Origin of the sequence: Micrococcus sp. Mcc28 (assembly GCF_024519775.1) — a bacterium.
In the GTDB taxonomy this organism is placed as follows: domain Bacteria; phylum Actinomycetota; class Actinomycetes; order Actinomycetales; family Micrococcaceae; genus Micrococcus; species Micrococcus luteus.
This window is the reverse complement of record NZ_JALJRH010000010.1, coordinates 1-57,671: the sequence shown is the minus strand read 5'-3', so window position 1 is coordinate 57,671 and position 57,671 is coordinate 1. Positions and strand designations below refer to the sequence as shown.

The 57,671-nt window shown below is 73.7% G+C and carries 49 protein-coding genes and 3 tRNA genes; 29 read left to right on the top strand and 23 right to left on the bottom strand.

Going from position 1 to position 57,671, the window contains the following annotated elements:
• The first annotated feature begins 605 nt into the window (after positions 1-605).
• From dnaN to NR073_RS06885, 11 genes are all read left to right on the top strand, one after another.
• Positions 606-1,721 (top strand): DNA polymerase III subunit beta, encoded by a 1,116-nt coding sequence (gene dnaN, locus NR073_RS06935; RefSeq protein WP_060973764.1) that lies wholly within the window; start codon positions 606-608, stop codon positions 1,719-1,721.
• Between the two features lie 21 nt (positions 1,722-1,742).
• Positions 1,743-2,957, top strand: a complete 1,215-nt coding sequence (gene recF / locus NR073_RS06930; RefSeq protein ID WP_144861794.1) for a DNA replication/repair protein RecF — start codon at positions 1,743-1,745, stop codon at positions 2,955-2,957.
• Positions 2,950-3,513: a DUF721 domain-containing protein gene (locus NR073_RS06925; RefSeq protein WP_101967586.1), complete on the top strand. Its 564-nt coding sequence runs from the start codon at positions 2,950-2,952 to the stop codon at positions 3,511-3,513. The genes recF and NR073_RS06925 overlap by 8 nt, the downstream gene beginning before the upstream one ends.
• 369 nt (positions 3,514-3,882) lie before the next feature.
• Complete coding sequence (gene gyrB / locus NR073_RS06920) at positions 3,883-6,033, top strand: DNA topoisomerase (ATP-hydrolyzing) subunit B (RefSeq protein ID WP_256748695.1); 2,151 nt, start codon at positions 3,883-3,885, stop codon at positions 6,031-6,033.
• Positions 6,034-6,101: 68 nt separating this feature from the next.
• Positions 6,102-8,789 carry a DNA gyrase subunit A gene (gene gyrA, locus NR073_RS06915; RefSeq protein ID WP_073117165.1) on the top strand — a complete coding sequence of 896 codons (2,688 nt, stop codon included), beginning with the start codon at positions 6,102-6,104 and terminating at the stop codon, positions 8,787-8,789.
• Positions 8,786-9,286, top strand: a complete 501-nt coding sequence (locus NR073_RS06910; RefSeq protein WP_010079768.1) for a DUF3566 domain-containing protein — start codon at positions 8,786-8,788, stop codon at positions 9,284-9,286. The genes gyrA and NR073_RS06910 overlap by 4 nt, the downstream gene beginning before the upstream one ends.
• Positions 9,287-9,386: 100 nt before the next feature.
• Positions 9,387-9,460: transfer RNA gene (locus NR073_RS06905), tRNA-Ile, on the top strand.
• A 58-nt stretch (positions 9,461-9,518) separates the two neighbouring features.
• Positions 9,519-9,680 carry a hypothetical protein gene (locus tag NR073_RS06900; RefSeq protein WP_010079767.1) on the top strand — a complete coding sequence of 54 codons (162 nt, stop codon included), beginning with the start codon at positions 9,519-9,521 and terminating at the stop codon, positions 9,678-9,680.
• Positions 9,681-9,691: 11 nt separating this feature from the next.
• Positions 9,692-9,764: transfer RNA gene (locus NR073_RS06895), tRNA-Ala, on the top strand.
• 252 nt (positions 9,765-10,016) lie between these two features.
• Positions 10,017-10,805, top strand: coding sequence for a queuosine precursor transporter (locus NR073_RS06890; protein ID WP_256748694.1), 789 nt, complete (start codon positions 10,017-10,019; stop codon positions 10,803-10,805).
• 77 nt (positions 10,806-10,882) lie between these two features.
• A complete protein-coding gene (locus NR073_RS06885) occupies positions 10,883-11,110 on the top strand; it encodes an amphi-Trp domain-containing protein (protein ID WP_010079728.1) in 228 nt (75 codons plus the stop codon).
• 40 nt (positions 11,111-11,150) lie between these two features.
• On the opposite strand, the gene NR073_RS06880 is transcribed toward NR073_RS06885, so the two are convergent.
• A complete protein-coding gene (locus tag NR073_RS06880; RefSeq protein ID WP_256748693.1) occupies positions 11,151-11,798 on the bottom strand; it encodes an MBL fold metallo-hydrolase in 648 nt (215 codons plus the stop codon).
• 216 nt (positions 11,799-12,014) lie between these two features.
• The gene (locus tag NR073_RS06875) at positions 12,015-13,250 is read right to left on the bottom strand and encodes a hypothetical protein (RefSeq protein ID WP_256748692.1); all 1,236 of its coding nucleotides are present in this window, start codon (positions 13,248-13,250) and stop codon (positions 12,015-12,017) included.
• A 186-nt stretch (positions 13,251-13,436) separates the two neighbouring features.
• On the opposite strand from NR073_RS06875, the gene NR073_RS06870 reads away from it, so the two are divergent.
• Both NR073_RS06870 and NR073_RS11350 read left to right on the top strand, forming a co-directional pair.
• On the top strand, positions 13,437-13,967 hold the full coding sequence (locus NR073_RS06870) for a peptidylprolyl isomerase (RefSeq protein ID WP_010079725.1): 531 nt from the start codon (positions 13,437-13,439) through the stop codon (positions 13,965-13,967).
• 11 nt (positions 13,968-13,978) lie between these two features.
• Entirely contained in the window at positions 13,979-14,920 is a 942-nt protein-coding gene (locus NR073_RS11350; RefSeq protein ID WP_256748691.1) for a rhomboid family intramembrane serine protease, read from the top strand.
• A 167-nt stretch (positions 14,921-15,087) separates the two neighbouring features.
• Here NR073_RS11350 and NR073_RS06860 read toward each other — a convergent pair whose 3' ends face one another.
• On the bottom strand, positions 15,088-15,393 hold the full coding sequence (locus tag NR073_RS06860) for a cell division protein CrgA (protein ID WP_060973757.1): 306 nt from the start codon (positions 15,391-15,393) through the stop codon (positions 15,088-15,090).
• 156 nt (positions 15,394-15,549) lie between these two features.
• Between NR073_RS06860 and NR073_RS06855 the strand changes: the two genes are divergently transcribed.
• Complete coding sequence (locus NR073_RS06855) at positions 15,550-16,203, top strand: aminodeoxychorismate/anthranilate synthase component II (RefSeq protein WP_036337278.1); 654 nt, start codon at positions 15,550-15,552, stop codon at positions 16,201-16,203.
• A gap of 45 nt (positions 16,204-16,248) precedes the next feature.
• On the opposite strand, the gene pknB is transcribed toward NR073_RS06855, so the two are convergent.
• From pknB to NR073_RS06820, 7 genes are read right to left on the bottom strand one after another with little or no spacing between them, the layout of a single operon-like run.
• The gene (gene pknB, locus NR073_RS06850; protein WP_069941251.1) at positions 16,249-18,525 is read right to left on the bottom strand and encodes a Stk1 family PASTA domain-containing Ser/Thr kinase; all 2,277 of its coding nucleotides are present in this window, start codon (positions 18,523-18,525) and stop codon (positions 16,249-16,251) included.
• Positions 18,526-18,557: 32 nt separating this feature from the next.
• Positions 18,558-20,612 (bottom strand): protein kinase, encoded by a 2,055-nt coding sequence (locus NR073_RS06845; RefSeq protein ID WP_256748690.1) that lies wholly within the window; start codon positions 20,610-20,612, stop codon positions 18,558-18,560.
• Positions 20,609-22,054, bottom strand: coding sequence for a penicillin-binding protein 2 (locus tag NR073_RS06840; protein WP_036384638.1), 1,446 nt, complete (start codon positions 22,052-22,054; stop codon positions 20,609-20,611). The genes NR073_RS06845 and NR073_RS06840 overlap by 4 nt, the downstream gene beginning before the upstream one ends.
• Positions 22,051-23,475: an FtsW/RodA/SpoVE family cell cycle protein gene (locus NR073_RS06835; protein ID WP_256748689.1), complete on the bottom strand. Its 1,425-nt coding sequence runs from the start codon at positions 23,473-23,475 to the stop codon at positions 22,051-22,053. Before NR073_RS06835 ends, NR073_RS06840 begins: the two co-directional genes overlap by 4 nt.
• Positions 23,472-25,187: a PP2C family serine/threonine-protein phosphatase gene (locus NR073_RS06830; protein WP_256748688.1), complete on the bottom strand. Its 1,716-nt coding sequence runs from the start codon at positions 25,185-25,187 to the stop codon at positions 23,472-23,474. The genes NR073_RS06835 and NR073_RS06830 overlap by 4 nt, the downstream gene beginning before the upstream one ends.
• A 3-nt stretch (positions 25,188-25,190) precedes the next feature.
• Positions 25,191-25,751 carry an FHA domain-containing protein gene (locus NR073_RS06825; RefSeq protein WP_044659734.1) on the bottom strand — a complete coding sequence of 187 codons (561 nt, stop codon included), beginning with the start codon at positions 25,749-25,751 and terminating at the stop codon, positions 25,191-25,193.
• The gene (locus NR073_RS06820; protein WP_061873127.1) at positions 25,748-26,665 is read right to left on the bottom strand and encodes a DUF3662 and FHA domain-containing protein; all 918 of its coding nucleotides are present in this window, start codon (positions 26,663-26,665) and stop codon (positions 25,748-25,750) included. The genes NR073_RS06825 and NR073_RS06820 overlap by 4 nt, the downstream gene beginning before the upstream one ends.
• Before the next feature lie 249 nt (positions 26,666-26,914).
• Between NR073_RS06820 and NR073_RS06815 the strand changes: the two genes are divergently transcribed.
• A tRNA-Leu gene (locus tag NR073_RS06815) sits at positions 26,915-26,998 on the top strand.
• A 174-nt stretch (positions 26,999-27,172) separates the two neighbouring features.
• Here NR073_RS06815 and NR073_RS06810 read toward each other — a convergent pair.
• Positions 27,173-27,523 (bottom strand): universal stress protein, encoded by a 351-nt coding sequence (locus tag NR073_RS06810; protein ID WP_043278910.1) that lies wholly within the window; start codon positions 27,521-27,523, stop codon positions 27,173-27,175.
• Positions 27,524-27,699: 176 nt separating this feature from the next.
• Between NR073_RS06810 and NR073_RS06805 the strand changes: the two genes are divergently transcribed.
• Genes NR073_RS06805 through tctA form a run of 3 tightly spaced genes read left to right on the top strand, consistent with a single transcriptional unit; the run spans position 27,700 to position 30,771 of the window.
• Complete coding sequence (locus NR073_RS06805; RefSeq protein ID WP_020624448.1) at positions 27,700-28,707, top strand: tripartite tricarboxylate transporter substrate binding protein; 1,008 nt, start codon at positions 27,700-27,702, stop codon at positions 28,705-28,707.
• Complete coding sequence (locus NR073_RS06800) at positions 28,704-29,264, top strand: tripartite tricarboxylate transporter TctB family protein (RefSeq protein WP_044659842.1); 561 nt, start codon at positions 28,704-28,706, stop codon at positions 29,262-29,264. The genes NR073_RS06805 and NR073_RS06800 overlap by 4 nt, the downstream gene beginning before the upstream one ends.
• A gap of 1 nt (position 29,265) precedes the next feature.
• Positions 29,266-30,771, top strand: coding sequence for a tripartite tricarboxylate transporter permease TctA (tctA, locus tag NR073_RS06795; protein WP_044659843.1), 1,506 nt, complete (start codon positions 29,266-29,268; stop codon positions 30,769-30,771).
• A gap of 110 nt (positions 30,772-30,881) precedes the next feature.
• Here tctA and NR073_RS06790 read toward each other — a convergent pair whose 3' ends face one another.
• The gene (locus tag NR073_RS06790) at positions 30,882-31,847 is read right to left on the bottom strand and encodes a CoA ester lyase (protein WP_044659844.1); all 966 of its coding nucleotides are present in this window, start codon (positions 31,845-31,847) and stop codon (positions 30,882-30,884) included.
• A gap of 344 nt (positions 31,848-32,191) precedes the next feature.
• On the opposite strand from NR073_RS06790, the gene NR073_RS06785 reads away from it, so the two are divergent.
• From NR073_RS06785 to NR073_RS06765, 5 genes are all read left to right on the top strand, one after another.
• Positions 32,192-33,472: a Glu/Leu/Phe/Val dehydrogenase gene (locus NR073_RS06785; RefSeq protein WP_256748687.1), complete on the top strand. Its 1,281-nt coding sequence runs from the start codon at positions 32,192-32,194 to the stop codon at positions 33,470-33,472.
• A gap of 263 nt (positions 33,473-33,735) precedes the next feature.
• Positions 33,736-34,287, top strand: a complete 552-nt coding sequence (locus NR073_RS06780) for a YceI family protein (RefSeq protein WP_060774527.1) — start codon at positions 33,736-33,738, stop codon at positions 34,285-34,287.
• A 72-nt stretch (positions 34,288-34,359) separates the two neighbouring features.
• Positions 34,360-35,085, top strand: coding sequence for a dienelactone hydrolase family protein (locus tag NR073_RS06775; RefSeq protein ID WP_002858216.1), 726 nt, complete (start codon positions 34,360-34,362; stop codon positions 35,083-35,085).
• 86 nt (positions 35,086-35,171) lie between these two features.
• Entirely contained in the window at positions 35,172-36,077 is a 906-nt protein-coding gene (locus NR073_RS06770; protein ID WP_002858217.1) for a hypothetical protein, read from the top strand.
• Between the two features lie 52 nt (positions 36,078-36,129).
• Complete coding sequence (locus NR073_RS06765) at positions 36,130-37,521, top strand: aspartate aminotransferase family protein (RefSeq protein WP_002858218.1); 1,392 nt, start codon at positions 36,130-36,132, stop codon at positions 37,519-37,521.
• 157 nt (positions 37,522-37,678) lie between these two features.
• Here the strand turns inward: NR073_RS06765 and NR073_RS06760 are convergent, their stop codons facing one another.
• Positions 37,679-39,016 carry a uracil-xanthine permease family protein gene (locus tag NR073_RS06760; RefSeq protein ID WP_002858219.1) on the bottom strand — a complete coding sequence of 446 codons (1,338 nt, stop codon included), beginning with the start codon at positions 39,014-39,016 and terminating at the stop codon, positions 37,679-37,681.
• A 126-nt stretch (positions 39,017-39,142) separates the two neighbouring features.
• On the opposite strand from NR073_RS06760, the gene NR073_RS06755 reads away from it, so the two are divergent.
• Positions 39,143-40,063 (top strand): carbohydrate kinase, encoded by a 921-nt coding sequence (locus NR073_RS06755; RefSeq protein ID WP_036335284.1) that lies wholly within the window; start codon positions 39,143-39,145, stop codon positions 40,061-40,063.
• Between the two features lie 103 nt (positions 40,064-40,166).
• Here NR073_RS06755 and NR073_RS06750 read toward each other — a convergent pair whose 3' ends face one another.
• Positions 40,167-41,243 carry a malate dehydrogenase gene (locus tag NR073_RS06750; protein ID WP_256748686.1) on the bottom strand — a complete coding sequence of 359 codons (1,077 nt, stop codon included), beginning with the start codon at positions 41,241-41,243 and terminating at the stop codon, positions 40,167-40,169.
• A 73-nt stretch (positions 41,244-41,316) separates the two neighbouring features.
• Between NR073_RS06750 and NR073_RS06745 the strand changes: the two genes are divergently transcribed.
• On the top strand, positions 41,317-42,165 hold the full coding sequence (locus NR073_RS06745) for an HAD family hydrolase (RefSeq protein ID WP_036316534.1): 849 nt from the start codon (positions 41,317-41,319) through the stop codon (positions 42,163-42,165).
• A 22-nt stretch (positions 42,166-42,187) separates the two neighbouring features.
• Here the strand turns inward: NR073_RS06745 and NR073_RS06740 are convergent, their stop codons facing one another.
• The 6 genes from NR073_RS06740 to NR073_RS06715 all read right to left on the bottom strand — a co-directional run bounded on the left by NR073_RS06740 (position 42,188) and on the right by NR073_RS06715 (position 48,673).
• Positions 42,188-42,736 carry an NYN domain-containing protein gene (locus NR073_RS06740; protein ID WP_002858225.1) on the bottom strand — a complete coding sequence of 183 codons (549 nt, stop codon included), beginning with the start codon at positions 42,734-42,736 and terminating at the stop codon, positions 42,188-42,190.
• A gap of 33 nt (positions 42,737-42,769) precedes the next feature.
• Positions 42,770-43,861, bottom strand: a complete 1,092-nt coding sequence (locus NR073_RS06735; protein WP_061867209.1) for a hypothetical protein — start codon at positions 43,859-43,861, stop codon at positions 42,770-42,772.
• 22 nt (positions 43,862-43,883) lie between these two features.
• Positions 43,884-45,386 carry an amino acid permease gene (locus NR073_RS06730; protein ID WP_061867210.1) on the bottom strand — a complete coding sequence of 501 codons (1,503 nt, stop codon included), beginning with the start codon at positions 45,384-45,386 and terminating at the stop codon, positions 43,884-43,886.
• 100 nt (positions 45,387-45,486) lie between these two features.
• A complete protein-coding gene (locus NR073_RS06725) occupies positions 45,487-46,560 on the bottom strand; it encodes a low specificity L-threonine aldolase (RefSeq protein ID WP_061873126.1) in 1,074 nt (357 codons plus the stop codon).
• A 1-nt stretch (position 46,561) separates the two neighbouring features.
• A complete protein-coding gene (locus NR073_RS06720; RefSeq protein ID WP_061867212.1) occupies positions 46,562-47,239 on the bottom strand; it encodes an SDR family oxidoreductase in 678 nt (225 codons plus the stop codon).
• A 3-nt stretch (positions 47,240-47,242) separates the two neighbouring features.
• Positions 47,243-48,673 (bottom strand): DUF6421 family protein, encoded by a 1,431-nt coding sequence (locus NR073_RS06715; RefSeq protein ID WP_061867213.1) that lies wholly within the window; start codon positions 48,671-48,673, stop codon positions 47,243-47,245.
• Between the two features lie 123 nt (positions 48,674-48,796).
• Here NR073_RS06715 and NR073_RS06710 point away from each other — a divergent pair, with 123 nt between their 5' ends.
• Complete coding sequence (locus NR073_RS06710; protein WP_061867214.1) at positions 48,797-49,255, top strand: Lrp/AsnC family transcriptional regulator; 459 nt, start codon at positions 48,797-48,799, stop codon at positions 49,253-49,255.
• A gap of 130 nt (positions 49,256-49,385) precedes the next feature.
• Positions 49,386-50,225 (top strand): glycerophosphodiester phosphodiesterase, encoded by an 840-nt coding sequence (locus NR073_RS06705; RefSeq protein ID WP_061867215.1) that lies wholly within the window; start codon positions 49,386-49,388, stop codon positions 50,223-50,225.
• 11 nt (positions 50,226-50,236) lie between these two features.
• Here the strand turns inward: NR073_RS06705 and NR073_RS06700 are convergent, their stop codons facing one another.
• From NR073_RS06700 to NR073_RS06690, 3 genes are all read right to left on the bottom strand, one after another.
• Entirely contained in the window at positions 50,237-51,742 is a 1,506-nt protein-coding gene (locus NR073_RS06700; protein ID WP_061867219.1) for an aldehyde dehydrogenase family protein, read from the bottom strand.
• Between the two features lie 207 nt (positions 51,743-51,949).
• On the bottom strand, positions 51,950-53,668 hold the full coding sequence (gene pgm, locus NR073_RS06695; RefSeq protein ID WP_044659857.1) for a phosphoglucomutase (alpha-D-glucose-1,6-bisphosphate-dependent): 1,719 nt from the start codon (positions 53,666-53,668) through the stop codon (positions 51,950-51,952).
• Positions 53,669-53,735: 67 nt separating this feature from the next.
• Positions 53,736-54,164: a Fur family transcriptional regulator gene (locus NR073_RS06690; RefSeq protein WP_041103504.1), complete on the bottom strand. Its 429-nt coding sequence runs from the start codon at positions 54,162-54,164 to the stop codon at positions 53,736-53,738.
• A 161-nt stretch (positions 54,165-54,325) separates the two neighbouring features.
• Here NR073_RS06690 and NR073_RS06685 point away from each other — a divergent pair, with 161 nt between their 5' ends.
• Both NR073_RS06685 and NR073_RS06680 read left to right on the top strand, forming a co-directional pair.
• On the top strand, positions 54,326-55,444 hold the full coding sequence (locus tag NR073_RS06685) for an acyl-CoA hydrolase (RefSeq protein WP_044659858.1): 1,119 nt from the start codon (positions 54,326-54,328) through the stop codon (positions 55,442-55,444).
• Positions 55,441-57,564: a bifunctional PIG-L family deacetylase/class I SAM-dependent methyltransferase gene (locus NR073_RS06680; RefSeq protein ID WP_044659861.1), complete on the top strand. Its 2,124-nt coding sequence runs from the start codon at positions 55,441-55,443 to the stop codon at positions 57,562-57,564. Before NR073_RS06685 ends, NR073_RS06680 begins: the two co-directional genes overlap by 4 nt.
• Positions 57,565-57,671: the final 107 nt, after the last annotated feature.

Sequence of the window (57,671 nt, the reverse complement as noted above, 5' to 3'; positions counted from 1 at the left end):
GCCGCTCACGCCGCGTCCACACCCCTGGGGACGACGACGATGCCCAGGCTGGTGAATCACACGGGTGTCATTCGATGGTTCACACGTATCCACAGATCTCCACAGCCGAAAACCGCATGATGTCGCGGGTTTCGACGGGTGTGGACGCACCCTGTGGACAGGAATGTGGACAACTGGGGGGTGGATCCGGGGACGAGTCTGGACAACCCCGGTCGGGCCTGTGCAGAGCGGGGGGAGGGCCTCCGAGGCCCGTCCACATCGGATGCACACCCCGAACGAGCGGGCGTCCACACGGTTCCCCCAACCGGATCCGCATGGTGCCGCGGCAGAACGGCGTTCTCCACAGGATCCACACCCGCTACCACTCCTTCTGATCCCTCTGGAGAGATCCCGCCAAGCAACATCAACTCCGCCGTCCCGCACCGAGCTGAGCGCCTCGAGGGCCCGGGCTGCGCCCGGGCGCCCGAGATCCGTGGAATCACACCGCTGTCATTCGTCTGCGACCTGACACCCGCCGCGCGGACCGCCTATGCTGAGGCCCGCGTGTCGCCGTTCCCCCCGGGCCCGCAACCCCCGTCATCACCCCCAGAGAGGCAGTGCAGCTCGTGAAGTTCACCGTCGAACGCGACATCCTCACCGACGCCGTCTCCTGGGCCGCCCGCTCCCTGTCCCCGCGCCCGCCGGTGCCGGTGCTCTCGGGCCTGCTGATCACGGCCGAGGCCGGCGTCGTGTCCATCGCGAGCTTCGACTACGAGACCTCCGCGCGCCTGGAGATCGAGGCCGACGTCGAGACCGCGGGCCAGGTGCTCGTCTCCGGCCGCCTGCTGAACGACATCGTCCGCTCCCTGCCGCAGGCCCAGGTCACGGTGGAGCTCGACGGCGGCAAGGTGCTCGTCACCTGCCGCTCCTCCCGCTTCGCCCTGGCCACGATGCCCGTGGGCGACTACCCGGCCCTGCCCGAGCTGCCGGCCCCCGCGGGCACCGTGGACGGGGCCGCGTTCGCCCACGCCGTCGCCCAGGTCACCGTCGCCGCCTCCAAGGACGACACCCTGCCGATCCTCACCGCCGTGAAGGTGGAGATCGAGGGCGACACCATGACCTTCCTGGCCACGGACCGCTACCGGCTGGCCATGAAGGAGATTCGCTGGACCCCGGCGGACCCGTCCCTCTCGACGTCGCTGCTCATCAAGGCGCGCACGCTCACCGAGGTCGCCAAGTCCCTCGGCTCCGGCGGCGACCTGGAGATCCTGCTCGGTCAGACCGCCGACCTCGTGGGCTTCGCCTCCGGCGGCCGCCGCACCACCTCCGTACTCGTGGACGGCGAGTACCCCAAGATCCGCTCGCTCTTCCCCGAGTCCAGCCCCATCCAGGCCGTGGTGGACACCGCCGCCCTGGTCGAGGCGTCCCGCCGCGTGGCCCTCGTGGCCGAGCGCAACACCGCCCTGCGCATGGTGTTCACGGATGGCCAGGTCACCCTGGACGCCGGCACCGGCGACGACGCGAGCGCCAACGAGTCCGTGCCGTGCACGCTCGACGGCGAGGACATCACCGTGGCGTTCAACCCGTCCTACCTCTCCGAGGGCCTGGCCGTGGTGGACCAGCCGCAGGTGCGCTTCGCCTTCACGTCCGCGCCCAAGCCCGCCCTGCTCACCGGCGTGAACCAGGAGGACGGCGTCGTCTCCGACTACCGCTACCTCGTGATGCCGGTGCGCATCGCCTGACGCAGGGGGCCGGACGCTCCCGTGTACCTGTCCCACCTCACCGTCGCGGACTTCCGGTCCTACCGCTGGGCCGACCTGGAGCTGACGCCGGGATCCACGGTGCTGCTCGGGGCCAACGGGGTGGGCAAGACCAACCTCGTGGAGGCGATCGGCTACCTCGGCGCCCAGCAGTCCCACCGGGTCAGCTCGGACGCGCAGCTCGTGCGCTTCGGCCGGGACCGGGCCCGGATCGCCGGACGCGTGCACCGCGGATCGCGCGCCGTCGCCCTCGAGCTGGAGATCCTGCCGGGCCGGTCCAACCGGGTGGCCATCAACCGCGGCGCCCCCGTGCGGGCGAAGGAGGGCCTCGGGATCCTGCGCACCGTGGTCTTCGCCCCGGAGGACCTGAGCCTCGTGACGGGGGAGCCCGGTGGCCGCCGTCGTCTCCTCGACCAGCTCATGGTGCAGCTGCGTCCGGCCCTCGGCGAGGCCGCCGCCGACTACGAACGCGTGCTGCGCCAGCGCAACGCCCTGCTCAAGTCGAGCCGCGGCTCTCGCCGCTGGGGCCCCGAGGAGGACGCGACCCTCGCCGTCTGGGACGAGCACCTCTGCGCCGCCGGCGCCCGCCTGCTCCACGGCCGCCTGCACGTGCTGCGCCTCCTGGCCCGCCCCCTCCAGGAGATGTACGCCGCGCTGACCAACGGCTCCAAGGCCGCGGCCTACGCCTACGAGTCCACCGTCCCGCTGGCCCGCGGCACCCACGCGGAGGTCCCGGCCGTGGCGGACCTGGCCGCGGACATGCGCCGGACGCTCGAGTCCCAGCGGGAGGAGGAGCGGGCACGGTCGCTCACCCTGGTGGGCCCGCACCGGGACGAGCTCGCCCTCTTCCTGGGCCCGGCGCCCGCGCGCGGCTACGCCTCCCACGGGGAGACGTGGTCGCTGGCGCTCGCCCTGCGCATGGCGGCCTACGACGTGCTCGTGGCCGACGACCCGGACCCCGACGCCCGCCCCGTCCTGATCCTGGACGACGTGTTCGCGGAGCTCGACGCCGCCCGTCGCCGCCGCCTCGCCGCGCTCGTGCACCGGGCCGAGCAGGTGATCGTCACGGCCGCCGCGCTCGAGGACGTCCCCGAGGAGCTCACGGCCCACCGCGTGCTCATCCGCCAGGACGCGGAGGGCTCCGAGGCCGTGGCCGCCGCGGCCCCCGTGGAGGGGGACATCCGCGAGCCCCGGCGCGAGGGCGGCGCCGATGGCTGAGACCCCCGCCCCGTTCGAGCCGGACCGGCCGGACCTGGCGCTCGTGCAGCTGCGCCGGGTCCGCGAGGCCGCCCGGGAGCGGGGCGAGGCGCCGCTGCGGGCGCGGGGGACGGGCGCGGGCCTGGCCGGGGCCATGGCGGGCACGACGTCGGCCGGCCGGGAGCGGCAGGACCGTCGGCGCCCGTTCGGGGGTGCGGACCGGGACCCGGCCACGGTGTCCACCGTGTTCGGCCGGCTCATCCGCGACCGCGGCTGGTCCACCCCCGTGGCGGTCGGCTCCGTGCTCACCCGCTGGGCCGAGCTGGTGGGGCCGGAGATCGCGCTGCACTGCCGCCCGGAGAGCTTCGAGGACTCCGTGGTGCGGGTCCGGACGAGCTCCACCGCGTGGGCCACGCAGCTGCGCCTGATGAGCCCCGTGCTCCTGCAGCGCTTCGACGAGGCGCTCGGGCCCGGCGTCGTGACCCGCATTGAGGTGGCGGGGCCCCAGGCCCCGAGCTGGCGCATGGGCCCGCGCACCGTGCGCGGCGGCCGCGGGCCGCGCGACACCTACGGCTGAGTTCGCGACCATCCGCGCGGCGCCCGACGACGACCCGAACGCGGCGAGGCCATGGGCGCCGCTCTGGCGCGGTCACAGGGTCGGTGACGGCCCGGGAGGCATGGGCGGTCTCCTGCGCGCGTCCTGAGCCGTGTCCCTGGCCGCTGAGCGGGTGTTCTCCCGTGGCGGACCCCCGTCGATGCGGGTCCTCGGGGTGTCAGGCGGTACACTGGGACCAGTGAAAGGGGGCCGGCCGTCGTCCGGCCCCCGCCCCCGTGGATCTGCGGGAGCGTGTCGCGTGCCGGTTATGTCCGGGCGGCGTCGCGCGCCTGCGCGCGGGTCGACCCTGCCGCCGACGTCCGAGGAAGTGAGCCACCCGTGGTTGACGCCATGCCCGAGAACCCCGCGGAGGAGCCGACCGCCGCGTCGGCCGCGCCGAACCCGGAGGCCGTGCCGGACGCCGTCGGGCAGCCCGAGGCCCCGGTGAAGGACCGGAAGGTGCCCGGTGAGTACGGCGCCAGCGCCATCACCGTGCTCGAGGGCCTCGAGGCCGTCCGCAAGCGCCCCGGCATGTACATCGGCTCCACCGGCCCGCGGGGCCTGCACCACCTCGTGTACGAGGTCGTGGACAACTCCGTGGACGAGGCGCTGGCCGGCTACGCCACCGGCATCGACGTCACGCTGCAGGCCGACGGCGGCGTGCGCGTGGCGGACGACGGCCGCGGCATCCCCGTGGACCTGCACCCCACCGAGGGGAGGCCGACCGTCGAGGTCGTCATGACGATCCTGCACGCCGGCGGCAAGTTCGGCGGCGGCGGCTACGCCGTCTCGGGCGGCCTGCACGGCGTGGGCATCTCCGTGGTCAACGCGCTCTCCCGCCGCGTGGACACCGAGGTCCGCCGTCAGGGGCACGCGTGGCGCATGTCCTTCGCGGACGGCGGCGTGCCCCAGGGCGAGCTGGTGAAGGGGGAGGCCACGGACGCCACGGGCACCGTGCAGACGTTCTACCCGGACGCGGAGATCTTCGACTCGATCGAGTTCGACTACGAGACCCTGCGCGCCCGCTTCCAGCAGATGGCCTTCCTCAACAAGGGCCTGCGCATCACCCTCACGGACGAGCGCGTCCAGGAGTCCAACGAGGTCGTCGACGACGAGATCGCGGGCGAGGGCGCCGCCGGTGAGGACGTCGCGGAGAACGGCCTGGCGGAGGAGGCGGAGCAGGAGCCCCAGCGCCGCTCCGTCACCTACCTGTACGAGAACGGCCTGCTCGACTACGTCCAGCACCTCAACTCCGCCAAGAAGGTCGAGTACGTCCACGACGACGTCATCGCCTTCGAGGCCGAGGACGTCTCGGACGGCCGCTCCATGGCCGTCGAGGTGGCCATGCAGTGGACCTCCGCCTACTCGGAGTCCGTGCACACCTACGCGAACACGATCAACACCCACGAGGGCGGCACCCACGAGGAGGGCTTCCGCGCCGCGCTGACCTCCCTGGTCAACCGCTACGCGCGGGAGAAGGAGATCCTCAAGCCCAAGGAGGACAACCTCACGGGCGAGGACATCCGCGAGGGCCTGACCGCCGTGATCTCCGTGAAGCTCTCCGAGCCGCAGTTCGAGGGCCAGACCAAGACCAAGCTCGGCAACTCCGAGGCCCGCGGGTTCGTGTCCAAGGCGGTCACGGACCACCTCGGCGACTGGTTCGAGCGCAATCCGGGCCCGGCCAAGGAGATCATCCGCAAGGCCATCATGGCCTCGCACGCCCGCCTGGCCGCCCGCAAGGCCCGGGACAACGCGCGCCGCAAGTCCCCGCTGGAGTCCTTCGGCATGCCCGGCAAGCTGGCCGACTGCTCCTCGAAGGACCCCGAGCGCTGCGAGGTGTACATCGTGGAGGGCGACTCCGCCGGCGGCTCGGCCAAGCAGGGCCGCAACCCGGAGACGCAGGCCATCCTGCCGCTGCGCGGCAAGATCCTGAACGTGGAGCGCGCCCGCCTGGACAAGGCCCTCGGCAACGCCGAGATCCAGTCGATGATCACGGCGTTCGGCACCAACATCGGCGAGGAGTTCGACATCTCCAAGCTGCGGTACCACAAGATCGTGCTCATGGCGGATGCGGACGTGGACGGCCAGCACATCACCACGCTGCTGCTGACCGTCCTGTTCCGGTACATGCGCCCGCTCATCGAGGCCGGCCACGTGTTCCTCGCGCAGCCGCCGCTGTACCGCATCAAGTGGTCCAACGCCCCGCACGACTACGTGTTCTCGGACGAGGAGCGCGACGCCGCCGTCGAGGCCGGCCTGGCCAAGGGCTGGCGCTACCCCAAGGACAACGGCGTGCAGCGCTACAAGGGCCTGGGCGAGATGAACTACCAGGAGCTCTGGGACACCACCATGGATCCGGAGCACCGCACCCTGCTGCAGGTGACCATGGAGGACGCCGCCGCCGCGGACGCCGTCTTCTCCATGCTCATGGGCGAGGACGTGGAGTCCCGCCGCACCTTCATCCAGCAGAACGCCAAGGAGATCCGCTTCCTGGACGTCTGAGCCGGACCCGCAGACCTGCCTGAGCCGACCACCCTCCCCGCCGTCGCGGGGAGCACGAGAGGACCCGCGTGAGCGACGAGACCACCCCCCAGACCCCGGACGAGCCCGTCGAGGGCGCCCCGACCCCGCAGACCGGCCTGGACATCGAGGTGGAGCACTACGTGCTCCCCGAGGGCGCCGCCGACAAGGTCGAGCCCGTCGACCTCGAGTCGGAGATGAAGCGCTCGTACCTGGACTACGCGATGGCCGTGATCGTCGGCCGCGCGCTGCCGGACGTGCGCGACGGCCTCAAGCCCGTGCACCGTCGCGTGCTCTACGCGATGTACGACGGCGGCTACCGCCCGGACCGCGCGTTCAACAAGTCCGCCCGCGTGGTGGGCGACGTGATGGGCAACTACCACCCGCACGGCGACACCGCGATCTACGACGCCCTCGTGCGCCTCATCCAGGACTGGGTCCAGCGCTACCCGCTGGCGCTCGGCCAGGGCAACTTCGGCTCCCCGGGCAACGACGGCGCGGCCGCCCAGCGCTACACCGAGACCAAGATGGCCCCGCTGGCCATGGAGATGGTCCGGGACATCGACGAGGACACCGTCGACATGCAGGACAACTACGACGGCAAGCAGCAGGAGCCCGTCGTCCTGCCCGCCCGGTACCCGAACCTGCTGGTCAACGGCTCCTCGGGCATCGCCGTCGGCATGGCCACGAACATCCCGCCGCACAACATGCGCGAGGTGGCCGCGGGCGTGCAGTGGTACCTCGAGCACCCCGAGGCCACCCGCGAGGAGCTGCTCGAGGCGCTCCTGGCCCGCGTGCACGGCCCCGACTTCCCCACGGGCGCCCAGATCCTGGGCCGCAAGGGCATCGAGGAGGTCTACCGGACCGGCCGCGGCCCCATCACCATGCGCGCCGTGGTCAACGTGGAGGAGATCCAGGGCCGCACGTGCCTCGTGGTCACCGAGCTGCCCTACATGACCAACCCGGACAACCTGGCCGCGAAGATCGCGGAGATGGTGCGGGACGGCAAGATCAGCGGCATCGCGGACATGCGCGACGAGACCTCCGGCCGCACCGGCCAGCGCCTGGTGATCGTGCTCAAGCGCGACGCCGTCGCCAAGGTGGTGCTGAACAACCTCTACAAGCACACCGAGCTGCAGTCGAACTTCTCGGCCAACATGCTCGCGCTCGTGGACGGCGTGCCGCGCACCCTGTCCCTGGACGGCTTCGTGCACCACTGGGTGAAGCACCAGATCGACGTGATCGTGCGCCGCACCGCGTTCCGCAAGCGCAAGGCCGAGGAGCGCGCGCACATCCTGCGCGGCCTGCTCAAGGCCCTGGACATGCTGGACGAGGTCATCGCGACCATCCGCCGCTCGGCCTCGGCGGACGTGGCCCGCGAGGCCCTCAAGGAGCTCCTGGACATCGACGACGTCCAGGCCCAGGCCATCCTGCAGATGCAGCTGCGCCAGCTCGCCGCCCTGGAGTCCCAGAAGATCCAGGACGAGTACGACGACCTCATGGCGAAGATCGCCGAGTACAACCGGATCCTGGAGTCCCCGCAGCGTCAGCGCGAGGTGATCTCCGAGGAGCTCGCCGAGATCGTGGCCAAGCACGGCGACGACCGCCGCACCGAGATCATGGCCGGCTTCGACGGCGACATGTCCATCGAGGACCTGATCCCCGAGGAGGAGATGGTCGTCTCCATCACCCGCGGCGGCTACGTCAAGCGCACCCGGATCGACCAGTACCGGTCCCAGGCGCGCGGTGGCAAGGGCGTGCGCGGGGCGACGCTGCGCGGCGACGACGTCGTCGAGCACTTCCTCACCGTGTCCACGCACCACTGGCTGCTGTTCTTCACGAACTTCGGCCGCGTGTACCGGATCAAGACGTACGAGCTGCTCGAGGCCGGCCGCGACGCGAAGGGCCAGCACGTGGCCAACCTGCTCGCGTTCCAGCCGGACGAGCGGATCGCCCAGATCCAGCCGCTCGTGGACTACGGCCGGGCCCCGTACCTCGTGCTCGCCACGCGCGGCGGCCTCGTGAAGAAGACGCCGCTGCTGGACTACGACACGAACCGCACCGCCGGCCTGATCGCCATCAAGCTGCGCGAGGGGGACGAGCTGGTCTCGGCCCGCGTGGTCTCGCCCGACGACGACCTCATCCTGATCTCGCACAAGGGCCAGTCCCTGCGGTTCACCGCCACGGACGAGGCGCTGCGTCCCATGGGCCGCGCGACCTCGGGCGTGACGGGCATGAAGTTCCGCGACGACGACTCCCTGCTGACGATGGACGTGGTGGAGGAGGACGGCTACGTCTTCACCGTCACGGACGGCGGCTTCGCCAAGCGCACCCACGTGGACGAGTACCGCCTGCAGAACCGCGGCGGCCTCGGCATCAAGGTCGCCAAGCTCGTGGACGACCGCGGCGAGCTCGCCGGCGGTCTCGTGGTGCGCGAGGACCAGGAGGTCCTCGTGGTGATGGCCTCGGGCAAGGTGGTGCGCTCCGCCGTCGCCGGTGTGCCGGCCAAGGGCCGCGACACGATGGGCGTGATCTTCGCCAAGCCGGACAAGCGGGACCGGATCGTCGCCGTCACCCTGAACAACGAGCAGGAGATGGAGGCGAAGGCGGACGCCGAGGCCGAGGCGGGGCCGGATGTACCCTTGGACGCAGACATCGACCCGACCGACCCCGTAGCCGCACCGGAGGACGCCCTGACGCAGGACGCCGGTGAGGGTGCAGACGGAGGAGAGCAGTGAGCACGTCCGCGTCGTCGCGTCCCGGCCAGGGGCGGAGCACCGGGAAGGCCGCCGAGCCGCGGTCCGGCCGTCCGGTGCGCAAGGCCAGCGGGTCCTCGCAGGAGGACCTGGTCCGCGCCGTCCCGAAGGCCAAGGTGCGCCGCGCCCGCCTGGTGCTGACCCGGGTGGACCCGTGGTCCGTGCTGAAGCTGGCGTTCCTGCTCTCGGTGGCGCTGGGCATCCTCACGGTGGTGGCGGCGGTGGCGCTGTACTCGCTGTCCGACGTCCTCGGGATCTTCGACAGGGTCAACGACGTGATCGGCACCGTGCTCGGCTCCGAGGCCGGGCGCTACACCGTGGCGTCCCTGGCCCCGCTGAGCACCGTGACCTCGCTGGCCACCGTGCTGGCCGTGGTCAACGTCATCCTGCTGACCGCCCTGGCCACCGTGGCCGCGCTGCTCTACAACCTCTGCGCGAGCCTCGTGGGCGGCCTCGGCGTCACGCTGACGGACGACTGAGCAGACCCTCGACGACGCCCCGCGCGGATTTGCGCGGGGCGTCGGCGTTCCTGTACAGTCATCTCCTGTTGTGAACGGCGTCAGCCGTGAGCGACGGTGAGGGCGTATAGCTCAGGCGGTTAGAGCGCTTCGCTGATAACGAAGAGGTCCCAAGTTCAAGTCTTGGTACGCCCACTCCCACCACACAGAGCCCCGGTCCGCTGGGGCTCCGTTCGTCTCCGGAGGTCTTCCCATGGGTCGACTGGCACGCGTGGCCCTCGTGGTCGGCGCCGCGGCAGCCGCCTACGGGGCGCGTCTCTGGCGGGAGAACAGTGCGGGGAAGGACGTCTGGGCCACGGCCACGGACGACCTGCCGGAGGACGCCGACGGCGTCGAGCCGGCACCGGAGGACTGACCGGTCCTCACGGGGGCATGGCGCAATTGGTAGCGCACCTGCTTTGCAAGCAGGGGGTTAGGGGTTCGAGTCCCCTTGCCTCCACCGAAGAAGGGCCCGGGAGTCGTGAGACTCCCGGGCCCTTTCGTATGCCCAGGGTGGCCGCCGGCGCCGGCACCGTGGGCAGAAACCGGCGACCCGGGGGCTCCTGGGGCACAAACTGCAGGACTTCGGGCCCCGTGGGCAGAAGAGAGGGCGTTTCTGCCCACGGAGGGACGGGGATGGCCTGCCCCGAACCCCCGCCGCCGGACCCGCCCACCGCGCCCGTGGCCGTCGCGTGTGGTGTTGGATGGTCCGGTGAACACCACCATCGACACCCCGTCCCCCGACCGACCCGCCCCTGGGCAGGGCACCCCGGCCTACGCCCGGGTGCCCGCGAGCTACTACGACATCTTCGTGGGCGTCTTCATCGCCCTCCTGATCCTCTCCGGCGTCACCGCGGCCAAGCTCTTCTACGGCCCCACCGTCCCGGTCATCTCGGACCTCTTCTACGACGGCGGTCCCCTCATCTTCGACGGCGGCGCCTTCCTGTTCCCGTTCGCGTACATCGTCGGCGACATCCTCGCCGAGGTGTACGGCTGGCGCCGGGCCCGCCGCGCCATCGTCCTCGGCTTCGCGATGCTCGTGCTCGCCGCCCTCACCTACACGGTGGTCTCCTGGACCACGCCCGTCGATGGCTTCGAGGTCTGGGACCAGGCCCTCGCCCCGATGCTCCGGATCACCGTGGCCGGCGTCGTCGCGTTCCTCGTGGGCTCCCTGCTCAACGCGTCCATCGTGGTCCGCCTCAAGGAGCGCATGAAGGAACGGCACGTGGCGTTCCGGCTCATCCTCTCCACCGTGGTCGGCCAGTTCTTCGACACCCTGATCTTCTGCACCATCGCCTACGCCGGCACCATCTCGCTGCTGGAACTGGCGAACTACACGGTGACCGGCTTCGGGTACAAGACGCTCGTGGAGATCCTCATCGTGCCGGTGACCCTGCTCGTCATCCGGGCCCTCAAGCGCCGGGAGCCCACCTACCGGGCACCCGGCTTCGAGATCCACCGCGACGACGATCCCGCCCTCGCCCCGGCCGCGTCCCGCTGACCCGCACGGGCCCCGGCGTCGGCCGCGCCGGGGCCCGTCCGTCGCGCGCACCCCGACCACCGACTACCGTCGGTGCCATGGGCAAGGACCTCTTCGAGCACGAGCAGCAGCAGACCCTCAGCCGCGAGCAGGCCGCCGCACGCCTGCGCGACCTCGCCGACCAGCTCTCCCGGCAGAACGAGGTGCGGATCGAGCACGGCGGCCGCGACGTCGTCGTCACCGTCCCGGACCGCGTGGGCCTCGAGGTGGAGCTCGAAGTCGAGGACGACGGCGACGCCGAGCTGGAGATCACCCTCAGCTGGTGACCGGCCCCGGGTCGGCCGCCCGGGGCCGCCTCCCCGCGCCTCAGAACGTCCAGGCTTCCCCGGGGGCCAGACGCCGGTAGTCGGTCACACCCTCGGCGAGACCCGAGAGCACCCTGTCCACCACGCCCTTGCCGTCCTCGCTGAGGATGCCGTCGTGGATGGGGCGGGTGTGCGTCGCCGCGATGGCCCGCATCTGGTCCACCACGTCCGCGATGCGCAGCCACGGCGCCGCGGCGGGCAGCAGGAGCACCTCGACGTCGGCGTCCGGCACCGTGAACGAGTCGCCGGGGTGCAGCACGGCCCCGTCCACGAGGTAGGACACGTTGACCGGGCGCGGCACCTCGGCGTGGATCACCGCGTGCTCCCCGCCGAGCACCTCCACCCGGAAGCCGGCGGCCTCGAACGTCTCCCCGGGGACGGCCGTGTGCACGTGCCCGGCATCGAGCCCCGCCTCCGCCAGCGGCCCCGTGAGGTCCCGTGGCGCCCACACGTGCGCGTCTGTGCCGGCCACAGCCCTGACCAGTTGCTCGGGGACCACGTGGTCCGGGTGGCCGTGCGTCACGAGGACGGCGTCCGCGCCGTCCAGGACCGCCGCGTCGCTGAACGCGCCGGGGTCGAACGCGAGGCGCCGGCCGGCCTTCTCGAGGCGGACGGCCGAGTGGCCGAAGAGGGTCAGGGTCGTGCTCATGCAGATCACTCCTCCGCCCGGCGTCGGGATCCCGGGCGCTCCCAGCCTCCCGCGCGCTCCCGGCGGTGGACAAGGCCCGCGCCCCGTTCGACGGCGGCCCACCGGCTCCCGCCCCGACCTGCGCCCGGACGCGCGCCGGCCCGCGCCCCCTCGGTCCTGCCGAGGATGCGCGGGCCGGTCGCCGTCCGCTGCGCGCTCAGAGCGCGGGGGAGCGGGTCAGCGCTGCTGCCCGGGCTGGACGCCCAGCACCTTCGCGTTGGCGGCGGCCACCGGGTCCGGCGTGGCGGTGTCCACCCGCACGCCCTGACCCGCCGCGGCCGAGCCGGCCTCGGCCACGACCTTCTGCTGCTGGGCGTAGGGGTTGTTGGCCTCCACCACCGGGATGTTCGCGGTGATCGGGCCCGGCACCGGGGCGGTCCACGGATCCTGCACCGGCTTGGTCAGGCGCCACAGGGCGAAGCCGGCGCCGGCGGCGGCGGCCGCCATGCCCGCGACGATCCAGGCGCGGCCGCCCGAGCGGGAGGCCCGGCGACCGGCGGCACGGTTCAGGTCCTTCTCGGCGGCGCCGGCGTACTGCTCGGCGCCCTGGCGCAGGCGCTTCACGATCGCCTTGTCCCCGGTGAGCTTGATCAGGGCCTGCTCCAGGGCGTCCGGGACCTCGACGTCGTGGGCGGTCTTGCGGGCGTGCGCGGCGCCGTCGGCCAGGCGGGCGGCGGCCACGGGGAGGACCTCCTCCTTGCGGCGCTGGGCGTAGTCGCCGGCGTCGGCCAGGCGGGCCTGCACCTGCGGGGCCACCTTCCCGCCCTGCTCCTGCAGCGCGGACAGACCCGTGGCGAGGAGGCCGGCGAGGGTCAGGCCGCCCGCCGCGGCGGCGTCCTTGGCCTGGCCGGCACGGTCGCTGAACAGGGCGGCGGACCGCTGCGCGTCCTTGCGGGCGCCCTTGGCGGCCTTCTTCGCGTCCTTGCGCAGGCCCTGGGCGGCCTGGCGGCCGTCCCGGCGCAGCTGCTTGGCCTTGCGGCCCCCACGACGGCGGCCCTTCTTCGCGGCCTTCTCGGCGTCCTTGCGCGCCGCGGCGAACTGCTGCTGCACGTCGTGGCCGGCGTCCTGCGCCTGGGCCTGCAGGTGCTCGAGGAAGTCCTGGACGGTGTCCACGCCCTTGGCGACGGCGGGGGCCAGCAGCCCGTACTGGTGCGCCACGGCCTCGCCGGCCTTGCGCGCCCCGCGCTCGACCACGGGGCCGTACTCCTTCTTGGCGTCCTGGGCCTTGCGGCGGCCCTCCTCGGCCGCGGCGGAGCCGCCGATCAGCCCGTAGGCCGCGGCCACCTCGCCCCAGGCACGGGTGGACTCCACCTTCGGGGCGGCCCAGTGGCGCAGGTTCTCCGCCTGGCGTGCGACGAACGCGTTCGTGCCGCCGTCGTGCTGGATCTCGTCGTGCAGGGTCGTGCGAGCCATGTGATGCCTCCCGTGGGTTCTGGATGGTCGTTGAACGCGGTGGTCCTCGAGGCCCAGCCTAGTGGCCGACCCCCGCCGTGGCACGGGTCCCGGCACGCCGGGAGTGCGTACGCCGATCGCGGAAGATCCCGACCCCGGACGGCGGGATCCGGACGGCCCGCCGCCGCGGATGGAACAATGGGGCGCATGGCGAACAAGACGCACACCGCGACCATCCACACGAACCACGGCGACATCGTCGTCGAGCTGTTCGGCAACCACGCCCCGAAGACCGTGAAGAACTTCGTGGGCCTCGCCACCGGCGAGCAGGAGTGGACCCACCCGCAGACCGGTGAGAAGAACAACGGCGCCCCGCTGTACTCCGGCACCGTGTTCCACCGCATCATCAAGGACTTCATGATCCAGGGCGGCGACCCGCTCGGCATGGGCATCGGCGGCCCCGGCTACCAGTTCGGCGACGAGATCCACCCCGAGCTGCAGTTCGACCGCCCCTACCTGCTGGCCATGGCCAACGCCGGCCCCGGCACCAACGGCTCGCAGTTCTTCATCACCTCCGTGCCCACCGGCTGGCTCAACGGCAAGCACACCATCTTCGGCGAGGTGAAGGACGAGGCCTCCCAGAAGGTCGTGGACGAGCTCAACGCCGTCGCCACCGATCCCCGTGACCGCCCGCTCGAGGACGTCGTCATCGAGTCCATCGACATCGACGAGGCCTGAGCAGCCCCTCGGTGAGCACCACCCCCTCTGACCCGCACGGCCCGGACTCCGCGGACGGCACACCCCCGGTGTGCCCGCGGCATCCGGGCCGTGCCGCGTATGTGCGCTGCGCCGTCTGCCGGCGCCCCGCGTGCCTCGACTGCCAGCGTCCCGGCTCCGCGGCCGGACCGGTCTGCGTGGACTGTGCGTCCGGCGTCGTGGCCGGCCCTGCTCCGACGGTGGCTCCCGCCGGCGCCGCCGCGTCGGTCCCGGTCCGACGGCGGACGGGCTTCGCCGCCTCGCCCGTCACCTGGATCCTGCTGGCGGTCACGGCGGTGGTCTACGCGGCGCAGTGGCTGACCCGGGACCAGGCGTCCGGCGTGACCGAGGCGCTCTGGTACGCCGGGCTCTACACGTCCCCGTACGGCATGGAGCCGTGGCGGATGGCCTCCTACGCGCTCGTGCACGACGTCTCCGGTCCCACGCACCTGCTGCTGAACATGCTCGCGCTGTGGGTGATCGGGCGCGTGCTCGAGCCCGCGCTGGGCTGGTGGCGGTTCCTCGCTCTCTACGTGCTCTCCGCCGTGGGCGGCGCGGTGTTCGCGCTGTGGGTCTCGGACCCGCTGCAGCCCGTCGTCGGGGCGTCCGGCGCCGTGTACGGCATGTTCGCGGCCCTGTTCCTGCTCACCCGGGTGCGGGGCGGCCAGGTGCGCTCGATCGCCGTGCTGATCGGCCTGAACCTCGTGTTCTCGTTCCTGTTGCCCGGGGTGGCCTGGCAGGTGCACGTGGGCGGGCTGCTGACGGGCGCCGTCGTCGCCGTCGTGTTCTCCCTGGCCGGCGGGCTGCGGCCCGGCCGCGCGCGCGTGCCGTCCGTGGGCGCCCAGGCAGCCGGCCTCGTGGTCGTGGCGGCGGCGCTGGCGGCGCTCACGGTGCTCGGCGCCGCACGGGTCACGGTGGCCGGCCTGCTCGGCTAGACCGTCGTCCCCGACCGTCCCCGGAGTTCTCCACAGCCGGGTGTGCACTTCTTCCCACAGGGGTGTCCACACCTGTGGACAACTCCGGGGACAACTCGTCTCCGGGCGGGATCGTGCGGATCGGCCATCCACAGGGTTGTCCACCGCTGTGGAGAACTACACGCGTGTCATTCGCTCCAGCGGGACATCATCAGGAACCCGACGAGCGCGATGCCGAAGCCCACGAGGATGTTCCAGCCGCCGATCTGCACGATCGGGAAGAGGCCCTGGGTCAGGTAGTAGACGATGATCCAGAGCAGGCCGAGGATCAGCAGGCCGAACATCACGACCTTGTACCCGGGGGAGAGGGGCTTCGGACCCGGGTCCACGTCCCCGAGGTCCGTCCGCACGGCGGAGCGGCTGCGGCGCGCGGCCTCGAGCTCCTCGCGCTTCCGACGGGCCGAGTCCTTGCGCTTGCCGGCGGGTGCTGCCACGGGTCTTCTCCTCGGGTGGGGGGTGGTGGGCGCCCCCACCGGCGGGGACCGGGGCGGGGACGGTATCCTGCTGACCTGCCCAGGACCGGGGTCAGCGACGTGCCCGGCCAGTCTATGCACCCCGCTCCCACGCGGCGGGGAGGAAAGAGCGCCCCCGTGCAGAGCCCCGAGGTCTCCGTCCTCGTCGTCGACAACTACGACAGCTTCGTCTACACCCTGGTGGGCTACCTCGAGCAGCTCGGGGCCCGCACCACCGTGATCCGCAACGACGAGGTCACCCCCGCCCGCGCCCTCGAGCTCGCGGCCGAGCACACGGCGGTGCTCATCTCGCCCGGGCCGGGCGCGCCCGCCGACGCCGGTGTCTCCCTCGACCTCATCCGCTCCGCCGCCGACGGCGGCCGTCCGCTCTTCGGGGTGTGCCTGGGGCACCAGGCCATCGCGGAGGCGTTCGGCGCCACCGTGACGCACGCGGAATCCCTCATGCACGGCAAGACGTCTCTGGTCCGCCGCGGCGAGCACCCCATGTTCGAGGGCGTCCCCTCGCCGTTCACCGCCACCCGCTACCACTCGCTGGCCGCCGTGCGGCCCACCGTGGACGAGGCGGTCCTGGAGATCACCGCCGAGACCGAGGACGGCGTCGTGATGGGACTGGCCCACCGCACCGCGCCCCTGTGGGGCGTGCAGTTCCACCCCGAGTCCGTGCTCACCGAGGGCGGCTACCGGATGCTCGGCAACTGGCTCGAGTCCGTGGGGCTCTCCGGGGCCGCCGAGCGCGGCGGCCGGCTCTCGCCCCTCGTCCGCCAGGACTGACCGGCCCCGGGGCCCGGTTCGCGGGTCCGACGGCGCCCCGTCCGCTCAGGTGGACGGCGGCGGATCGATCGAGGGCTCGGGCTCCGGCGTCAGCGTCGGCAGCGGGTCCACCGGCGTCGCGGTGGACGAGGTGCTCGGCGACTGCTCGGTCGGCTCCGACGAGGTCGACGGGGCCGCCGACGTCGGCGCCGGGCTCTGCGTCGGTGACGGCGTCGCGGTCGTCGTCGGCTCGGGGCTGGGCGTGGCCGAGGCGGACGGCGAGGGCGAGGGTTCCGCGCTCGCGGAGGGCTCGGGGCTCTCCGACGGCGGGGGGCTCGGTGACGCGGACGCCGACGGCGTGGGCTCGGGCGCCTCGCTGGACGGCGGCGCCGGCTCGGAGGGCTCGGCCGTGGGCGCGATCCATGAGGACGCCGTCAGGGTCAGGGAGGAACGGTTGTCCACGCGGACGCCGGCGGGCGGATCCTGGGCCACGACCGTTCCGGTGTCCGTGGTCGCGCCGTCCTCGTCCTGGATCCGCACGCGCAGCTCGGGGGCGCTCAGCGCCAGCTGACGCCGCGCGTCCGGAGCGCTCATCCCCACCACATCCGGCACGTCGACCATGCCGCTGGACAGGTGCAGCACCACGGAGGAGCCGGGCGGCACGTGCGTGCCCATCGCGGGGTCGGTGCGGGCGAGCAGCCCGCGTTCGAGTCGGCCGTCGTCCTGGTACTGCACGGAGGAGACACGCAGGCCCAGCCGTTCCAGCTCGCGGCGGGCCGCGTCCTCGGACAGCCCGTGCAGGGAGTCGGACAGCGCGATGCCCTCCTCGCCGCGGGACACCCGGATCCGCACCTCGGCCCCGCGGGGCACCTCCGTGCCCGTCGGCGGGTCGCTCTGGGTGACGGTCCCGTCCGGGGCGTCGGCCATGTACGCGGACGAGACGACGGCCACCAGACCTGCGTCCTCGAGCGCCGCGACCGCCTCGTCCTGCTGCAGCCCCACCACCGCGGGCACCTCCGCGGTGGTGGGCAGAGCCGCCGCGAGCCACGGCGCCAGGACCAGGGCCAGCGCGATCAGGACCGCGCCGGCCGCCAGGAGCGTGCGCCGGCGGAGGCGCCGGCGGACGCGACGGTGCGTGGCCGTCGCTGGCGCCGGCGTGTCCCCTTGCGGTTCGGGCCGGGGCGTCGCGACCGCACCGGGCATCACCGGCTGGCCGACCGTCACCGGGCGGGGGCCGTCCATGGCGGCGGCGGCGGCAAGCTGCGCGGCGGAGGCGGCGCCGAGCAGTCCCGCACCCGCCACGGCATGGTTCGCCGCCTGGGGCTGTGCGGCGTCCGGCTCGGCCGGGACGGAGGGCGTCGGCCGGGTCAGCGGGACCGCGGCCGTCGGCACATCGGCCCCGTGCTCCGCGGCCGCGGCGCCCAGCACCGCGCCGACGAGGGCGGGAGGGACGGCATCGAGCGGCGGGGTGTGACGGCCGGGGCCGGCGTGCGGATCCGCGGCGGCCTCCTCGAGGGCCGCGAGGAACGCGGCGCCCGTGGGGAACCGGTCCTCCGGATCCTTGCGCAGGGCGCGCAGCACCACGGGGTCGAACGCGGGCGGCAGGTCGGGGTCGACGTCGGAGGGTGCCGGCGGCTCCTCGCGCACGTGCTGGTAGGCCACGGCCAGCGGCGTGTCACCCGTGAAGGGGGGTCGGCCCGTGAGCAGCTCGAACAGCAGGCAGCCGGCCGCGTAGAGGTCGGCGCGGCCGTCCACGGTGCGGCCCGTCGCCTGCTCCGGAGCCAGGTAGAGGGCCGTGCCCACCACGGCCTGGGTCTGCGACGTGGTGGCGGAGGTGTCGGCCAGCGCATGGGCGATCCCGAAGTCCATCACCTTCACGGCGCCCGTCTCCGTGACCATGACGTTCGCGGGCTTCACATCGCGGTGGACGATGCCCTCCTCGTGCGCGTGCTCGAGCGCTTCCAGTACGCCCCGGGTCCAGGCCACGGCACGGTCCGTGCCCACGGCGCCCTCGGCGTGCAGGATCTCCCGCAGCGTCCGGCCGGAGACGAGCTCCATCACCAGGAACGGGCAGTCCACCGGATGGAGGCCGTCCTCGAGGGAGACCTCGCCCGTGTCGTACACGGAGACGATCGAGGGGTGGTTCAGGGAGGCCGCCGAGCGTGCCTCCTTGCGGAAGCGCGCCTGGAAGTGCGGATCGCGCGCCAGGTCCCGGCGCATCAGCTTGACCGCCACCGGGCGGTGCAGCCGCAGGTCCTCGCCGCGGAAGACGTCCGCCATGCCGCCGCGCCCGATCAGCTCACCGATCCGGTACCGCCCGTTCAGGATCCTCTGCTCATCCACAGACACGTCCGCGTGCCCGTCCCGCCCGCTGCTCAAGCGGAGGGCGTGGCGTCGGCGGACGAGGCCTCCGCACCACGCGCGTCAGCGGACGGGTCGGTGGTGGGCTGGCCCGTCGGCGCCGTGGACTCCCCGGAGGACTCCGTCGTCGGATCCCCCGTGGGTGTCGTCGGCTCCTCGGTCGGCTCCGGCATGGGCTCCGGGTCGGCGGTGGCCGTCGGGGATTCGGCGGTGGGGGACGGGCTGGGCTCGTCCGAGGCCGACGGGCTCGGCTCGCTGCTCGGCTCCTCCGACGCGCTGGGCTCCGGCTCCGAGGCGGGCTGGGAGGCCTCGCGGGTCGGCGCGGCGTCGGACCCGCCGGTGGCCACTATCAGCTGCACGTGCGTGTCATAGCGGTGACGCTCGCCCTCGCCGGGCACCACGCGCACCACCTCGCCGTCGGCGCCGTCGGCGGACGGGTCGTCCACCCGGTCCACGGTGAAGCCGCGGTCGCGCAGCGTCTGGATCGCGCTGTCCACGGGCTGGCCCACGAGACCCTCCGGGATGACGCCCTCCCCGGTGGAGACGGCCAGCGTGACGGTCTCACCGCGCTGCAGCGCCCCCACGGGGTTGATCTCCTCGACGGTGCCCTCCGGGCTCTGCGCGTCGCGGTCCTCCTCGCGCACCGCCAGGCCGAGGCCCTCGAGCTCGGCGCGCACCTCGCTCACGGGGCGACCCTTGTACGCCTCCGGGTCCACGTTCACGGACGACTCCTCCTGCGAGGTCGCCGGCGCCGAGCCGCCGTCGCCGCGGCCACCCGTGAGCAGCGGCCACAGCAGCGCCCCCAACAGGGCGAACACCACGAGACCGAGCAGCGCCCACAGCGGCCAGGGGTTGGCGCGTCGCCGGCGGGCGGGCGCGGAGCCGCCCCCGGCGGGCGGGCCCGGGTCCACGACGTCGCCCGGGCGGGTCTGCTGGTCGCGCACGGCGGCGATCTCGTGGTCGCGCGTGCTCGCGCTCACGGCGGCGCCGGCCGCACCGGCCGCGCCCACGGCCGCCGCACCGGCGGCGCCGGGGCCGCGGGCGTCGTCGTCGGTGCGGGGCTGGGCCGCGGTCACCGGCAGCGCCGCGGTGGCGGGGGAGCCGTCTGTCCGGGTGCCCTCGGCGCGGGGATGGGTGGTGCGCATGCCGTCGTAGTCCAGGGGAGCGGTCTCGGCGCCCGAGGGGTCGGCCACGCCCTGCTCCTCGAGGAAGACGGCCAGGCCGGGCACGGCCTCCACGGCGCCGCGGGTGTCCTTGCGACGCAGCGCGTCGGCGGCCTCCGAGAGCGCGGTCGCGTCCGAGGGCCGCTCCTTGGGGTCCTTCGAGAGCATGCACATGATCAGGGCGCGCACCGGGGCCGGGACGGTGTCCGGCAGGGGCGGCGGGGTGTCGTTGACCTGGGCGAGGGCGATCGCGATCTGGGACTCGCCCGTGAACGGGCGATGCCCGGCGAGGGCCTCGTAGCCGATGATGCCCAGCGAGTAGAGGTCGGAGGAGCCGGTGGCCTGCTGCCCCGTGGCCTGTTCGGGCGCGAGGTACTGGGCGGTGCCCATCACCTGGCCGGTGGCCGTGAGCGGGACCTGGTCCGCCAGGCGCGCGATGCCGAAGTCCGTCACCTTCACCCGGCCGGTGGGCGTGATCATGAGGTTGCCGGGCTTGACGTCGCGGTGCACGAGCCCCTGGGCGTGGGCAGCCGAGAGCGCGGCCGCCGTCTGCGCGATGATCCGCAGGGTCCGCTCGGGGGAGAGCACCTTCTCCTTCTCGAGGATGGAGGACAGTGGCTGGCCCGGCACGAGCTCCATGACGAGGTAGGCGGAGCCCTTCTCCTCGCCGTAGTCGTAGACGTTGGCGACGCCGGGGTGGTTCAGCAGCGCGGTGTGCTGGGCCTCCGCCCGGAAGCGGCGCAGGAAGTTGGGGTCACCCGTGTACTCCTCCTTGAGGATCTTCACGGCGGTGATCCGGCCCAGGACCTTGTCCCGGGCCTTCCACACCTCGCCCATGCCGCCGATCGCGATGCGATCGGTCAGCTGGTACCTGCCCCCGAGGGTGATGCCCGATGTCGGCCTCATTCCGTGACCACCGCTTCCATGATTGCCTTCATGCCACTGACGACTGTCTGATGTCCAACCCCCGGCGGCTCGTCCTCCACCACGATCGTCACGGCCGCCCGGGGGTTCTCGCTCGCGTCGAAGCCGGTGATCCAGGAGTGCACGTTGCCCGTGTCCCCGACCTCGGCCGTGCCCGACTTCGCCGCGATCCGCACCGTGTCCGACTGCACGGATCCCAGGATGCCGTCCTCCACCGCCGAGACCATCATGTCCGAGACCTGCCCGGCCACCTCGGGGGTCGTGGCCCGGCCGCGCTCACGGGGGCTGAACTCCTGCACCGTGGTGAGGTCCGAACGGCGGACCGCCTTGATCAGCTGCGGCTCCATGACCACGCCGTCGTTCGCGATGCCGGCGGCCACCATGGCCATCTGCAGCGCGGTGGCCTGCACGTCCCGCTGGCCGATCGAGGACTGCGCCAGCGCGGCGTCGTCCAGGTCGGAGGGGAACACGGAGCCGGTCACGGGCAGCGGGTAGTCGAAGGAGTCGTTGAAGCCGAACCGCTCGGCGACCTCCCGGATCCGGTCCTGGCCCAGCTCGACGGCGGCCATGGCGAACGGCGTGTTGCAGGACTGCGCCAGCGCCCACGTGAGGGTCTGACGCCCCACGGTGTTGCACGGTGAGCCGTCGTAGTTGGGCAGCTCCGTGGTCGTGCCGGGCAGCGTCCACGCGGCGGGGATGTCCACCGTCCCGTCCGGGGTGTAGTCACCGGACTCGAGCATGGCCACCGCGTCGATCAGCTTGAACGTGGAGCCGGGGGACACGAGCTGCTCCGCGGCGCGGTTGCGGTACGCGCTGGCACCGGGGATCTGGTCGATCGCGGCCATGGCCGCCTGCGCCTCGGCCGGGCTGTGCGAGGAGAGCGCGTTGGAGTCGAAGCTCGGCTTCGACACCATGGCCAGGATCTCGCCTGTCGTCGGGTCCGTGACCACGGCGGAGGCGCGCACGCCGTCCGGGAGCGCGTCGTACGCCAGGCGCTGCAGCTCGGGGTCGATCGTCAGCTCCACCTGGTCGCCCTCAGGCGTGGCACCCGTGATGATCTCCATGGCGCGGTCCACGAACTGGGACGTGGGGGTGCCGGAGAGCTGCTCGTTCATGGCCGCCTCCAGCCCGTCGGTGCCGTAGGTGAGCGAATAGAAGCCCGTGAGCGGGGCGTACAGCTCGGGCTCGTGGTAGACGCGCTGGTAGTGGTACGCGTCGTCGGAGGGGACGGACTCGGCAATCGGCTCGCCGTCCACGAGGATCGGCCCGCGCGGGGCGCCGAACTCCAGGAACATCTGCCGCGAGTTCAGGGCGTGCGTCTTGAGCTGGTCCGCGGCCAGCACCTGGATGACGGACGCGGCCAGCGCGAGCACCAGGATCATGGCCGCCATGACGGTCCACGTGCGTCGGATCGCCTCGTTCACCGCTCCTCACCTCCTCCCGGGGGCACGGCCGCCGCCGGGAGCGCCGTGCCGGGGTCGAGGTGGCCGGCGCCGGGCCCGGACGCGTTGACCATCCCGTCCACGACCACGGGACGGCGGGCGGCGTTCGAGATGCGCAGCACGAGCCCCACGATGATCCAGTTGGCCAGCAGCGACGAGCCGCCGGCGGCGAGGAACGGCGTCGTGAGGCCGGTGAGCGGCAGCACGAGGGTCACGCCGCCCATCACCACGAACACCTGCCACGCCATGGTGAAGGCCAGGCCGGAGGCGAGCACCTTGCCGAACGCGTCGCGCACGCCGAGGGCGGCGCGCATCATGCGGGTGACGAGCAGGAGGTACAGGACGAGCACGGCGGCCAGGCCCACGAAGCCGAGCTCCTCGCCGATGGCCGTGAGGATCATGTCCGAGAAGGACAGCGGCACCTGGGTGGGGTTGCCCGCGCCCAGGCCGGTGCCCATCAGCCCGCCTGAGGCCATCGCGAACAGGCCCTGGACCACCTGGTAGGAGCCGCCGAAGTCGCGATGGTAGATCTCGGGGTCGAAGGCCCTCAGCCAGATCTCGAACCTGGCGGTCACGTGCGGCATGAACAGGAACGCCAGCGCCGCGCCGAAGGCGATCAGGCCCAGGCCGAGGAGGATCCAGGAGGCGCGGGACGTGGCGATGTAGAGCATCGCCATGAACATGCCGAAGAACAGCAGGGCCGAGCCCAGGTCGCGCTGGAACACGAGCACGCCGAGCGCCAGGAGCCAGCCGGCCAGCAACGGGCCGAGGTCCCGGGCGCGGGGGAAGGTCACCGGGCCCACGCGGCGGCCGGCCAGCAGGATCAGGTCGCGGTTCGCGGAGAGGTAGCCGGCGAAGAAGATGGCCAGCGTGATCTTGGCGATCTCACCGGGCTGGAAGGTGCCGAATCCGACGTCGATCCAGATCCGCGCCCCGTACATGCTCAGGCCCAGCCCGGGCACGAGCGGCAGGAGCAGCAGCACGCCGGACGCGACGAGGAACAGGTAGGGCCAGCGCCGCAGCACCCGATGGTCGCGCACCAGGAACACCAGGGCGGAGGCCACCAGGACGGCCAGGACGGACCACACGAGCTGCGAGGTGGGGTTGGCCATCGCGGCGTCCTGGCTCAGCCGGTGGATCATGGCCAGGCCCAGCCCGTTGAGCAGGGCGGTGATCGGCAGCATGAACGGGTCCGCGTAGGGGGCGCGCAGCCGCAGGACCACGTGCAGCACCAGGGTGGCGGCCCCGAAGATGCCCAGCGGCACCCAGGCGGTGGAGTCCAGCGGGGCGTCCGTGCCGATCATGCCCAGCAGGTCCGCCCCCAGGGCGATGGCCAGGGCGGCCAGCAGCAGGACCAGTTCGATGTTCCGGCGCGGGCGTGCGGGGGAGATCACCTCGGTCACGGGGCCTCACCTCCCGTCGCGCTCGGGGACGATGCCGGGCTCGTCGGCGCGGCGGAGCCGGACGCGTCCGAGGGGCGGGCGGAGGACGACGACGGCGTCGTGCTCGGCCGGGCCCGCTCGGAGGGCTCACCGGCGGGGGCGGGGGCGTTCGGGTGCAGCGAGTCGCGCAGCTCGGCGACGATCTGCTCCGCGTGGTCCACGTCCCGGGCGGGCATGCCGGCGTTCACGCGGTCGCGTGCGTACGCGGGCAGCGCGTCCACCGGGAGGTCGGTCTGGCGGTCCACGTGGGACAGCTCGAGCGGGCCCAGCCGCTGGGAGACGCCCTTGAACACGGCGATCCGGCCGTCGTTGGCCCCCACGTAGTACTGCGTCTGGGTCCACAGGTAGCCCCACACGGCCACGGCCGCGAGGGTGAGGGCGAGCAGCGTGGTGAATACGGGGATGAACCAGCCGCGACGGTACTGCACCGGGCGGTCGTCCTTCCCACGCCGCCGACGCGCGGCCCTGGCCTCGGAGCCGCCGGCGGGCCCGGAGGTCGCCGGGGCCGGGGTGGGGGCCGTGGCCGACGCCTCGGCGGCCTCGTCGGACGGCTGGTCGGCAGCGGTGGCGGCCGGTGTGGCGGCGGAGGAGGAGCCGACGGCGGCCGCGGTGCCGCGCGGCGCGGCGGGCGGGGCGGACGGGTCCGGGCGCGCGGCGACGTCGGGATCCGGCCCGTCCGTGAGGACGGCCGCGGTGCGCCGGGGACGGTTCTCCGGCACGGGCGTCTCGCCGAGCAGGGCAGCGGCGCGGCGGCGCGTGGAGCTGCGGGTGACCACGGGGATGCGATCGGTCCTCACAGCGTTGGAGGCCGCGCCGACGAGCAGGTGAGGCCGTGCGTCCAGGTCCTCGCGCAGCAGCAGGCCGGAGACCGGGCCGACCTCGGGCGGGTGGGCCGCGGCGAGGGCCTGCTCGGACAGGTGGACGTCCGGGACGGGGGCCAGCTCCTCCGCCGTGCCCTCCGCGATCTCGAACGCCACCACGGTGACGTTGTCCGGGGCGCCGCCCTTGAGGGTCAGGTCCACGAGGGTGTCGACGGCCTGGTTGAGAGCCTCCGAGTCCCGCAGCACCTCGTGGATCTTCTCGGGGGAGACCACGTCCGTGAGGCCGTCCGAGCAGAACAGCCAGCGCTCTCCGGGGGCGACGGGCACCTCGAACACGTCCAGCTCGGGGGAGGCGTCCACGTCGCCGAGCACGCGCATGAGCACGTTCTTGTTCGGGTGGAACGGGGCCTCCCCGGCCTCGAGGCGCCCCTCGTCGACGAGCTTCTGCACGAACGTGTGGTCCGTGGTGACCTGGGAGAACTCGCCGTCCGCGAGCCGGTAGGCACGGGAGTCGCCGATGTGCGCGATGTGCAGCGTGGTCCCCGCGAGCAGGCCGGCGGTGCACGTGGTGCCCATGCCGGCGAGCTTGGGGTTGGCGTGCACCAGCTCGTTGAGGATCAGGTTGGCGTTCTGGATCTCGTCCGGCAGCACCGTGGCCGGGTCCTCGTAGCCCACCGCATCCAGCGGGGCCAGGTCCAGCACCGTGGACGCGCTTGCCACGTCGCCGCCCACGTGCCCGCCCATGCCGTCCGCGAGCACGGCCAGATGACGGCCCACGTAGGCGGAGTCGTCGTTCTTGGCACGGACGCGGCCGACGTCGGAGCGGGCGGCGTAGCGGAGGACGAGGGTCATGGGTCAGGCCTCGAGCTCCATGACGGTCTTGCCGATGCGGATGGCCGTGCCGGGGCCCACGGGCAGCGCGCGGGTGACGGGGGCGCCGTTCACGTAGGTGCCGTTCGTGGAGCCGAGGTCCTCGAGGAACCAGCGGGTGCCCTGCGGGAACAGCCGGGCGTGGCGGCCGGAGGCGTAGTCGTCCACGAGCACCAGGTCGGCGTCCTGGGCGCGGCCCATCAGCAGGGGACGGCCCTCCAGGGCGATGGTCTGCCCGGCCTTCGGGCCCTCGACCACCCGCAGGGTCCGGGACAGCCGCGGGGCCGGCGTCGTCGGCGCGGACGCGGCGGGGGCCGGCGTCGACGCGGGCGCGGGGCGGTCGACCGCGGACGAGCCCGCCCCGGCGGCCCCGGCCGCGGGCACCGCGGTGACCAGGCCGGCGTCGCGCTGGGCCTGCTGGAGGCGTGTCTTGTTGCGTCGGCCGACCACGAGGTCGCGGCCCTGCGCCATGACGATGGAGATGATCAGCACCCACAGGGCCAGCAGCAGGCCCATGCGGAGCACGGCGACGGCGAGCTCGCTCATGCGCGGCCCCCCGTCCCGCCGAAGAACAGCAGCTCGGTCTGGCCGACGGTCACCACGTCCCCGTCGCGCAGGGTGACGGAGCCGTCCACGCGGCGGCCGTTGACGAGCACGCCGTTGCGACTGCCCAGGTCCAGGAGCGTGACCGTGGAGCCGACGGTGAGCAGGCGCAGGTGTTCGCGGGACACCGAGGAGTCCGGGATCACGAGGTCGGCACGCTCGGCCGAGCGGCCGAGGATGAGGTCGTCCCCGTCCAGGGGGAGCATGCGGCCGTCCAGCTCGAGGGCCGGGCCGGCGGGCCCGGTCACGGGGCGGCCCATCACGACGGTCGGCTGGTCGGCGTGGGCGGGGGCGGCGGGCGCGGTCGAGGCGGCGGCCCGGCGGGGCGCCGGACGGGGCCCGACGCGCGGGGCGGGGGAGGGCTTGCGGGGCGCGGCCGCCGGCAGGTCCTCGACCAGTCGGTCCGGCGCCGCGGCCGAGGCTCCCGGGCCGTGGGCGGTGGCGGGCGAGGCGCCGTCGTCGTGGGGGGCCGGGGCGGTGAGCGAGCCGTCGTCCAGGCGGGTGACGACGCGCAGGTCCCCGGCGCGCACGTCCGCGTCCGGGTGGAAGGCGACCCGGACCGTGCCGGGCAGCGCATAGCCCTGGGAGTCGGCGTGGCGGATGACCTCGTCGCACAGCTCGCTGGCGAGGGTGGACCCCCACGAGCGGGCGCGCTCGAAGTCGGCGGGGGAGAAGTGGACCACGTAGCTGTTGGGCGCGACCGTGTGGCCCTCGGACAGCGCGAACGACTCGTCGTCCATCGCCTGTCGCAGGGCCGAGGCGATCTCCACCGGCTTGACCGCCCGCGGACCGCCGGCCGAGAAGGCCGAGCGCACGGCCCGCTCCAGGCCGCGTTCGAGGTTGTCCAGAAGTCCCACGACGGGGCCCCTTTCCACAGTTGTCCGTCCCGATACTACGGGCCGGGCTGGGAGACCGCCGAGAACAGCGGGATTCTGCGGGGTGGAGCGCGGGTGGGAGAGGTGCCGGAGGGGCGAGCTGCCGGCGTGGCGGGGACGCGGGGGTGGGCGTCGGGGCCGATTTGCACGCCCGGGCGGGCGGGGGTTAGAGTATTCCTCGCTGCCTGTGACGGTCGCCGGATGCCCGGAGCCGAGAGCAGGAAGCCGCTCGCGCGAGTGGCGGAATTGGTAGACGCGCTGGCTTCAGGTGCCAGTGTTCGCAAGGACGTGGGGGTTCAAGTCCCCCCTCGCGCACCGAGGACGAAGGCCCCGGAACCGTGTGGTTCCGGGGCCTTCGGCGTTCCCGGGCTGGTCCCACTCACCCGTTGGGGGCGGTTTCGGGCGGTATCCACGCCGAATACCGCCCGAAACCGCCCCCAAACGCCGCGGGGTGGGCCGGGCGCGGGGCCGCCCGCCCGACGTCGGCCCTCACGGCTTGACGCACACCACCGGGACGCGGGCCTCCAGGATGATCTGCTGCGCGGCCGATCCCAGCAGCAGCTTGCCCACGGGGGAGCGGTGCTTCACGCCCACCACGATCCGGCTCGCGCCCACGCGCTCGGCGTGCTCGAGCAGGTCGCCGACGGCGTCCCGGCCGCGCTCCTGGGCGTGCGCCACGGACACGCCGACGCCGGCCTCGCGTGCCTCCGCCTCGTCCGGCTCGGTCCCGTCGAGGGAGAACCAGACCACGTCCTCTCCGCGCAGGGCCGCCTCCGCCAGGGCGGCCCGCCAGGCCGCGGCGCTCTCGGGGGTGCTGGTTCCGGTGCTGATGATCGTCATGGGGACCACTGTGCGTCATGGGCGCGGTCCCCGTCACCACCCGGGCCGGTTGTCGTCGGTCACTCTGCGGACGCGGAGCGCACGCAGCCTCGTCGCGCTGTTACGGTGACCTCCACCACTCGCACCTGTCCCCGGCGCCACTCCCTGGCGGCGGGGTGTCTCTGTTAGGAACCGCCATGTCCTCCACCTCCCCCGACGGCCCCCCGCGCCGACGCACGGGGATCGGCCGGATCGTCTTCAGCGTGATCGCGGTGCTCACCGTGCTCGCGGCCTCCGCCTTCTCCATCCGCTCGGCCTCGGGAGGGAACGACATCCGCACCAACCTGACCCTCATCGCCCCCGCGGCCGCCGGCGGCGGCTGGGACTCGTTCCAGCGCGAGCTGCAGCAGACCATGCGCGTCAACGGGCTGGTGAACAACGTCCAGGTGGTCAACATCCCCGGTGCCGGCGGCAACATCGCCCTCGGCCAGCTGACCACGCTCGAGGACGCGAACAACCTCATGGTGGGCGGCACCGGCCAGATCGCCGCCCACGCGGCCCGTGGCACCGGCCCCGAGCTCTCCCAGGTCACCGCGGTCAGCCGCGTCGTCGAGGAATACAGCCTCGTGGTGGTCCCGGCGGACTCGCCGTACCAGAGCATGGACGACCTGGTGAGCGCCTGGCGCGCCGACCCCGCCCACGTGGCGTGGACCGGCGGCGGCTCCTTCGACCAGCTCGTCATGGCGGACATCGCCCGCACGGCCGGCGTGCCGGTCGCGGACACCACCTACATCCCGTCCGACGGCGGCGGCGAGGCCATCCAGGCCCTGCTCAACGGCACCGCCCAGGCCTCCGCCGGCGGCTTCGCGGACATCTACCCGCAGGTCGAGGCCGGCCGACTGCGCGCCCTCGGCGTGGTGGCGGCCGAGCCGCTGGCCGGCGTCGAGGAGATCCCGACCCTGCGCTCCCAGGGCTACGACGTCACGCTCACCAACTGGCGCGCCCTGTTCGTGCCGCCGGGCGTCTCCGCGGAGGAGCGCACCGAGCTCGAGACCCTCATCGCCGAGGCGGTCGACACCCCCGAGTGGAAGGAGGCGGTGCAGCGCAACTACTGGAACCCCGTGCCCCTCTCCGGCACCGAACTCGAGGAGTTCATCGCCGCCGAGAAGGAGCGCATCGGCACGCTGACGGAGGAGATCAAGTGAGCCACGCATCCACCGTCCCCCCCGCCGCCGACGCCCCCTCCCGCTGGGGACGCGCCGCCGGGCTCTCCGGACTCGTCATGCCGGCCGTGCTGGCCGCGTTCAGCCTCTACCTGCTGCTGGGGTCCCTGACCATGGACACCGACGGCGCCGACTTCCCCGGCCCGGACTTCTTCCCGCTGATCCTCTCGGTCGCGGGCCTCGTGATCGCCGCCGCGCTCGCGGTGGAGGTCGTGCGCGTGCGCCAGGCCCCCGAGGGTCAGGCCGACGCGGACGGCGAGGTCGGCCAGGCGGCCGGCCCGCTGACCCTGTTCCACTCGGACTTCGGCGCGCTGGCCTGGTGCTTCCTCGGCTTCCTCGCGTTCGCCGTCCTGCTGCCCTGGCTGGGGTGGATCCTCGCCGGGGCGCTGCTGTTCTGGTGCATCACGCGCGCGTTCGGTGCCCCGCACCCCGTGTTCGACATCCTCGTCGCCCTGTTCGTCTCCTCGCTGGCCTACCTCGGCTTCGCGGTGGCCCTGGGCCTGACCCTGCCCTCGGGCATCCTGGGAGGTGGCTTCTGACATGGAGACCCTCGGACTCCTCATGGAGGGCTTCGCCGGAGCCCTCACCCCCATGAACCTGCTCTGGGTGGTGCTGGGCTGTCTGCTCGGCACCGCGGTCGGCGTGATGCCCGGACTGGGCTCCTCGATGGCCGTGGCCCTGCTGCTGCCCATGACCTTCGCCCTCGAGCCCACCGCCGCGTTCATCATGTTCTCCGGCGTGTACTTCGGCGGCCTCTTCGGCGACTCCACCATGGCCATCCTCATGAACACCCCCGGCCAGGCCTCGGCCATCGCCTCCACGTTCGAGGGCCACCGCATGGCCCAGAACGGCCGGGCGGCCCAGGCCCTGGCGACGGCGGCGCTCGGCGCCTTCATCGGCGGCATGGTGGCCTCGGTGTGCGTCGTGTTCCTCGCCCCCGTGCTGGCGGAGTTCTCCACGAGATTCGGCCCCGCGGAGTACTTCGCGCTCGCGCTCTTCGCGTTCGTGGCCACCTCCTCGGTGGTCGCCGACTCGGTGCTGCGCGGCCTGGCCTCTCTGGTGCTGGGACTGGGCATCGCCGTCGTCGGGATCGATGCGGTGACCGGCACCGAGCGCTTCACGATGGGCTCGCCGCAGCTGTTCGACGGCATCCCGCTGGTGACCGTCACGGTGGCGATCCTCGCGCTCGGCGAGGTGTTCCACGTGGCCTCCCGGGTGCGCCGCGAGCACGAGGACCTGCGCATCCGCCGCACCGGCCGGCCGTGGCTCTCGGGCGCCGAGTTCCGCGAGGCCGCCCCGGCGTGGCTGCGCGGCACGGCGATCGGCCTGCCGTTCGGCATCGTGCCGGTGGGCGGCTCCGAGGTGCCGACGTTCCTGGCGTACTCGGCCGAGCGGCGCCTGGACCGGCGCCGGGCGCATCCGCAGTTCGGCCGCGGCGCGATCCGCGGGCTGGCGGCCCCGGAGGCCGCGGGCAACTCGACCACCGGCATGGCGATGGGCGCGCTGCTCACGCTCGGCCTGCCCGTCTCCGCGACGGCGGCCATCATGCTGGCGGCGTTCCGCCAGTACGGGCTGCAGCCCGGCCCCCTGCTGTTCGACCGCAGCCCGGACCTCGTGTGGGCGCTGCTGGCGAGCTTCTTCATCGCGATGATCGTGCTGCTGGCGATCAACCTGCCGTTCGCGCAGCTGTGGGCCAAGCTCCTGCTCATCCCGAAGCACTACCTCTACGCGGGGATCACGCTGTTCTGCGGGCTGGGCATCTACGCCACCACGGGCGCGGTGTTCGACCTGCTGATGCTGCTGGGGATCGGCGTGCTGGGCTTCCTGATGAGGCGGTACGGCTACCCGCTGGCGCCGCTGATGATCGGCATGGTGCTCGGCCCGCTGGCGGAGACCAGCCTGCGCGACGCCCTGCTCAGCTCGGTGGGCGACCCGGCCGTGCTCGTCTCCACCCCCATCACGTGGGTGATCTACGGGATCCTGGCGATCGTGCTGGCGTTCTCGGTGCGGGCCGCCGTCGTGCGCCGGACGCGTCAGGACGTGTGAGCGGAGGCGGGATCCGCGCCCCCCGAGACAACGCGGGTTGAGTTGTCACCGGTGTGCGGCCTCCGCACCCGTGACAACTCAACCCGCGTTTCTGGTGGGCGGCGGCCCGCTCAGTAGTGGTACGTGTCCGACGGCGCCGTGATCGCGTTGTCCTGGTCCGGGTACCGCGTGGAGTGCACCCCGAACGCGGTGGCCAGCCCGAGGATCTTCTCCGCGCGCGCCTTGCGGGGCAGGTCGGAGCCGTTGCGGATCTCGCCGCCGTCGGCCTCGAAGTCCGCGAGGAACTCGTGGGCCCACGCCAGCTCCTCCTGGGACGGGCTGAGCCCCTCGTTCACGGCCGCGCACTGCTCCGGCGCGAGGCACAGCTTGCCGGTCATGCCGAACTCCGCGGTCACCGCCGTCGCCTCGGCGAGCTTCACGCCGGTGGAGCCCACGGTCGGCCCGTCGATCGCGCCCGGCAGCCCCGTGGCCCGCGCCGCGATCGTGAACTGGGACCGCGTGTACGCCAGCGCCATCGGCGACTCGCCCAGGCCGGTGTCGCGGCGGAAGTCGCCGATCCCGAAGGCCAGCCGGAACGTGCCCTTCGCGGCGGCGATCGAGTCGATCCGCTGCAGCCCGCGCGCCGTCTCCACGAGCGCCACGACGGGCACGCCGGGCAGCCGTCGGGCGGTCTCGTTCACGTGGTCCGTGGACTCCACCATCGCCAGCACGACGCCGGCCAGGCCGCCCTCGGCGACCGGCCCGCCCAGGTGCGCGGGCAGGGCCGCGGCGAGCGCCTCGACGTCCTGCTCCCACCACCGCGAGCCGTAGCCGTTGAGCCGCACCCAGCCGGTGTGCCCGGAGGTCAGCCAGGCGACGGCGTCCGCGCGGGCCTGGTCCTTGTCCTTGGGGGCCACGGCGTCCTCGATGTCGAGGATGACGATGTCCGCGGCCGAGTCCTCGGCGGGCTGGAACCGTTCGGGCTGGGCGGCGTTGACCAGCAGCCAGGAGCGGGCGAGCTCCGGATCGATGCGCTGGCCGGGCACGGGCTGGAACGCGGGGGAGGGGGTGATCGCGGCGGGCAGGGTCACGGTCATGAGGGGCTCCTTCACGGGGCTGGGGCGTCGGGCCGAGGTCGCGGGCGGGGTGCCTCGCGCGGCGGACGGCCGGGGGACGGACCAGGTGGGCCCTGAGCGAGCGGCGTTGGTTCGACGCCGAAGGGCGCCGCGGGTGTGCGGCGCGTCCACAGCACAGTACACGCCACCGTGTCCGACGTCACCCGGGTGGGCGTGGATCTCGGCTCAGAAGGGGTGACGGGTGCGGGGGGAGCGCGTAGCGTTCATCGGGGTCCGGACGACGTCGGCCGCGCAATGGGGCGCGGCCCTCCGCGCGTCGGTCGGGCCGCGACACATCCCTGCCCACCGGACCACGAGGACGCTCAATGACGAGGATCCCCGCCGAGGACGAGGCCGTGACGGCCCCGTCCTCCCCGCTCGACAACGCCCTGGCCCAGCTCTCCGCCGCCGTGAAGACGCTCGGCTACGACGAGGGCCTGCACCAGATGCTCGCCGCCCCCCGCCGCGAGATGGCCGTCTCCATCCCCCTGCGCCGCGACGACGGCTCCACCGAGGTGCTCCGCGGCTACCGCGTGCAGCACAACTTCTCCCGCGGCCCGGCCAAGGGCGGGGTGCGCTTCAGCCTGGACGTGGACCTGGACGAGGTCCGCGCGCTGGCCATGTGGATGACCTGGAAGTGCGCCCTGCTGGACGTGCCCTACGGCGGCGCCAAGGGCGGGGTGACCATCGACCCGCGCCAGTACTCGAAGGCCGAGCTCGAGCGCGTGACCCGTCGCTACACCTCCGAGATCCAGCCGATCATCGGCCCCGAGGTGGACATCCCCGCCCCGGACGTGGGCACGGACGAGCAGACCATGGCCTGGATGATGGACACCTACTCGGTGAACGTCGGCCACACCACGCTCGGCGTGGTCACCGGCAAGCCCGTCTCGCTCGGCGGCTCGCTGGGCCGCGCCTCCGCCACCTCGGCGGGCGTGGTCCACGTGGCGCTCGCCGCGCTCGAGCACCTCGGCATCGAGCCGTCGCGGGCGACGGCGGCGGTCCAGGGCTTCGGCAAGGTCGGCGCCGGCACGGTCGAGCTGCTCGAGGCGGCCGGCGTGAAGGTCGTGGCCGTGTCGGACCAGTACAGCGCCGTGCGCGACGACGAGGGCCTGCACTACGACGCCCTGCAGAGGCAGCTCTGGGACACCGGCTCCGTGAAGGACACCCCCGGCACCGCGTCCATGGACGCGGACGAGCTGCTCGAGATGGACGTGGACCTCGTGGTCCCGGCCGCCGTGCAGTCCGTGCTGACCGAGGAGAACGCCCCGCGCGTGCGCGCCCGGCTGGTGGTGGAGGGCGCCAACGGCCCCACCACGGGCGAGGCCGACCGCATCCTCGCGGAGAAGGGCGTCCTGGTCGTCCCGGACATCCTGGCCAACGCCGGCGGCGTGATCGTCTCCTACTTCGAGTGGGTCCAGGCGAACCAGGCCTACTGGTGGAGCCGTGAGGAGGTGGACGAGCGCCTGAAGCAGCGCATGGTCGCCGCGTGGCAGGCCGTGCTGGCCACCTCCGAGAGCCGCCGCGTGAGCCTGCGCGAGGCCGCCACCCTGACCGCCGTGCAGCGCGTGGCCGAGGCCCACCGCACTCGCGGCCTCTACCCGTGACGGGGGGCGGCCCCGCCGCCTGACCCCGCGCCGACGGCCCGGAACCCCCACAGGTTCCGGGCCGTCGTCGTGGGTGGGCGCGGCCCGATGGGCCCCCGCGGCCCGTGACGTCCGTCTCTCTTTCGAATTTTGACGACCAGGCATGGACAACCCGCCCGGATGATGTTTAAATTTGAAACAAGTTCGGAGGCCACGGAGCCCTCGCCCCCCGCGGCGGCCCACCCCGGACACACCAGACAGATCCGCTTCAGAAGGAGCACCCCATGCACGCCATCACCACCGGAACCTGGAATCTCGACGCTGCCCACTCGGACGTCGACTTCGTCGTCCGCCACGCGGGCATCTCCAAGGTGCGCGGCACCTTCCACGCCGTGGAGGGCCAGCTCGTCATCACCGAGCAGTTCACCCAGTCCTCCGTCGACGTGACCGTCGACGTCGCCTCCATCAGCACCAAGAACGAGGGCCGCGACGCCCACCTGCGCTCCGCCGACTTCTTCGACGTGGAGCAGTTCCCCACCATGACCTTCCGCTCCACCGAGGTCCGCGGCGAGCCCGAGGAGTTCACCCTGGTCGGCGAGCTGACGCTGCACGGCGTCACCCAGACCGTGGAGCTCGAGGCCGAGTTCGGCGGCCAGGACAAGGATCCCTTCGGCGCGACCCGCGTGGGCTTCGAGGCCACCGGCGAGATCTCCCGCAAGGACTTCGGCCTGACCTGGAACGCGGCCACCGAGGCCGGCGGCGTCCTGGTCTCGGACAAGGTGAAGCTCGAGATCGGCGCCGCCTTCGTGCTGCCCGAGGCCGACGCCCAGGCCTGAGCCTGAGTCGACCTCGCGCGTCGAGACCGGGTCCCTCGATGAGGGGCCCGGTCTCCTCGTAGGGTGGGGCCCATGATGGCTTCGAAGACCCCGCACCAGAACGTCACGTTCGACCTGCCCACCAAGGACGCCGGCCAGGACGGCGACCGGACGGGCCACGGCTACCTCGCGCTGCCCGCCTCCGGGAAGGGTCCCGGCGTGATCGTGATCCAGGAGTGGTGGGGCCTGGTGGACCACATCAAGGATGTGTGCGACCGCCTCGCCGACCTCGGCTTCGTCGCGCTCGCCCCCGACCTCTACGGCGGCTGGATCGCCCACGACGGCGACGAGGCCGGCGAGATGATGCAGAACCTGCCCGCCGAGGAGGGCGCCCGTCAGCTCGCCGGCGCCGTCGACTGGCTCCTGGCCCGGGACGAGGTGACCTCGCAGACCGTGGGCGCGATCGGCTTCTGCATGGGCGGCGGCTTCGTGCTCGCCCTCGCAGCCCAGCAGGGGGACAAGGTCTCCGCCGCCGTGCCCTTCTACGGCGTGGGCCAGGGCGTGCCCGGCGACTTCTCCGGCGTCACCGCCGCCGTCCAGGGCCACTACGCCGAACAGGACGACTCCTTCCCCGTCGAGGACGCGCGGAGGCAGGAGCAGCAGATCCGCGAGGAGTCCGGGGCCGACGTCGAGTACTTCTACTACGACGCCCCGCACGCCTTCCACAACGACGAGAACCCCCAGGGCAACCACCGGCCCGAGGCCGCGGCCCTCGCCTGGGACCGCGCGGTCTCCTTCCTGAAGGAGAAGGTCCGCTGAGCGGCTCCCGTGGCGGCCGGGGCGGGAAGTCCCGCGCGAGCAGGGGCGGCCCCGCCCGGTCCACCCGCTCCGGCGGCGGGCGCGGCGTGGCCAAGGGCGTGAAGCCCGCGGGCCGCGCCGGAGGTGAGGGCCGGCGTCGTCCCGCGCCCGCGCCACCGGCCGACCTGCCCGTCCCGCCTGAGACCCTCTTCCTGGCCACCATCCCCGGGGCCACGCCGTCCACGTGGGTGGAGCGGTTCACCACCCGCCAGCGCACGGTGCAGCTCGTCAACCACGACGACGCCGCCCAGCTGGCCCACCTCGCCCACGACGACGCCGGTCAGCCCCGCCACTTCCTGCCGCAGCTGGGCTACGTGCGGCGCCGCCGCGACGTGCCCGCCGAGGAGTTCCTGCGCGCCGGCGGCGTCGACCCGCGGCACGTGCACCTCGTGGGCGTGTACTCCGAGCTGCCGGTGGTGTGCGTGGGCAGGGACCACCTGCTCGCCGCGTGGGACGTGGACGCGGACGGCCCGGTGTCGCCCGCCGAGCTCGACCCGGACGAGGAGCTGGATCCCGCCCGCTTCGCCCCGGCCCCCAGCGCGGAGCCGATGGACGCCGCCGAGCTGCCCGGCGCGGGCGAGCGGATGGCCCTGGAGATCGCCGCGTCCGGCGCCGGCCACGTCGTGCTGCCGATGTCCGTGGCCCGCATGTTCGGCCGCAAGGACGTGATCGTGCTGCCGCTGGCCTCCACCCTCGACGACACCGTGGGCCTGTCCCGCGCCGACCGCGAGGCCGCCGCCACGCGGTCCGCGCTCGCGGACGAGCAGGCGCGGACCGAGGCGGAGGCGGGCGCCGCCGTCGTCGACGGGCCGGATTCCGCGGGTCAGGGCGACGACGACGCCCGCCACCCCGGCTGGGACGTCGCCCTGGCCTGGCTCAAGGCGGTCGACTCGGAGCTCGTGCAGGCGTTCGTGGGGGTGGCGCGCGGGCGAAGGGGCGCCAGCTCGCGCTGAGGGCAGGCCTGCCTATGCTCGGAATGACCCGCATCACACTCAAGGAGGGCGCATGTCCGAGCATCAGCAGCACGTCGGTCGCCGGGACCCCCGGATCAGCGACGAGGCCATCGAGCGGGGCCGCCGCGCCCACGAGCTCGACCGCGCGCACGTGTTCCACTCGTGGAGCGCGCAGCGCGACCTGAATCCCATGACCATCCTCGACGCCGAGGGGTCGTGGGTGTGGGACGGCGAGGGTCGGCCCATGGTCGACTTCAGCGGGCAGCTCGTCTTCACGAACGTCGGCCACCGCCACCCGAAGATCGTGGCCGCGATCCGCGAGCAGGCCGAGACGCTGGCCACCGTGGCCCCGCAGCACGTCAACGACGCCCGGTCCGAGGCGGCCCGGCTGATCACGGAGCGGCTGCCGGAGTCCATCAACCACGTGTTCTTCACGAACGCGGGCGCGGAGGCCAACGAGCACGCGGTGCGGATGGCGCGCCTGCACACGGGCCGGCACAAGGTGCTCTCCGCGTACCTCTCGTACCACGGCGCCACGCGCCTGACGGCGAACCTGACCGGCTCCCTGCGGCGCGTGGGCTCGGACTCGGCCTCCGACGGCGTCGTGCACTTCCAGCCCGCGTACACGTACCGCTCCGCTTTCGGCTCGGAGAGCGACGAGCAGGAGGCCGAGCGCGCGCTGGCCCACCTGCGCGACGTGATCGAGCTCGAGGGCCCCTCCACCGTGGCCGCCGTGGTCCTCGAGGCCGTCCCCGGCACCGCGGGCATCTTCCTGCCGCCGCCGGGCTACATGGCCGGCGTCGGGGAGCTGTGCCGCGAGCACGGGATCCTGCTGATCATCGACGAGGTCATGGTCGGCTTCGGCCGCGTGGGCGAGTGGTTCGGCCATCAGCTCACGGGCGTCACCCCGGACATCGTCACGTTCGCCAAGGGGGTCAACTCCGGGTACGTGCCGCTGGGCGGCGTCGCCATGAGCGACGACGTCTACGAGAGCTTCGCGACCACGCCCTACCCCGGCGGCCTGACCTACTCGGGCCACCCCCTCGCGTGCGCGGCCGCCGTCGCCGCGATCACCGCGATGGAGGAGGAGGGCATGGTCGCCCACGCGAAGCGGATCGGCGGTCAGATCATCGGGCCGCGCCTGGCCGAGATCGCCGCGGCCCATCCGAGCGTGGGCGATGTGCGCGGCGCCGGCGCGTTCTGGGCCGTCGAGCTGGTGAAGGACCGGCAGACCCGGGAGCGGCTGGCCCCGCTCGGTCAGGTCGCGCCCGTGATGGGGCGGATGATGGCCGAGGCCAAGGACCGGGGGCTGCTGCTGTTCATGGCCGAGAACCGGTTCCACCTGTGCCCGCCGCTGAACATCTCGGACGAGGACCTGCGCTTCGGCCTCGACGTGCTCGACCAGGTCCTCACCCTCGCCGACGAGGAGGTCGCGGCCGGCTGACGGGCACTGCCCCCAGCCCCGCCTCGCCCCGCCCCCGCCCCGCGCAGCCCAGCCCAGCCCAGCGCTTTCGAACGTGAAATGGGGGTTCTCAGCGCTTTCGGTCGTGAGATTGGCCCTATCTCACGACCGAAAGGGCGCGGCGGGTCGGGGTCGGGGGTCAGCCGAGTCGCCCGGCCTCCGAGGCCTCGAACTGCTCCTCGTCCTCGGGCACCGGCTCGGTGCCGCGGGCGCGGGCGATCGCCGTCATGAGGTGGTACACCACCAGGGCGGCGACCGTGCCGAGCGTGATGCCGCCGAAGACGAGCCCGCCCACCACGAGCTGGGGGTCGGCGATCGCGATGATCAGGCCCGCACCCGCCGTCATGAGGTTCACGGTGTTGGAGAAGTCCACGCGGTTCTGCACCCAGATGCGCACGCCCATCATGCCGATCATCCCGTAGAGGATGATGCCCGCGCCGCCGGCCACCCCGGCCGGGATGGTGGCGACGGCGGCCCCGAACTTCGGCAGGAACGCGAGGGCGATCGCGGTGAGGCCGGCCACCCAATACGCCGCGGTCGAGTAGACGCGCGAGCTGGCCATCACGCCGATGTTCTCCGCATACGTGGTGGTGCCGACGCCGCCGCCCGCGCCGGAGAGCATGGTGGACAGGCCGTCCGCGATGAGGGCACGGCCGGTGAGCGGGTCCAGGTCGCGCTTGGTCATCAGCCCGACGGTCCTGACATGGCCGATGTTCTCCGCGACCAGCACGAGCACCACGGGCAGGAACAGGGGCAGCAGGTCCCAGCGCAGCTCCGGGCCGTGGAAGGGCGGCAGCCCGATCCAGGCGGCCTCCCCGACGGCGGCGAAGTCCACCTGGCCCTGCGCGAGGGCCAGCAGGTAGCCCACCACGATGCCCACGAGGATGGACAGGCGGCCCAGGAGTCCCCGGAACGCCACCGCCGTGAGCACCACCGCCAGGGCCGTGCCGAACGTGGTGACGGGCACCTCCTGCATGGCCGTCGTCGTGGCGCCGGCGAGGTTGAGGCCGATCAGGGCCACGATCGTGCCCATCACCGCCGGCGGCATGAGCGCGTGGATCCAGCCGGTGCCGGCGCGGTGCACGATCGCGCCGATCACCGTGAGCAGCAGGCCCGTCACGAGGATGCCGCCGAGCGCGGCCCCCGTGCCGCCGATCGTGGCGGCGGCCGTCAGCGGTGCGATGAACGCGAACGAGCTGCCCAGGTACGAGGGCAGGCGGTTGCCCGTGATGACCAGGAAGAGCAGGGTGCCGAGGCCGGAGAAGAGCAGCGCCGTCGTCGCGGGCATGCCGGTCAGGGCGGGCACGAGCACGGTGGCGCCGAACATGGCCATCACGTGCTGCACGCCGATGCCCACGGTCCGCGGCCAGCTCAGCCGCTCGTCCGGGGCGACGACGGTGCCCGGGGTGATGGTGCGGCCGTCGCCGTGGAGGCGCCAGCCGGGGCCGCGTGAGGGCCGGGTGGGGGTGGGGGACATGGCCGCCTGCCGAGGGGTCGGGGATGGGGGTGTCGGGCGTTTCTCGGGGGCCTGGAAGCCTGCGCACAGCCCCGGTTCCGCGCCGGTGATTAGGGTACCGTGGGGCGCGTGGCTCAGTACTGTGGTGTGATCGGAGAGGCGCTCGTCGACGTCGTGGTCTCGGACACCGCGACCCCCCGCGTGCACGTCGGTGGCAGCCCCCTGAACGTGGCCGTGGGCCTGAGCCGGCTGGAGCGGCCCGTCCTGTTCGCCGGCCGCCTCGGCCGCGATGCGCACGGGGACATGATCGCCTCGCACCTGCGGGAGAACGGCGTGCGCTGCCTGCTCGGGCCGGATGCCGCAGCCACCTCCGTGGCCACCGCCCGCCTGGACCCCACGGGTGCCGCCAGCTATGAGTTCGAGCTGGACTGGACGCTGCCGCCCGCCGCCGCGCTCGCCCGGGACTTCGACGACGCCGCCGGCGGCCCCCTGCACCACATGCATGCCGGTTCCATCGCCACCATGCTCGCCCCCGGCGACGCCGAGGTGATGGCCCTGCTCGAGCGGATCTCCGCGGTCACGACCATCAGCTACGACCCCAACGTGCGGCCCACGATCGTGCCGGACCGGGCGTTCGCCCGCGCCCGCGCGGAGGAGTCCGTGCGGCTGGCGGACGTGGTGCACGCCTCGGACGAGGACATCGCGTGGCTGTACCCGGACCGCCCGCTGCGCGAGTCGCTGCAGGCGTGGCAGCAGATGGGCCCGGCGTTCGTGGTGATGACCCGCGGCGCCGAGGACATCGTGGCCGTCACCGCGCACGGCGTGGTGGAGCGCCCGATCGTGCCCGTGGACGTCGCGGACACCGTGGGCGCCGGTGACTCGTTCACCGCCGCCCTGCTCGCCGCCCTCGACGACCGCTCCCTGCTGGGCGCCGCGAACCGCGGCCGCCTGCACGCGATGGACCCGGCCGACGTCGAGTCGGTGCTGATCTACGCCTCCCGCGCGTCGGCGATCACGGCCTCCCGCCCGGGCGCGGACCCGCCCACGCGGGCCGAGTTGGCGGACTGATCCCACGCTCGCCCGTCCCCGCACGAATCTGTTGCGCATCTGACCCTTCCGGCGGGCGGGGACGCTCCCAGAAGGGTCGGAGACGCAGAAGATCCCGGCCGCCTCAGAGCAGGCCCAGCCCTCGCACGGCGTCGCGCTCGGCCTCCAGCTCGGCGACGGTCGCGGCCAGCCGCCCGCCCTCACCCGGCAGCACGGACTCGTCCGGCTCCAGCCCCGGCACGATCCGCCACGCGGTGCCGCCGTCGGAGGTCACGGGGAACGAGCTGATCAGCCCCTCCGGCACCCCGTAGGAGCCGTCCGAGACCACCGCGGCCGACGTCCGGCGCGGCGCACCGTCCGCGTCCACACCGGTGCCGAGGGTCCAGTCGCGCAGGTGATCGATCGCCGCGGACGCCGCCGACGCCGCCGAGCTCGCCCCGCGCACCTCGATGATCTCCGCGCCCCGCTTCGCCACGCGCGGCACGAACTCCTCGCCCGCCCACACCGGGTCCACCACCTCGAGCGCCGGCTGCCACGTCCCGTCCACCCGCACGCGGGCATGGGTGAGGTCCGGGAACTGGGTCGCGGAGTGGTTGCCCCAGATCGTCACGCCGGCCACGTCCGTCACCGCGACGCCGGCCCGCGCCGCCAGCTGCGCCACGGCCCGGTTGTGGTCCAGCCGGGTCAGCGCCGTGAAGCGCTCGGCCGGCACGTCCGGGGCGTGCGCGGCGGCGATCAGCGCGTTGGTGTTGGCCGGGTTCCCGACGACGACGACCCGCACGTCCTGCGCCGCGTGGTCGTTGATCGCCCGGCCCTGAGGCCCGAAGATCCCGCCGTTCGCCTCGAGCAGGTCGCCGCGCTCCATGCCCTTCGTGCGCGGCCGCGCGCCGACGAGCAGCGCGTGCTGGACCCCGTCGAAGGCGCGGGCCGGGTCGTCCGTGACCTCCACGTCGGCCAGCAGCGGGAAGGCCGCGTCGGCGAGCTCCATGGCGGTGCCCTCCGCGGCGCCCAGGGCGGCCGGGATCTCGAGCAGGCGCAGCCGGACCGGGGTGTCCGGGCCGAGCATCCCGCCGGCGGCGATGCGGAAGAGCAGCGCGTAGCCGATGTTGCCGGCGGCGCCGGTGACGGTGACCGTGCGGGGCGTCGTCGACGCGGGGTCCGGGGCGGTGTCCTGTGCGGTGGTCTGCTGTGCGGTGTCCACGCCCCCATCGTGCCCCCGCTCGCCCGCGGAGGACACCCCGGCCCGCCGCACGGCCCCGGCCTAGACTGAGCGCATGCCCGCCCTGCCCCTGCCCTCGCGCCGTCCGCGGATGATCGCGACGGACCTGGACGGCACCATCATCGGGTACCGGCACACGCGGTCGGGGCGCCTGAGCCCGCGCACCATCGCGGCGCTGCGGGACGCCCACGACGCCGGCGTCGAGGTGGTGTTCGTGACCGGCCGTCCCCTCCGCTGGCTCGGCCCGCTGAGCGCGCAGCTCGGCCCCGTCGGCCCGGTGATCTGCTCCAACGGCGCCGTCCTCGTGGACACCGCCACGGACGACGTCCTGATCGCCCACCCCATGCCCGTCGAGGCCGTGTGGACAGCCACGGACCGGCTGCGCGCCCTGGACCGCACCGTGTCCTTCGGCGCCGAGACCCTCGAGGGCTTCTTCTGGGAGCACGCGTTCTCCGAGCGCGCCGAGTTCCGGGCCGAGGTCCACGCGGCGGCCACGCTCGAGGCCGCGCTGCCGGGTCGGCTGGGCGTGGTGAAGCTGCTGGCCCGCTCGGACACCCTGGCCCCGGACGCCTTCCTCGCCGCGGCCCGCGCCGAGCTGGACGAGCTCGTGAGTGCCACGCACTCCGCGCCCGGCATCGCGCTCGTGGAGATGTCCGCCCCGGGCGTGCACAAGGCCGCGACCCTCGCCGAGTTCGCCGCGAGCCGGGGGGTCGCGCCGGTCGACGTCGTCGCGTTCGGGGACATGCCCAACGACCTGGAGATGCTCCAGTGGGCTGGTCTCGGCCTGGCCGTGGCCTCGGGCCATCCGTCGCTGCTGGCCGCGGCGGACGGCGTGGTCGGGGCGTGCGACGACGACGGGGTGGCCGCCACCGTCGAACGCCTGCTGGAGCTGCCCACGGACTGAGCCGCGGGCCACCCCCGGCGGGTCAGAGGAACTCGTACGGGTCGAACGCCTCGACGTCGATCACGCGCAGGCGCGGCAGGGACGAGTCGAACGCGCCCACCGCGTGCTCCAGGTCGAAGAACTCGACCCCGGGGATGCGGCGCAGCTCGTGGGAGAGGAACTCCTCGAAGCCCATGATCCCGGTGCGTCGGCCCGGCGTGGCCGCGAGGTCGGTGAGCTGGGGGGCGAAGTCGGCGTCGTGGCTGACGAGGACGACGTCGTCCTCCCGGCCCAGCAGCGCCTCCGCGGTGCGCTGGATGCCGATGTCCACGACCTTGCCCTCGCCCCGCAGCATGATCGGCTGGAAGCCGAGGGCGGTGAGCGCCTGGACGAACGGGATGGGGATCTCACCGTCGATGGCGAGGAAGAACAGGCCCTTGACCGGCTGGTCCCAGCGGTCCTCGAGGTAGCCGAGCAGGCGCTTCCAGCGTGGCCGCTCGTCGGGCTGGGGGCGCCGCTGCAGGATGGACGTGCCGAGGGTGGCGTCGATGTTCTCGCCGTCGATCAGCAGGTAGGTGGTTCGCTCGCTCACGCTCTCGAGGCTACCCGCTGGGGTGGACGTCGGTCAGCGCGCGCGGTCGAACGGGGCCGTCAGCAGGCGGACGACGCCCTCCAGCGGCCCCGCGCGGAACGGGCCGATACGCACGACGGCCCGCCACAGCAGCGGCAGCAGCAGCGCGCCGGCCACCAGCACGGCCAGGTTGAACCACGTGTCGTCCGTGCCCGTGGCGCTGCGCCACGGCCCGGGTCCGAGCCCCCGCACCCAGCCGAGGTACCACAGGTGCGCCACGTACACGGACAGCGTCATCGCGCCGGGCACGGCCAGCAGCCCGGCCCACCGCGGCGCCAGGGCCGCGCACCCGCCGAGCACGATCAGCACGAGGCCCGTGTCCAGCAGGGCCTCCGCCGGGGTCGCCGTGTAGGGCACGGGGGCGGCGCCGGTCCGTGTCCGGGACAGGGCGAGCACGACGCCGGCCAGCGCGATCCCCCCGGCCGCCCAGGCGAGTCCCGTGAGCCGTGCGCTCCGGGCCGGGGCCGCCGTCGTCGTGCCGTGGACGGTGGCGACCAGCACCGCCCCCAGCAGCGCCCACGCGAGGAACAGGGGGAGGCGGTACGGGCCGTCCGTGAGGAACGCGGAGACCCACGGGGTCAGCGTCGCGCGGCTCAGCCCGAGCGCCTGCGCGGCGGGGACGAGCCGGTCGACGACGTCGGCCGTCGGTGTGGCGGCGAGCAGGAGGCCGCCTCCGCCGGCCAGGACGGCGAGCACGAGGTGCGCGGCGAGGGGGAGGGCGGCCAGCAGTGCCATGAGCACCGTGAGCACAGCCAGGTGCGCCAGCACGTTCACGACGGCCGCCCCGAAGAGCCCGGTCAGCCACGCCGCCCCGCACAGGGCGGCCGCCCGCACAAGCGCGCGGGGCACGGCCCGGCCACGGCCCAGCCACTCCGCCTCGAGGCGCGCGCCCACGCCCACGAGCGCCGCGAACAGGGGCGCGGTGAGGTGCTCGGAGAGGTGGAGCACCCCACCCGGGCCGCCGGCGGGCGCCGTGTGGGCGACCATCATCGCGACCAGGGCCAGGCCGCGCGCGACGTCCACCCAGACCAGGCGGCCCCGGGCGGTGTGGGTGGCGGCGGGAGCGTGGGAGGAGGGGGCGGGCACGGCGACCTCCGAGGTGGGGGACTCAGTCCAGGACGCGGGTGAGGTCGGCGTCCTCGTAGCGGACCGGCTTCGAGCCGGTGACGAGCTTGTGGCCGAGCCACAGCGCGAGGAACAGGGGCAGGCCGATGTACGCGCTGGCCACGGCCACGAGGTCCACGTCGCCCATGAACGCCTGGTAGTTCTGGCCGAGGATCACGACGGCGCACATGACCAGCGCGACGATCGGGCCCAGGGGGAACAGGAAGGCGCGGTAGGGCAGGTCCTTCGGGTCGTGGCCCTGCGCGACGTAGGCCCGCCGGAACCGGTAGTGGCTCCAGGCGATGCCCATCCACACGATGAACCCGGCCAGGCCCGAGGCGGAGACGAGCCACACGTAGGCGGCGCCGTCCCCGATGAACGTGGTCAGGAAGCACGCCGCGCCCACCGCGGTGGTGGCGTAGAGGGCGTTCATGGGCACGCCGCGCCGGTTCACCTTCGCCAGGAAGCGCGGGGCCTTGCCGGAGTCGGCCAGGGCCCAGAGCATGCGGGTGGAGGCGTACAGGCCCGAGTTGCCCGCGGAGAGGATGGCCGTGAGGATCACGGCGTTCATCACGGAGGCGGCGGCGAGCACGCCCGCGTTCTCGAAGACGAGCGTGAACGGGGAGATCGAGATGTCCTCGACGTCGCTGCCCAGCAGGTGGGGGCTGGTGTAGGGGATGAGGAAGCCGACGACGGTGATCGCGCCGACGTAGAAGAGCAGGATGCGCACGAACACGGTGCGGATCGCCTTGGGCACGTTCTTCTCCGGGTCCTCGGCCTCGCCCGCGGCCACGCCGACCAGCTCGGTGCCCTGGAAGGAGAAGCCGGCCACCATGAAGATCGCCAGGATGCCGGCGCCGCCGCCCACGAAGGGGGCCTCGCCGTCCGTCCAGTTGTGGAAGCCGGGGGAGGAGCCGCCGAGGATGCCGACGATCATCAGGACGCCGAGCACCAGGAAGATCACCACCGTGGCGACCTTGATGAGCGAGAACCAGAACTCGCTCTCGCCGTAGGCGCGCGTGGAGAGGGCGTTGAGGCCGAAGAGCAGCGCGAGGAAGATCGCGGACCAGATCCACGAGGGCACGTCCGGGAGCCAGTACCGCATGATCAGGGCCGCCGCGACGAGCTCGGCGGCCACCGTGATCGCCCAGTTGTACCAGTAGTTCCAGCCGATGGCGAAGCCGAACGAGGGGCTCACGAAGCGGGTCGAGTACTCCTCGAACGCGCCGGAGACCGGCAGGTACGTGGACATCTCGCCGAGCGACTGCATCAGCAGGAACACCATGAAGCCGATGGCCACATAGGCCACGAGGGCGCCACCGGGGCCGGCGGTCGCGATGGTGTTGCCCGAGGCCACGAACAGGCCCGTGCCGATGGCGCCGCCCATCGCGATCATCGTCAGGTGCCGGGACTTGAGGGTGCGTTGCAGGGAGCCGCCCTCATGGGTGGCGTGGGCGGCGGAGGCGCGCGGCGTCGACGGGGACGTCCGGGGTGCGCTGGTGTCCACGGTGGCCTTTCGGTGGAGGAGCGGTCGGACGCGCGTCGAAGGCCGCGGCGTCCCACCCTGCTGCACGGTGGTAGAAGGGTATCCCGGCCGGGCGCGTCCGTCAGACGGCGGGGACGAGTTCGGCGCGCAGCGCCGCCGTGAACGCGTCCACGTCCTCCTCGGTCGTGTCGAAGCCGCACACCCAGCGCACCTCGCGGCGCGCCGCGTCCCAGTCGTAGAACCGGAAGCGGGCGCGCAGCCGGTCGGCCACGCCCTCGGGCAGGACGGCGAACACGGCGTTGGCGTCCGTGGCCTGCGTGAACTCGACGCCGGCCAGCGAGCCGTCGGCGACCCCCGCCTCGATGCCGGCGCGCAGCCGGGCGGCCATGGCGTTGGCGTGGCGGGCGGAGCGCAGGTACAGGTCGCCGTCGAACAGGGCGAGCAGCTGCGCCGAGATGAAGCGCATCTTCGAGGCCAGCTGCATCTGGTTCTTGCGCAGGTACACGAGGCCGTCCGCGGCGTCCGGGTCGAGCACGACGACGGCCTCGGCCAGCAGCGCCCCGTTCTTGGTGCCGCCGAGGGAGAGCACGTCCACGCCGACGTCGGTGGTGAAGGCGCGCAGCGGCAGGCCCAGGGAGGCCGCGGCATTGGCGATGCGGGCGCCGTCCATGTAGACGCGCATCCCGTGCTCGTGGGCGTAGTCCGTGATGGCCTTGACCTCGTCCGGGGTGTAGACCGTGCCGAGCTCGGTGGACTGGGTGAGGTAGACGACCAGGGGCTGGGCGCGGTGCTCGTCACCCCAGCCCCAGGCCTCGGCGGCGATCAGCTCGGGGGTGAGCTTGCCGTCGTCGGTGGCCACGGGCAGCAGCTTGATGCCGGCGGACTTCTCGGGCGCGCCGCCCTCGTCCACGTGGATGTGCGCGGTGTCCGCGCAGATCACCGCGCCCCAGCGGGGCAGCATGGCCTGGAGCCCGACGACGTTCGCCCCGGTGCCGTTGAACATCGGCCACACGGTGGCGTCCTCGCCGAAGTGCTGGGCCACGACCTCCTGGAGGCGGGCCGTGTACACGTCCTCGCCGTAGGCGACCTGGTGGCCCCCGTTGGCCTCGGCGATCGCCGCGAGCACCTCCGGGTGGACGCCGGAGTAGTTGTCCGAGGCGAAGCCCCGCTCCTGCGGATCGTGGATCCTCTGCATGTCAGTCCGTTCCCTTCTCCTGGAGCGTGAGGACGGCGTCGTTCAGCGCGCCCGCCTCAGCCTCCCACAGTCGCGTGTACTCCTCGGCCAGCCGTGCCTCGAGCCCGGCGAGGGAGGTCACGCGGAACACGACGGCCGCCGAGCGCAGCGGGGTCCCCGCGTCCCGGGCGGCCTTGGCCCAGCCCTGCGCCACCGCGCGGGTCCATGCCTCGCTCGCCGCCTTCACCGCGGCGTAGTTCGCACCGCCGGCGAGCGGCCGGGTCACCGCCGTGGACGAGACGATCGCGAGGCGACCGGCGGACGAGGCCCGCAGGTCGTCGTCGAGGGCCCGGCTCACGTGCCGCAGCGCCGTGAACGAGGCCTCGAGGGCGCGGTAGTCCTCCTCGGTCTGGCCGGCGAGGCCCCCGCCGCCGCGCCAGCCGCCCACCAGGTGGAGCAGGCCGTCGATCCGGGTGCCGCGGGCGTGCAGGTCCTCGACGAGGCCGCGGACGGCGGTCTCGTCCGTGAGGTCCAGGGCCGCGGTCTCGGCGCCGAGTTCGGCGAGGGGGGCGAGCTTCGCGGCGTCGCGCCCGGTCGCGACGACGTGCGCGCCGGCGTCGAGGAGGGTGCGGGCGGCGGCCCGGCCCGAGGCGCTCGTGGCGCCCGCGATCAGGACGGCGCGGTCGGTCAGGGCGGCCACGGGTCAGGCGTCCGTGCCGCGGATCCCGGCGGTGGACTCGATGACGCCGCGCATCTTCTTCTCGAGGGCCTCGAAGAACATGGACAGCGGGAACTCGTCGTCGAGCACGAGGTCGGTGTAGCCCTTGGGTGGGCCGGCGAGCACCTCGCGCGGCAGGCCCTGCGCCCACACGGAGGCCGGGTGCGGGGTGACCACGGAGGCGACGAGCTCGTAGGCCTGGAGCCAGTGCACGGTCTTGGGGCGGTCGATGGACTCCCAGTAGAGCGTGTCGATGGCGTCGCCCAGCTCGACGACGGCGTCGGCGAGCCGGTCCCAGTCCACGCTGAGCTCGACGTCGCGCCACTGGATCACGTCCTTGCGGTGCAGCCAGGCGAAGAGCAGCTGGCCGCCGAGGCCGTCGTAGTTGCGGACGCGGGAGCCGGTGAGGGCGAAGCGGAAGACCCGGTCGAAGAGGACGGCGTGCTGCACGAGCCCGGCGTGGCGGCGGGTCTGCTCCTCGAGCGCGGTGAGCTGCTCGCCGGCGGCGGCGCGCGCCGTGAGGCGGCGCTCGATCGCCACGCACTCGCGGAAGGCGGTCATGTCGCAGCGCATCTCCTCGAGCGTGTAGAGGAAGAAGGGCATGCGCTGCTTGATCATGAACGGGTCGAAGGGCAGGTCGCCGCGCATGTGCGTGCGGTCGTGGATGAGGTCCCACATCACGAAGGTGCCCTCGGCGAGCTCCTGGCTGGAGAGCAGTTCGGCGAGCTCGGCCGGGAGCTCGAGCTGGGTGACCTCGGCGGCGGCGGTGACGACCCGACGGAAGCGGGCGGCCTCGCGGTCCTGGAAGATGGCGCCCCACGTGAAGGTGGGGATCTCGCGCATGGCCACGGTCTCGGGGAAGAGCACCGCCGAGTTCGTGTCGTAGCCGGGGGTGAAGTCGATCAGGCGCAGGGAGACGAAGAGGCGGTTGCCATAGTCGCCGGCCTCGAGCTCGGCGATGAACTCGGGCCAGATGGTCTCGACGATCAGGGCCTCCACGTGCCGGTCGGGGGAGCCGTTCTGCGTGTACATCGGGAAGACCATGAGGTGCCGGACGCCGTCGACGCGGTGCTCCTGCGGCTGGAAGGCGACGAGGGAGTCCAGGAAGTCGGGTTCGGCGAAGCCGCCGTCAGCCCAGCGCGCGAAGTCGCGGGGCAGGGCGGCGAGGTAGGCGGCGTCGTGCGGGAAGAGCGGGGCGAGCTCCTCGACGGCGGCGACGATGGTCTCCACGTGCTCGCGCGCGGCGGCGTGGTCCGCCGGGTCCGGGATGGAGCCGTCCTTGACCTGCAGAGGCTGCAGGGCGGTGGCGGCGGCCTTGAGGCGGAGCCAGGCCGGGTGGGTCTCGACGGTGCGCGCGTCGGCCGGGGCCTCCGAGGCAACGCCGTCGGTCCGGGCGGGCTGCAGAGTGGTGGACATGGAACCTTCCTGAGGTCGAATCGCCGGAAAATATCCGGTGATGCGGATCACTTGCCGGAAGGGTTCCATGAGGGCATGGGGCTGTCAACCCGGCGGCCGGGGCCGGCTGATAGCGTGCGGCGCATGGACGACCCTGTCGACGGGCGGCTTGCGGCCGCCGTCTCCCATGACCCGCGCGCCACGCTCGCCCAGCTCTCCGAGCGGGTCGGCCTCTCGACCTCCGCCGTGCAGGCGCGCCTGCGCCGGCTCGAGAGCACGGGCGTCATCACGGGCTACCGTGCGCTGCTCGACCCCGAGGCCGTGGGCAGGCCGCTCTCCGCGTTCATCGAGATCAGCCCGCTGGACCCGCGCCAGCCCGACGACGCCCCCGAGCTCCTCGAGTCCATCGCGGCGATCGAGGCGTGCCACTCCGTGGCCGGCGACGCCGCGTACATGCTCTTCGTGCGCGTGGGCTCACCGCGCGAGCTCGAGGCCCTCGTGACGGAGATCCGACAGACGGCGTCGGTGTCCACCCGGACCATCGTGGTGCTGCAGACCTTCTACGAGCACCGTCCCATGCTGGAGCTCCCGGTCGAGGACTGAGGGCGGGCGCTTCGGCCCCTCCGGTCACGCGAGAGGTCGGAATGAGGGCGGATCTGACGCTCATTCCGACCTCTCGCGTTCCCGGCTGCGGCAGTGAGTACCCCACCGCCCGTCCCGCTACGGTGATCCCGTGCGTCCGACCTCGCCCCGTCCCGCCCCCGCCTACCTCACCGACTCCGTCCCCGCCCGTCGCGGCCACCCGCTGGGGTTCGCCCACCGGGGCGCCGCCGTCGACCGGGAGAACTCCCTGGCCGCGTTCGTGGACGCCCACGCCGCCGGATTCACCTACCTCGAGCTGGACGTGCGCACCACGGCGGACGGCGAGCTCGTCGTGTTCCACGACGAGACCCTGGACCGCGTCAGCACGGGCCGCGGCCGGCTGCGCGACCACACGTGGGAGCGGCTGGCGGACGTCACGGTCGGCGGGGAGCCGCTGCTGCGCTTCACCGAACTGCTCACGGCGCTCCCCGAGGCGCGCCTCAACGTGGACCTCAAGGACCGCGCGTCGGCCCCGGCCCTGGCCCGCATCCTCGCCGAGCACGGCGCGTGGGACCGCGTGCTCGTCGCCTCGTTCCACGACTCGCGGCGCCGCCTCTTCCGGCGCGCCCTCGCCCGCCTCGGCCACCCCGAGCGGGCGTACGGGCCGGAGCGGGTGGCGACGTCGGGCGGGGCGGCCGCCATCGCGGCGCTCGTGACGCTGGGCCCGCTGGGACTGACCCGCTGGCTGCGCCGGTGCGCCCTCGACGTCGACTGCGTGCAGGTGCCCGTCCGGCACGGCCGCGTGCCCGTGGCCACCGCCGACTTCGTGCGGCGGTGCCACGCGGCGGGCCTGCCGGTGCACGTGTGGGTCGTGGACGAGCCCGCGGAGATCGAGCGCCTGCTCGACCTCGGCGTCGACGGCGTCATGACCGACCGCGCCGACGTCCTCGCTGAGGTCTACGCCCGACGCGGCTTCTGGCCGCAGCGCTGATCCCCGCCCCCTCAGAGCATCTTCGGCAGCAGCGCCCGCTTCATCCGCCCGTACGGCGGGTACGCGGTCTTGAGCGTGTCCACCTGGTCCGACTTCGTGATGGACGGGCGCAGGTGGGAGAACGTCTCGAACCCGTGGATGCCGTGGTACGCGCCCATCCCGGACGCGCCGATCCCGCCGAACGGCAGCGTCGCGATGCCGGCGTGCAGCAGGCCGACGTCGTAGCCGAGGCCGCCGGCCTGCACCTGGTCGTCGAACGCGCGGTGGTAGCTCGGCCGGTCCGTGAAGAGGTAGGCGGCCAGCGGGTGCGGGCGCTCCGCGATGAAGTCCAGGGCGTCCTGGAAGGTGTCCACGGTCAGCACGGGCAGGATCGGGCCGAACAGCTCCTCCTGCATGAGCGCGCCGTCGGGCCGCACGCCCGTCACCACGGTCGGCGCCATGTACCGTCCTGCCACATCCACGTCGCCGCCGACGAGCAGCTCGGCGCCGGCGTCGAGGTCCGTCTGGAGCATCTCCCGCAGCCGCTCCGCGTGCTCGGCGGAGATGAGCCGGCCGTAGTCCTTCGACGCGCGGGGGTCGTCGCCGTAGAACTCGCGCAGGGTTGCGGGGAGCTCGGCGGTCACCTGGCGCAGCGCGGCCTCGCCGACGGCCAGCACGTAGTCCGGGGCCACGCACGTCTGGCCCGCGTTGGTGAACTTCGCCCACGCGATGCGGCGGGCCATCGCTCCCGTGTTCCGCGACGGCGTCACCACCGCCGGCGACTTGCCGCCCAGCTCGAGCGTCACGGGGGAGAGGGTCTTCGCCGCCGCCTCGTAGACGATCCGGCCCACGCGCTCCCCGCCGGTGTAGAGGATGTGGTCCCACGGCTCCGCCAGCAGCGCGGTGTTGCACTCCTTGCCGCCCGCCACCACGGAGACCAGCGCGGAGTCCAGGTACTGCGGCACCAGCTCCCGCAGCGCCGCCGCCGTGGCCGGGGCCTTCTCCGACGGGCTGAGCACCACCGTGTTGCCGGCCGCCAGCGCACCCACGACCGGGGCGAGCGCGAGCTGCACCGGGTAGTTCCACGCGCCGATGACCAGCACGAGACCCTTGGGCCGCGGCCTGACCTCCGCGCTCGCGGGCCGCAGGGCCAGCGGCAGCTTCACGGGCCGCGGCTCCATCCAGTCGGTCAGGTGCAGCAGCGCGTGGTCCACCTCGGAGCGCACCGAGACGATCTCCGTGATCAGCGCCTCGGTGGCCGGCTTGCCCAGGTCCGTGCCGAGCGCCGCGACGAACCGGTCCGCGTGCTCGGTCAGCATCCGCTTCAGGCCCTTGAGCTGGCGCACCCGCACCGCGCGCGGGTGGGCGGCGCGGGAGCGGGCGGCGGCGCGCAGCCGCTCGACGGCGGCCCGCGGCTCCTCGGGTCGGGGCCCGGCCGGCGCGATCGGCAGGGCCTCGGTGGGCAACGGCTCGCGGACCGGATCGTCGGCGGGGGAGTCGGGGGAGTCGGTGGTCAGGCCGGGGGGCTGCGTGCTCATGCCGGCCACGCTACCGAGCGGCCCTGTGCGGCGGCAGGGCGGGGCGCCGTCGTCGTCCTCCGGCCGCTGGTGCCGCCCCGACGGGCGCCACGGCGTTTTCGTTCGGGAAACGGCGCACGCGCCCCGCTGTTTCCCGAACGAAAGCGGTGCGACACGCCGCCGTTTCCCGAACGAAAGCGGACGGGGGGAGGGGAGATGGGGCGGGGGTCAGCCGATGACCGCGTCCACCAGCCGCTGCGCCTCCGCCTGCACCTGCGTCAGGTGCTCGGGGCCGCGGAAGGACTCCGCGTAGATCTTGTAGACGTCCTCGGTGCCGGAGGGCCGCGCCGCGAACCACGCGTGCTGCGTCACCACCTTGAGCCCGCCGATCGGGGCGTCGTTGCCCGGGGCGTTGGTCAGCGTCGCGAGGATGGTCTCGCCGGCCAGCTCGGTCACGGGGACGTCGTCGGGGGAGAGGGTCTTCAGCTTCGCCTTCTGCTCGGCGGTCGCGGGGGCGTCGATGCGCGCGTACGCCGGGTCGCCGTGCAGGGCCACGAGGTCGCGGTACCGCTCGGACGGGGACTGGCCCGTCACGGCGATGATCTCCGCAGCCAGCAGGCACAGCAGCAGCCCATCCTTGTCCGTGGACCACGGGCTGCCGTCGAACTGCACGAAGGACGCGCCCGCGGACTCCTCGCCGCCGAACACACCGGTGCCCGTCAGCAGGCCCGGCACGAACCACTTGAAGCCCACCGGCACCTCCACGAGCTCGCGGCCCAGGTCCCCGGCCACGCGGTCGATCATCGAGGAGCTCACCAGGGTCTTGCCCACGCCCGCGCTCTGGGGCCACCGCTCGCGGTGGCGATACAGGTAGTCGATGGCCACGGCGAGGTAGTGGTTCGGGTTCATCAGCCCGCCGTCGGGGGTGACGATCCCGTGCCGGTCCGCGTCGGCGTCGTTGCCGGTGGCGACGTCGAAGGGCGCCTGCCCGTCCGCGTCCGGGGTCATCCGCTCGATCAGCGAGGCCATCGCGTTCGGCGACGAGCAGTCCATGCGGATCTTGCCGTCCCAGTCCAGGGTCATGAACCCGAACCGCGGGTCCACCTCCGGGTTCACCACGGTCAGATCCAGCCCGTGGCGGTCGGCGATCTCGCCCCAGTACGCCACGGACGCCCCGCCCATGGGGTCGGCGCCGATGCGCACGCCCGCCTCGCGGATCGCCTCCACGTCGATCACCTGCGGCAGATCGGACACGTACCGGTCCAGGAAGTCGAAGCTGCCCAGCTTCGCGTGGCCGGCGACGTCGGCGTCCGCCACCCGGTGCACGCCCGCCAGCCCGCCGGCGAGCAGCTCGTTGGCGCGGTCGGCGATCCACGTGGTCGCCTCGGTGTCCGCGGGGCCGCCGTGGGGCGGGTTGTACTTGAAGCCGCCGTCCGCGGGCGGGTTGTGCGAGGGGGTGATCACGAGGCCGTCCACGAGGCCGGCGTTGTCCCCGTCCACCGCGAAGCCCGACGGCGACAGCTCGCGCCCGGCGTTCAGGTGCAGGATCGCGTGGGACACGGCGGGGGTGGGCGTGTAGCCGCCGCGGGAGTCGACGAGCACCTCGACGTCGTTGCCGAGCAGCACCTCGACGGCGGTGTCCTGCGCGGGCCCGGACAGGGCGTGCGTGTCCTTGCCGACGAGGACCGGCCCCGTGATCCCGTGGTGCGCGCGGTACTCGACCACGGCCTGCGTGATGGCGGCGATGTGGTCGTCGTTGAACGAGGTCGTGAACGCGGAGCCGCGGTGGCCGGAGGTGCCGAACACGACCTTCTGCGTCGGGTCCGTCACGTCCGGGTGACCGGTGCGGTACGCCTCCAGGAGGGCGTCGACGTCGATGAGGTCCTGCGGCAGGGCGGGGGTGCCGGGACGCTCGGCGGCGGGCAGGGCGGCGGTGTTCTCGGTCATGTGCCTCACCTTGGCACGGGCGGGCGGACGGGGGAAGACGCGCGGCCCAGCGGGACGACGCCGGCGGTCACTCCCGGCAGCCGGAGCACAGCCCCCAGTAGTAGACCTCGGCCTCGTCGACCGCGAAGCCGTGGTCCTCGGGGGCGTCGAGGCACGGGGCGGAGCCGGTGCGGCACGGCACGTCCACGACCGTGCCGCAGCCGCGGCACACGAGGTGGTGGTGGTTGTCGCCCGTGCAGATCTCGTAGCGGGCCGGGGAGCCGGCGGGCTGCAGGGAGCGCACGAGCCCGGCCTCGGTGAGCGCGTGGAGGCAGTCGTAGACGGCCTGGTGCGAGGTGCCGGGCAGGGCCCGACGCACGGCGGTCAGCACGGTGGACGCGTCCGCGTGGGGGTGGTCGGCGAGGGCGGTCAGCACCGCCAGGCGGGGCCGGGTCACGCGCAGGCCGACGCCGCGCAGCAGCGTGCGCTCGTCCTCATCCCGCGTCGTGGTCTCCATGCCAGTCGATCCCATCCGGTTCTCTGGAACATGTCAAGAAAGAGCGGGCTGCTTCGCCCCCGGCGCACCGGCCATTCCCCGCCGTGCCCGTGCTGACTACGGTGAATCCTCGACCCCGGGGCGCACCGGCCCGGGCGCCGTCGACGAGGAGGTCCCCACCCATGGCCCAGCCCGAGCCCGTCCGTCTCGTCCCGGGTGGAGCCGTGGACCGCCCGGCCGAGCAGGCCCTCCTCGCGGCCGCCGCGGCCTGCGGCGGCGACGTCGACGCGATGGTCGGGCTGCTCCGTGCGGCGTCCGGTGCCGCGTCCGGCGAAGACGCCGCCCCGCTCGACCTGCCGCTGACCGGCGCGGGGCGCACCCGGGAGCAGTGGGAGCTGCTCGCCTCCGTCGCCGCGCAGGACCTCTCGGCCGCCCGCGTGCTCGAGCCCCATCTGGACGCGCTCTCGATCCTGTCCCAGGCCGGCGTCCCCGCCCCGGCCGGGCTGCTCGGCGTCTACGCCTCCGAGTCCGGCGGCCGCACCCCGGCCCTCCGCCCCGCCCCGGACGGCCCCGACACCGCCTGGCTGCTCGACGGCGAGAAGCCGTGGTGCTCGCTCGCGGACCGGTGCGCGGCCGCCGTCGTGACCGGCCGGGAGGCGGACGGCACCCGCCGCGCCGTGCTCGTGGACCTGTCCCACCCCGGCGTGGCCGAGACCGACTCGGCCTGGCCCGCGCTCGGCCTCGCCCCGATCCGCACGGTGGGCCTGGCCTTCGACGCCGTCCCCGGCAGTGCCGTCGGCGGCGCCGAGTGGTACCTGCGCCGGCCCGGCTTCGCGTGGGGCGGCATCGGCGTGGCGGCGGTGTGGTTCGGCGGCGCCGTCGGCATCGCCCGCACCCTGCGGAACGCCACCGCCGCCCGCGCGGCCGCCGAGGCCGAGGGCCGCGGACCGGGCCCGGACCAGATCGGCCAGGCGGCGCTCGGCCGCGTCGACCGGCTGCTCCATGCGATGGCCGCCCTGCTCGCCCGTGCCGCCGACGACGTGGACGCCGGCCGCCTGGACCACGGCCGCGGCATGGTCGAGGCCGACCGGATCCGCGGCACCGTGGCGCAGCTGTGCACCGAGGTGATGGACGTCGTCGGGCAGGCCACCGGCCCCGGCCCGCTCACCGGCAGCGCCGCGCACGCCCGCGCCGTCGCCGACCTGCAGGTCTACCTGCGCCAGCACCACGGACACCGCGACGACGCCCGGCTGGGCGCCGCGCTCCTGACCGGCGAGACCGACGGCGGCTGGACGTGGTGAGCTTCTCCCACACCGACGACGGCACGTCCGAGGCGGCCTGGGCCGAGGGCGGCGTCGGCGAGCTGCCGGAGCTGCGCCTGCCCGTCTGGGACGCGCAGACGCTGCTGCTCCTGGCCGTGGCGCACCCGGACGACGAGACCCTCGCCGCCACCGGCCTGATCCGCTCCGCCCTGCGCGGCGGGGCACGCGTGCACGTGCTGGTCGCCACCGCCGGCGAGGCCTCCCACCCGCACTCGCCCACGCACACGCCCGAGGACCTGGTCCGGCTGCGCCGGGACGAGATGGAGCACGCCCTCGACGCCCTCGCCGCCGGCCTGCCCGCCTCCGCGGGCCCCGGCTCCCCGGCGCGGGACCGGCTGACCTGGGCATCCCTGGCCCTGCCCGACTCCGGCGTGGCCGAGCACGAGGACGCCGTGCGCGACGCCGTCGCCGCGGCCCTCGACGCCCACCCCGGCCCCGCCGTGCTCGCCTCCCACGACCCCGGCGACGGCCACGCGGACCACGAGGCCGTCGGCCGCGCCGTCGGCGCGGTCGCGGGCGAGTGCGACCTGCCGCTCTACGCCTTCCCCATCTGGTTCTGGCACTGGGCCGACCCGGCCGACCTGCCCGCCCGCCGCTACCGACGGCTGCCGCTCACCGACGACGACCGGGCCGCCCGCCGTGCCGCCCTCGACGCGCACGCCTCCCAGGTCCGGCCCCTCTCCGACGCGCCCGGCGACGAGGCGATCCTCGGCCCCGTCGTGCTCGCCCACCACGAGCGCCCGTTCGAGGCCCACCGCGTCTCCGGCCCCGACGACGCCGACGCCAACCGGGCCGCCGCCGTCTTCGACCGGCTCTATCGGGCCCAGGAGGACCCGTGGCGCTACCTCAGCTCGTCGTACGAGGCCCGCAAACGGGCGCTCACCCTCGCCGCCCTGCCCCGGCCCCGCTACGGGACCGTGGTGGAGGCGGGCGCGTCCATCGGCGTGCTCACCGCGGACGTGGCCGCGCGCGCGGACCGCGTGGTCGGCCTCGAGGCGTCCTCCACCGCCGTCGAGCGCGCCGCCGCCCGGCTGGCCGGCGCGCCGCACGCCGAGGTGCGCCGAGCCGTGCTGCCCGCGGACTGGCCGGCCGACGTCGCCGGCGCGGACCTCGTGATCGCCTCCGAGATCGGCTACTTCCTGCAGCCCGAGGAGCTCGACGCGCTGATCGACGACGCCGACGCCGCGCTCGCCCCCGGCGGCGAGCTGCTGCTGTGCCACTGGCGCCACCCCATCGAGGGCTGGCCGCTGGACGGGGACGCCGTGCACGCGCGCGTCGCAGCCGACCCGCGCTGGCGGCTGCGCACCGAGCTTGTGGAGGACGACTTCCGGATCAGCCTCCACGTGCGGGCCGCCGCCGCGACCCATGCCGTCGTCGTGGTGCCCGCCAAGGACGAACAGGAGCGGCTGCCGGCCGCGCTCGCGGCCCTCACCGCCGCCCTGGACCGCTGGGAGGAGCACCACGCGCAGGGCACGGCCGCGGTCGTGGTCGCCGCGGACCGCTGCGAGGACGCCACGGTGGCCGCCGCCCTCGAGGCCCGCGCCGCCGACCCGCGCATCCACGTCCTCGAACTGGGGGAGCCGACCGCCGGGCAGGCCGGCGTCGGGCGGGCCCGCCTCGAGGGCGCCTGCCGGGCCCGCGCGCTGTTCCCCGACGTGCCGGCCGAGCGCCTCTGGCTCGCCTCCACCGACGCGGACAGCCGCGTCCCCGCCGACTGGCTGCTGGCGCAGACCGTGGCCGCCGGCCGCGACGAGGTGCTCGTGCTGGGCACGGTGGACGTGCACCAGGGGCCGCTGCGGCAGGCCTGGCTCCGCGGCTACCGGCACGAGGAGGGGCACCCGCACGTGCACGGGGCCAACCTGGGACTGCCGTGGTCGCTGTACGAGGCCGTGGGCGGGTTCCCGCCGGTGGCCGAGCACGAGGACGTCGGCCTGGCCGAGGCCGTGCGGGCCCTGGCGGGGGAGCGCGACGGCGGTGACGGCCGCCGGGTGCGCGTGATCGCCACCGACACCACCCGCGTGCTCACCTCGTCCCGCCTGGAGGGGCGGACCCCCGGCGGGTTCTCCGGGTACCTCAAGGCGGTGGGCCGGCCCGGGTGAGGCCGGCCGGGGAGCAGGGGCGCGGGGCCGGGCCGGGTCCGGGGGGGCACCGCCTAGGGCATGTCTGACAATCGTTTTGACCATGCGATCACAGCATTCAGGACCAC

Coding starts and splice junctions, on each gene's coding strand:
- NR073_RS06925 (WP_101967586.1), top strand. CDS start 2,950: ATGGCTGAGACCCCCGCCCCGTTCGAGCCGGACCGGCCGGACCTGGCG.
- gyrB (WP_256748695.1), top strand. CDS start 3,883: ATGCCCGAGAACCCCGCGGAGGAGCCGACCGCCGCGTCGGCCGCGCCG.
- NR073_RS06900 (WP_010079767.1), top strand. CDS start 9,519: ATGGGTCGACTGGCACGCGTGGCCCTCGTGGTCGGCGCCGCGGCAGCC.
- NR073_RS06885 (WP_010079728.1), top strand. CDS start 10,883: ATGGGCAAGGACCTCTTCGAGCACGAGCAGCAGCAGACCCTCAGCCGC.
- NR073_RS06880 (WP_256748693.1), bottom strand. CDS start 11,798: ATGAGCACGACCCTGACCCTCTTCGGCCACTCGGCCGTCCGCCTCGAG.
- NR073_RS06875 (WP_256748692.1), bottom strand. CDS start 13,250: ATGGCTCGCACGACCCTGCACGACGAGATCCAGCACGACGGCGGCACG.
- NR073_RS06870 (WP_010079725.1), top strand. CDS start 13,437: ATGGCGAACAAGACGCACACCGCGACCATCCACACGAACCACGGCGAC.
- NR073_RS06845 (WP_256748690.1), bottom strand. CDS start 20,612: ATGAGGCCGACATCGGGCATCACCCTCGGGGGCAGGTACCAGCTGACC.
- NR073_RS06830 (WP_256748688.1), bottom strand. CDS start 25,187: ATGACCCTCGTCCTCCGCTACGCCGCCCGCTCCGACGTCGGCCGCGTC.
- NR073_RS06825 (WP_044659734.1), bottom strand. CDS start 25,751: ATGAGCGAGCTCGCCGTCGCCGTGCTCCGCATGGGCCTGCTGCTGGCC.
- NR073_RS06810 (WP_043278910.1), bottom strand. CDS start 27,523: ATGACGATCATCAGCACCGGAACCAGCACCCCCGAGAGCGCCGCGGCC.
- NR073_RS06805 (WP_020624448.1), top strand. CDS start 27,700: ATGTCCTCCACCTCCCCCGACGGCCCCCCGCGCCGACGCACGGGGATC.
- tctA (WP_044659843.1), top strand. CDS start 29,266: ATGGAGACCCTCGGACTCCTCATGGAGGGCTTCGCCGGAGCCCTCACC.
- NR073_RS06790 (WP_044659844.1), bottom strand. CDS start 31,847: ATGACCGTGACCCTGCCCGCCGCGATCACCCCCTCCCCCGCGTTCCAG.
- NR073_RS06785 (WP_256748687.1), top strand. CDS start 32,192: ATGACGAGGATCCCCGCCGAGGACGAGGCCGTGACGGCCCCGTCCTCC.
- NR073_RS06780 (WP_060774527.1), top strand. CDS start 33,736: ATGCACGCCATCACCACCGGAACCTGGAATCTCGACGCTGCCCACTCG.
- NR073_RS06775 (WP_002858216.1), top strand. CDS start 34,360: ATGATGGCTTCGAAGACCCCGCACCAGAACGTCACGTTCGACCTGCCC.
- NR073_RS06765 (WP_002858218.1), top strand. CDS start 36,130: ATGTCCGAGCATCAGCAGCACGTCGGTCGCCGGGACCCCCGGATCAGC.
- NR073_RS06760 (WP_002858219.1), bottom strand. CDS start 39,016: ATGTCCCCCACCCCCACCCGGCCCTCACGCGGCCCCGGCTGGCGCCTC.
- NR073_RS06745 (WP_036316534.1), top strand. CDS start 41,317: ATGCCCGCCCTGCCCCTGCCCTCGCGCCGTCCGCGGATGATCGCGACG.
- NR073_RS06725 (WP_061873126.1), bottom strand. CDS start 46,560: ATGCAGAGGATCCACGATCCGCAGGAGCGGGGCTTCGCCTCGGACAAC.
- NR073_RS06715 (WP_061867213.1), bottom strand. CDS start 48,673: ATGTCCACCACTCTGCAGCCCGCCCGGACCGACGGCGTTGCCTCGGAG.
- NR073_RS06710 (WP_061867214.1), top strand. CDS start 48,797: ATGGACGACCCTGTCGACGGGCGGCTTGCGGCCGCCGTCTCCCATGAC.
- NR073_RS06700 (WP_061867219.1), bottom strand. CDS start 51,742: ATGAGCACGCAGCCCCCCGGCCTGACCACCGACTCCCCCGACTCCCCC.
- pgm (WP_044659857.1), bottom strand. CDS start 53,668: ATGACCGAGAACACCGCCGCCCTGCCCGCCGCCGAGCGTCCCGGCACC.
- NR073_RS06690 (WP_041103504.1), bottom strand. CDS start 54,164: ATGGAGACCACGACGCGGGATGAGGACGAGCGCACGCTGCTGCGCGGC.
- NR073_RS06685 (WP_044659858.1), top strand. CDS start 54,326: ATGGCCCAGCCCGAGCCCGTCCGTCTCGTCCCGGGTGGAGCCGTGGAC.